Consider the following 55,400-nt stretch of genomic DNA (forward strand, 5'->3'; position numbering starts at 1 on the left):
GGCCTGACGCACGGGTTCCTCGAAGCGCCAGCGAATGAACCGGCACGGGTTGCCACCCACCATGGCATAAGGCTCGACATCGCGTGTCACTACCGCCCCGGCCGCGACCACGGCGCCATGGCCGATGGTCACGCCCGACAGGATCATCGCTCCAGCGCAGATCCAGCAGTCGCTGCCAATCACCACGTCGCCCTTGGTCGGATTGCTGCCGGGAATGTCCCGGGCTTCGTCGATCATCAGTGGAAATGGAAACGTGCTGATCCAGTCCGTGCGATGCCCTCCGCCCAACAGGATCTTCACCCCTTGGGCGATCGACGTATAAGAGCCGATCTTGAGCGTCGTGTCGTCGCCGAACTCCATCACCTCGGGAATGCCATACGTGCCCACCCCGACCTGGTATTTGGGATAGCGCAGACGGATCTTTTCCGGCGCTCTTTCGAGTTTCTCCAGACGCCTGAGGTGCTTTCGCTCCTTTCGCTCCTTGAGTTTCTGCAAGAATTTCATGATTGGAACCTTGTCATCGGCCATCGCAAGACCAGTCGCTTGAAGCGCTTGAAACTGGTTTTGTTCCAGTGACGCCACGGGATGCTGCGCAACAGTTGCCAGGCTTCCTTCCGGTCTTCGACTACGGCGTACTTCAGCGCTTTGTGCACCAGCACCGTGCGGGCCGACTCGTAGGCGGGGTGGTCCCGATAGGGCTCGATGGCCTGCAGGTCCGACTTGAGCATCAAGCGGTATTTCCTTGACAGGTTATTGGGGTGGCGCCGATAGCGCGTGACGCTGATCGGTAATTCATGGATTGCATACCCCAGGCGGGCGATCCGCAGGGTGATCTGGAAATCCTGGACCCTTAGCTGCGGATCATAAAAATCGGCGTGCTGCAGGGTGCTCATGCGATACAGGGCCGTGGGTGCGCCGATGACCGTGGCGTCGCGCAGCAGATCATCGAAGGTATGCACCTTGATGTGGTCGCGCTGTTGCTCCTTGATGGTCCGGCCCTCGCTGTCCATGTAGATGACCAGCGCGCCGACACAGCCCACCTGCGGATGCTCGTCCAGGTATTGGGCACGGACCCGGATCGAATGGGGCAACATCACATCGTCAAGGTCCGGGGTTGCTACATAAGAGCCCTTGGCATACTTCAGCCCGTGGTTGAGTGCCGCACTGACGCCCTGGTTCTCCTGAGAGTAGAGCTGGAAATCGTAGGTTTGCTGCAACTGCCGCAGCATGGCGAGGCTGTTGTCAGTGGAGCCGTCGTCGACCACGATGACCTCAAGGTTCCGGTAATCCTGGGCAAAGAGGCTGTGGATCGCTTCTTCCAGGTATTTCTCGGCGTTGTAGCAAGGGGCCACGATCGACACAAGTGGCGCACCCTGAGGCTCGGTGGCCTGGGATGAGGTCGGTTCGTTGTTCATTATTCTCTGCCAAAAAGTGGTGGCATGCTGGAAACCTGCCAGGGCATTTTTCCCACAGGTTTTTGTAACTAGCCTGATACCTATGCTCGCTGTTGGATCCCGATCTGACAAGGTTTGGCTCCGCAAGGTTTGCGAAACCCGGCGATGGATGGCCCAAGGCTAGTATTTGCGTGCCAATCAAATCATTCCTTTGGCTGATTTGATCGGTGTATAAGCGCTCTAGAGTGCTAACTTCCAGCCAAGACCGTGCAGTCAGAAAAGGGACTCTTATGTTGCAGACTCGCGTTATTCCTCCAGCCGAAGGCGCCTATCAATACCCGCTGCTGATCAAGCGGCTGCTGATGTCCGGCACGCGTTACGAGAAAACCCGCGAGATCATCTACCGTGACCAGTTGCGCTACAGCTATCCGACGCTGATCGAACGGGTCGCGCGGCTGGCCAACGTGTTGACCGAGGCGGGGGTCAAGGCCGGTGATACCGTGGCGGTGATGGACTGGGACAGCCATCGCTACCTGGAATGCATGTTCGCGATCCCGATGATCGGTGCGGTGATCCACACCATCAATGTGCGCCTGTCACCGGAACAGATCCTCTACACCATGAACCACGCCGAGGACCGCTTCGTGCTGGTCAACAGCGAGTTCGTCGGCTTGTACCGGGCGATTGCCGGGCACCTGACCACGGTGGACAAGACCCTGCTGCTGACCGACCTGCCGGAAAAAACCGCCGACTTGCCGAACCTGGTGGGTGAATACGAGCAACTGCTGGCCGCCGCCGCCCCTACCTACGACTTCCAGGATTTCGACGAAAACTCCGTCGCCACCACGTTCTATACCACCGGCACCACCGGCAACCCCAAGGGCGTGTACTTCACCCATCGGCAACTGGTGCTGCACACCATGGGCGTGGCGACCATCATGGGGTCTATCGACAGCGTGCGGTTGCTGGGCACCAACGACGTGTACATGCCCATCACGCCGATGTTCCATGTCCACGCCTGGGGCCTGCCCTATGTCGCGACCATGCTCGGGCTCAAGCAGGTTTACCCGGGGCGCTACGATCCCGAATTCCTGGTCCAGCTGTGGCGCAAGGAAAAGGTCACCTTTTCCCATTGCGTGCCGACCATCCTGCAAATGGTCCTCAATTCCAAGGGGGCCCAGGACACCGATTTCGGCGGGTGGAAAATCGTCATCGGTGGCAGCGCCCTGAATCGCAGCCTGTACGAAGCGGCCAAGGCCCGGGGCATCCAGCTCACTGCCGCCTATGGCATGTCGGAAACCGGCCCGCTGGTGTCCTGTGCCCACCTCAACGATGAACTGATGGCCGGCAGCGAAGACGAACGCACCACCTACCGGATCAAGGCCGGTGTGCCGGGCCCGCTGGTGGAAGCGGCGATCGTCGACACCGAGGGGCGTTTCCTGCCGGCCGACGGCGAGACCCAGGGCGAACTGGTACTGCGCGCGCCGTGGCTCACCGAGGGCTATTTCAACGAGCCGCAGAAGGGCGCCGAACTCTGGGCCGGAGGCTGGCTGCACACCGGTGACGTCGCCACGCTGGATAACATGGGCTTCATCGACATCCGTGATCGCATCAAGGACGTGATCAAGACCGGTGGCGAATGGATCTCCTCCCTGGACCTGGAAGACCTCATCAGCCGTCACGTGGCGGTACGCGAAGTAGCAGTGGTCGGCATTCCCGATCCGCAGTGGGGCGAGCGGCCGTTTGCCCTGCTGGTGATTCGCGAAGGGCATCAGATCGGGGCTCGTGAACTCAAGGAACACCTCAAGCCGTTCGTCGAGCTGGGGCACTTGAGCAAGTGGGCGATCCCGAGCCAGATAGCCCTTGTTACGGAAATTCCCAAGACCAGCGTCGGCAAGCTCGACAAAAAGCGCATCCGCGTCGACATCACCGAATGGCAGAGCAACAACAGCACCTTCCTCTCCACTCTTTAGGCCTTTTTGCCGTGCCCGAAAGGGCACGGCAGCCCCACCAAGCAAGCGCTTGACTTGTCAAACCGCAAATTTCAGCCATCCTTGCCGTGCCGACACCTGTCGGCCTGGCGAAAGGACTGTTCCAGAGTGGTTGAGGGCTGCAAATCACACTTTAGAGGGATCAAGCCGTACTACCTGCTGGCTATAGTCCGCTCACGGATTCTCAGGAACGGGGCGCACGCACGAAAGGGCGATGCGACCTTGATGGATGTCGGGACGCTGCCGCTCCCAGCCATCGAGGTGTTCTTGAAATGTCCACTGCCATAACAATAATGCACATGGAGTAGCGTCGATGACCTCAGCAACCACGTTCTGGCGCCGGGCAAAACTGCCTCTGGCGGTCAGTCTCGCCTCTTCGCTCGCCGGGCCAGCATTCGGCGTCAGTTTCAACATCGGTGAAATCGAAGGCCAGTTCGACTCGTCCCTGTCGGTCGGCGCGAGCTGGTCCACGGCCAACGCCAACAAGGACCTGATCGGTGTCAACAATGGCGGCAAGGGTTTGTCGCAGACCTCCGATGACGGCCACTTGAACTTCAAGCGCGGGGAAACCTTCTCGAAGATCTTCAAGGGCATCCATGACCTGGAACTGAAGTACGGCGATACCGGCGTGTTCGTGCGCGGCAAGTACTGGTACGACTTCGAACTCAAGGACGAAAACCGCCTGTACAAGGACATCAGCGACAACAACCGCAAGGAAGGCGCCAAGTCCTCCGGCGGACAGATTCTCGATGCATTCGTCTACCACAACTACGCCATCGCCGATCAGCCGGGTTCGGTCCGCCTGGGCAAACAAGTGGTCAGCTGGGGTGAAAGTACCTTCATCCAGGGCGGCATCAACTCCATCAACCCGGTCGACGTGTCCGCGTTCCGTCGCCCTGGTGCCGAGATCAAGGAAGGCCTGATCCCGGTCAACATGTTCTACGTCTCCCAGAGCCTGACCGACAATCTGTCGGCCGAAGCCTTCTACCAGTTGGAGTGGGACCAGACCGTTGTGGATAACTGCGGTACGTTCTTTTCCCAGCCGGATGTGATTGCCGATGGGTGTACCGATAATTTGCGGGTGTTGAGCAAGCGTTCCACGCTCCCAGCCGCCGCGTTGGGCCCAGCGGCCGCACTGGGTGTCGACGTCAACGAAGAAGGCGTACTGGTACGCCGCGGGCCGGATCGCGACGCCCGTGACAGTGGTCAGTGGGGCGCTTCGTTGAAGTACATGTTCGAGCCGCTGGACACCGAGTTCGGTGCCTACTTCATGAACTACCACAGTCGTGCGCCGATTTTCAGTGCCACGGGTGCCTCGCAGTCGGTCTACAACATAGCTGCAGGATTGCCCCCTCCGTTTGCCGGACTGGCGCCTCTGCTGGTTGCAGGCAACTCGCAATATTTCGTCGAATATCCGGAAGACATTCGCCTCTACGGCCTGAGCTTCTCCACGACGCTGCCTACCGGTACGGCGTGGAGCGGTGAATTGAGCTATCGCCCGAATGCACCGGTGCAATTGAGCACCACCGATATCCTGTTCGCCGGCGTTCGCCCGCTCGGTGGTCCTACGTTGGGCAATGCGTCGCTGCTCACGGGTGTGCCAGGCCAGGATCTGCATGGTTATCGCCGCAAGGAAATCACTCAGTTCCAGACCACCTTCACCCACTTCTTGGATCAGGTCATGGGCGCCAGTCGCCTCACACTGGTAGGTGAAGTCGGCGTTACTCATGTTGGAGGCTTGGAAAGCAAGTCGGACGTTCGCTACGGTCGTGACCCTGTCTTTGGTCCGGGTCAACTGCCCGCCGGAGCCTGTGACAGGCTCAACGGCGCTACCGCCGCAGGTGGCGGCCAGACCATCAACGACGTGAACAGCAACTGCAACAACGACGGCTTCACCACCTCCACCTCCTGGGGCTACCGCGCGCGCGCCATCTGGGAATACCCGGACGTCTTCGCGGGTGTGAACCTCAAGCCCAACGTGGCCTGGTCCCATGACGTCAAAGGCTACTCGCCAGGCCCTGGTGGCAACTTCGAAGAAGGCCGCAAAGCGGTCAGCCTCGGGCTGGATGCCGAGTACCAGAACACCTACAACGCCAGCCTGGCCTACACCAACTTCTTTGGTGGCGACTTCAGCACCGTGGACGATCGCGACTTCCTGGCGCTCAGCGTCGGCGTGACCTTCTAAGCACCGTATTTCAGGACGACACACTATGAAAATAACAAAGAATCTGTTGCAGGCCGGTGTTCTGGGGCTCTCCCTGCTGGCCGCCAGCGTCATGGCGGCAGTGCCTGCGGCCGAGGCCGATAAACTCGGCAAGAGCCTGACACCGATGGGCGCCGAGATGGCCGGCAATGCCGACGGCTCGATCTCGGCCTGGAAAGCCATGGCCAAGAATGCCGGCTCCGTGGACAGCAAGGGCTTCCTCGCCGACCCATACGCCAGTGAAAAACCGCTGTTCACCATCACCGCGCAGAACGTCGACCAGTACAAGGACAAGCTCGCGCCGGGCCAGTACGCGATGTTCAAGCGTTACCCGGAAACCTTCAAGATGCCGGTCTATCCGACCCATCGCGGTGCCACCGTGCCGGACGAGGTGTTCGCCTCCATCAAGAAAAACGCGGTCAACACCAAGCTGGTCTCCGGCGGCAACGGCCTGGAGAACTTCGAGACGGCCGTGCCGTTCCCGATTCCCCAGAGCGGCGTGGAAGTCATCTGGAACCACATCACCCGCTATCGTGGCGGCAGCGTGACGCGCCTGGTCACCCAGGCCACTCCACAGCCCAACGGTTCGTACAGCCTGGTGTACTTCCGCGACCAGTTCGTGTTCCGCGACAAGATGAAGGATTTCGATCCGGCCAACCCGGGCAACATCCTGTTCTACTTCAAGCAGCAAGTGACCGCGCCGGCGCGCCTGGCCGGTGGTGTGCTGCTGGTGCACGAAACCCTCGACCAGGTGAAGGAGCCGCGTTCGGCGTGGGTCTACAACGCCGGCCAGCGCCGTGTGCGCCGTGCCCCGCAAGTGTCCTACGACGGCCCGGGTACCGCCGCCGACGGCCTGCGTACCTCCGACAACCTGGACATGTACAACGGCGCGCCGGACCGCTACGACTGGAAGCTGGAAGGCAAGAAAGAGCTGTACATCGCCTCCAACAGCTACAAGATCGATTCGCCGCAACTCAAGTACGCCGACATCCTCAAGGCCGGCCACATCAACCAGGACCTGGCACGCTACGAGCTGCGTCGTGTCTGGCACGTGACCGCGACGCTGAAGGAAGGCCAGCGCCACATCTACGCCAAGCGTGACTTCTTCATCGATGAAGACACCTGGCAAGCTGCGGTGATCGACCACTACGACGGCCGTGGCCAACTGTGGCGCGTGGCCGAGGCCCATGCCGAGAACTACTACGACAAGCAAGTGCCGTGGTACGCCCTGGAAACCCTCTACGACCTGCAGTCCGGCCGCTACCTGGCACTGGGCATGAAGAACGAAGAGAAATCGGCCTACGACTTCGGCTTCACCGCCACCACCGCCGATTTCACCCCGAACGCCCTGCGTCAGGACGGCATCCGCTAAACCGCTTTACCCGAGGCCGCATCCTCGAAGAAACGCCCCGACTGGTTCGGGGCTTTTTTTTGTTCGATCAGTCAACACAAAACCCTGTGGCGAGGGAGCTTGCTCCCGCTGGACTCTGTAGGAGCTGGCGAAGGCTCGGGCCGCGTTCGGACGATCTTTTGATCCTGATCTTTCGCTTTGAGATTCAAGTGTCTGGGGAAAGATCGCAGCCTCGTTTCACTCGACAGCTCCTACACAGCTCCTACAACTCAGCGGGAGCAAGAGCGGTGGCTGCCTGAGTTTTTTCAAGTCGGTCGGCTTGTAGTCTTTTTGTAGCCATTTGTAGCACTCCCTTCAATACCTCCTCGTTTACCGCTAGTCTGCGGACATCTGCAACGCCGCCACCCGCCTTTCAACAAGAGCCGGCCATGACTGATTTGTCTTCACTTCCGGATTCTGCCCGCGCAGCCATCGCGGTACAGGACGGGCGTTTCTACCGCCCGCCCTTGCCCGACGGCCATGTCGTGCGGCCGCGGTTGTGCGAGCGTTTGAGCGCAGGGCTCGGAGGCCGGTTGCTGTTGGTCAGTGCCCCGGCGGGGTTCGGTAAAAGCTCCCTGGCGGTGGAGTTCTGCCAGAGCCTGCCGGCCCATTGGCAAAGCCTCTGGCTGGGGCTCAGCGCCCGGGACAACGATCCAGGCCGCTTCCTTGAACGGTTGCTCGAAGGGCTCCAGGCCTTTTTCCCGCAACTGGGCGGTCGGGCGCTGGGGCTGCTGAAAATGCGTCAGCGTCATCAACCCTTTGCCTTCGAAGAATGGCTCGACGGCCTGCTGGACGAACTGTCCACGCACTTATCGCCTCATGAGCCCTTGTTGCTGGTGCTCGACGATTACCACCTGGCCCAAAGCCCGGTACTGGATCGCTGCCTGCAATTTTTCCTCAATCACCTGCCCGACGGGTTGCTGGTCCTCGTCACCAGCCGCCAGCGCCCGGACTGGCATCTGGCGCGCCTGCGCCTGTCGCGGCAACTGCTCGAACTCAATGAGCAGGACCTGCGTCTGACCCATGACGAAGCCTTGACCCTGCTTCAGCATCACAGCAGTTCGTTGCGCGGTGAGGCGCTGGAAAATCTTATCCGGCGCAGCGAAGGTTGGGTGGCCGGGTTGCGTTTCTGGTTGCTGGCCGCCTCCGAAGCCGGTCCCGAAGGCCTGCTGCCCCAGGCCTTGCACGGCGGCGAAGGGCTGATTCGCGATTATCTGCTTGAAGAGGTCATCGACTGCCTGCCCGCCGAGGTGCAGGCATTTCTCTACGACACGGCCCCTCAGGAGCGCTTTTGCAGCGAACTGTGCGACGCGGTGCGCGAGGCCCATGACAGCGCCGAAATCCTCCGTTACCTGGCGGCCCACCAGGTGTTCCTGGTACCGCTGGACGAGCACGGCCATTGGTACCGATACCACCACCTGTTTTCCGACCTGCTGCGCAGTCGCCCCAGCGCACCGGCCATGGTCCCGGCCGCGACCCTGCACCTGCGGGCCTGTCGCTGGTTCAACGCCCAGGGCCTGATCGACGAAGCCGTGGAGCAGGCGCTGCGGGCCGGGCACCTGGACGTGGCGGCGAACCTGGTGCAGAACCTCTCGGAGGAGCAACTGCTGGCCGAGCAGAACGTCGGCATGTTGCTGCGCTGGAAAATGGACTTGCCCGACAGCCTGCTCATCAGCACTCCGCGACTGATCGTGCTCTACAGCTGGGCGTTGGGGCTGGCCTGCCAGTTGGACGCTGCCGAAGAGCTGGCGGCGCACTTGAGTCGTTTCCTGCCGGCCCCCTCGGCCACTGCGCAAAAATCCATGCTCGCCCAATGGCTGGCCCTGAGTGGGATCGTCGCCCGTGGCCGGGGGGATCGCGAGGCCACCGTGCGGTATTGCAGCGAAGCTTTGGAGAGCCTGCCGCAAAAACGCTACGGCCAGCGCCTGATGTGCCTGTCCACACTGTCGAACCTGGCGATTGCCGACGGCGACCTGTGGCGCGCCCGGAACCTGAACCGCGATTCCCTGGAGCTGGCGCAACGGGTCGGTAATCCACTGTTCGAGGCCCTGGCCCATTACGATCGTGCCCGCGTCCTGCAGGCGCGGGGAGAGATCCTGCGGGCGCTGGATGAAGTGCACCAGGGCCTGCAACGTTTGCACAAGCTGTCGCCCCAGCGGCTTTATGCGGTGCGGGCGCGCTTGATCATGTACGAAGGTTTTTTGCTGACCTTGCGCATGCAGCCCCAGGTTGGCCTTGCGCGGCTACAGGCGGGTCTCACCGAAGCCCGCGCCTGCCGCGACATCAGCGTGCTGATCGGCCATTGCGTGATCGCGCGTATCGAAGGCTACAGCGGCGAGTTCGCCCGGGCCTTCGCCGAACTGGCGGAAGCCGAGCGGCTGATGCATATCTGGGACGTTCCGCCGATCTACTATCTGGCGATGATCACCCTGGTCAAGTGCGAACTCTGGTTGGCCCAAGGCCGCACCGACCTGGCCGAAGCCTGGCTGGCCCGGCTGGGCCAGACCTACACGGGCGAACGGGCCGCCGCACCACCGGAATTCCACCCGCAACTGCCGCTGCATGTCGAGTTGCAACAGGCGGTGCTGGAGTCCATCCGAGGCCAACCGATACTCGCGCAAGGACGGCTCGATGCCTTGCTTGAACACGGTCAGCAGAGTGGCCGGCAGATGCTCAGCGTGATGGCGCTCAACCAGAAAGTCGCCTTGCTGCTGAGCATCGGGCGTGAACCCGAAGCCCGTCGCACCCTGGCCCAGGCTTTCGAAGCTGCCAGCGGCGGGGTATTGCAGCCCTTCGAGTGGTTGTTCGGCGAGCACCGTGAATGGTTGCGCGAACAGCTGCTGCAAGCACCGCCCAGTACCTTGCGCGAGCACCTGCTCGAACGCCTGCCCTCGACGGTGGCCCAGCCTGCCGACCCGGCGGCGCCGGTCGAAACCCTCAGCAGTCGCGAGCGGGCGGTGTTGCAGTTGATTGCCCAAGGGTGCTCGAACCAGGAAATCAGCGAGCAGTTGTTTATCTCGCTGCACACCGTCAAGACCCACGCCAGCCACATCAACAGCAAACTCGGCGTCGAGCGCCGCACCCAGGCGGTGGCGCGGGCGAAGGCGTTGGGGTTGTTGGGCTGAGCAAGATTTGGGAGCGGTGAGAAAAATCTGTGGCGAGGGAGCTTGCTCCCGCTGGGCTGCGAAGCAGCCCCCCAACTAATAACCTGACACACCGCGGTGCCAAGTGTAGGGTCGCTTCGCAACCCAACGGGAGCAAGCTCCCTCGCCACAAAGGCTTTGACAAGGAATCCCTCGATGTTGCCCCAGTACAAAACCATCCAATCCCCCGTCGGCCAACTGATCCTCGTCGCCCGGGAGACACGGCTGGCGGCCATCCTCTGGGAAAACGAGCGGCTCAATCGGGTGCGGCTGGGGCCTTTGGAGGAGGACACCCAGCATCCGGTCCTCAAGGAAACCGAGCGTCAGTTGCTGGAATACTTCGCCGGCCAGCGCCGTCGTTTCGAGCTGGAGCTGGACTTCGCGGGCACTGATTTCCAGGTGCGGGTCTGGCAAGCCCTGTTGACCATCCCCTTTGGCGAAACCCGCAGCTACCGCGACATCGCCATCCAGATTGGCCAACCGACAGCGGTCCGGGCGGTCGGCGCCGCCAATGGCCGCAACCCCATCTCGATCATCGCCCCGTGTCACCGCGTCATCGGCAGTTCCGGCAGCCTTACCGGCTTCGCTGGCGGCCTGGCGGCGAAACAGTTGCTGCTCAGCCTTGAAGGCCAGCAGAGCCTGCAATTGGCGTTCTGACCCATCAGCATGGCTAAATCCATCCCTGTGGGAGCGAGCCTGCTCGCGAAAGCGGTGCGCCAGTCAACGGAGAGGCGACTGATCCAACGCCTTCGCGAGCAGGCTCGCTCCCACATTGGTCACAGGTCACAGGTCACAGGTCACAGGTCACAGATTTCAGGCTGATGGGGATTTGGGCGGCAGCATCCGCGTCGGCGGCTGGCCGTTGGCGTTGTGCTGGTAGATCTTCGCGGGCTGCCCCTGTTCATTGAAGAACACCTGGCCAATGCCGGCGCTGTTCCACAGCCGCTCACCGGCCTCGGCGTGTTCCGGGGTGTGGGGGACGATGCGCATGCTGCGGCGCTTGGTGAACCAGTTCAGGGGCGAGCGCGGCGAATAGAGCCAGCGGTTCAGGCGATCGAACCATTCCAGCAGCGCAGGGGGAAATTCATTCTTGATGCCACTGCTGGTGATCTGCCAAATGCGCGGACCGCCCTTGCGGTGTGGGATCAATACTTCGTAAACGAAGGAATAATGCACGTCCCCGGACAGCACCACGTAATTACCAGGCGTACGCGAGTGGCGGAAAATGTTCAGGATCACCTGGGCAGCGCCGCGATGGGCCATCCAGTTTTCCGCATCCACCAGCAGCGGATAACCGCACCAACTGAACACCCGCTGCACAGTCTCGATCAGCTTCACACCGAAGATCGGCGCCGGTGAGACGATAATCGCCGACGGGTGATCCAGCAATTCCTGCTGCAACTCGCTCAGGGCTTCCCAATCCAGCAGGCCGGAAGGTTGCTTGAGGTTGTTCTCGCTGCGCCAGCGGCGGGTGCGGGTGTCGAGCACCACCAGGGCCGGGGTGCTCGGCAGCACGTAATGCCATTGCTGGAAACCCAGCAGGGTGTCGATCAGCTGGTCCTGGGGTTCGCTGTCGAGGTAACGGTCCCGGGCGGTGTCGCTCAGGGCCAAGGTTTGCGGGAGCACGTCAGCGAAGGCATCCGGGTTGTTGCCCCAGCCCTGGCAGAGCATGTAGGCGATCAACGCATTGCCGATGATGCGTTTGGAGAACGGATGGCCGTAGGCCGTTTCCTCCCACTGCGCAGACAGGTTCCAGTCATCGGTAATGTCGTGGTCGTCGAAAATCATCAGGCACGACAGGTGCGCAAACACTCGCGCCACGCCGCCCAGCCCGGTCTTGAACGCCTCGATGCGCTGCTGTTCCAGGTCGTAGCGCTGGCGCCGTTCCACGGTCAGTTCGGGCGGTAGCACCGCGATCAACGTCCAGGGCACGGGCGACCACACCAGCAGGTACATCGCCATGACCTCGGCGAAGGTCACCAGGTGATTGTCGGCGCTGCTGCTGGTGAAAATCGGCTTGCGGGCCCCGCCGAAAAATCGTTCGCGCAGGGTTTCGTTACTCTCAAGTGCGGGCAACAAATCGGCACGATGGTAATAACTGGCCGGGTGCTGATAGAGCTTGGCGCTGTCTTCCACCACGGCGCCGTCCAGGCATTCCTCGAACAGTCCCAAGCGTTCGATCAGCGCATGAATCGCCCGCAACATGGGCCCGGCGACGTCGTCGGCATAGACCTGGTCGCCGCTCATCATCAGCAATGCCGGGCGTTGCTCAGGGGCTTGCGCCAACAGCCGATCGACGCAAAGCAGGCCGTCGTTGGCTGGGTAATGGGGTTTGCGGCAAGAGCCGTGGACCAGTTGCTCGATGCGCGAATGCAGCATGAAATTCGGACACTGTGCGCCGTCATACAGCTGATGCGGCGCCCATTCGGCGATGGGCGCGCCGTCCACCAGCAAGTCGTAGTCAATCGTCACGTCCCGGGGCAGGGGGCTGGCGAGCCGTACATCGATCAAGTGCACAAACGCCCGCTGCCCCACCGGCACCACGGTGCAGCGCGTCGCATCCAGTGCAAGATCGCCCACGCCGGCCACGCGCAACGTCAACGCCAATGCTCGCGTGCCCACCAGCCACATCACCAGCCGCGTGGGCTCCAGCCGTCGCAACAGTGGACCGACCAGGACGGCGGGCAGGGTGGGGGTGTCGGCGGTGGACGGTAGCATTCGTGGGTAAAAGCTCTGTTCAGGGAGAGGCGGGGATCATAACGCAATGTGCTGGGTTGCTGGGGACGGGGAGGCATTGTGGCAACCCTGCTTTTGTGGCGAGGGAGCTTGCTCCCGCTGGGGCGCGCAGCGCCCCCAAAACCTGACAACGCGGTGTGTCAGGCAAATATTTGGGGGCTGCTGCGCAGCCCAGCGGGAGCAAGCTCCCTCGCCACAGATAGTGTTCAGCCAGGGGCACCAAGTTACCCCCGGCCTTGTTACATCATTGGACCTTGTTTGAAGCCTCCGCCGCCTTGATCAGATCCGGCCCGATTTGAGTTTCGAACTTGGCCCATACCGGCTTCATCTTCTCGCGCCAGGCATTTCGCTGCTCCGGTGTGAGGGTAATGATTTCGGTGGTCTTGGCATCGAGTACATGCTGCTTATCCAGCTGGTTGAACCGCTCCGCTTCCTGGTTGGCATGGGCGGTGGACTCGACCACGATCTTGTCCAGTTCGCTGCGAATATCCGGCGGCAGACCGTTCCAGAAGTCCGAGGTGGTGATCAACATGTAGTCGAGTATGCCGTGGTTGGACTCGGTGACGTATTTCTGCACTTCATTGAGTTTCTGGTTGTAGAAGTTCGAATAGGTGTTTTCCGTGCCGTTGACCAAACCGGTGCGCAAACCCTGGTACACCACTGAGAAAATCATCGGTTTAGCCTTGGCGTCCACCGCCTTGAATTGTTCCTCCAGCACTGCGGAGGTCTGGATCCGGAACGTCAGGCTGCGGGCATCCTCGGGTGTGCGCAGGGGCTTGTTGGCCGATAGCTGCTTCATGCCGTTGTGCCAATAGGCCAGGCCGGTGATGTTCTTGCTTTCCATGGACTTGAGCAGCTTCTGGCCCTCGGGGCTCTGCTGGAAACGGTCCACGGCGGCGATGTCGTCGAATAAAAACGGTAAGTCGAACAACTGCACGGTCTTGGTGTACTGATCGAACTTGGCCAGCGACCGCGCAATGATCTGCACTTCCCCGAGGAGCAAGGCTTCCAACTCCTTGTCATCGCCATACAGCGTGGAGTTGGGGTACACCTCGACCTTCACCTTGCCCGGCAGCCGCTCTTCCGCCAGCTTCTTGAACATCAACGCGCCCTGGCCCTTGGGCGTTTGGTCACCTACCACGTGGGAGAATTTGATGACGATCGGCTCGGCCGCCACCACCGTGCCCCACGCCCCAAAAGCCAGCGTGCAGGCAAGCGCTTTCCACATAGGTTTGAGCATTGCGAAGTTCCCTTTGCATTTTATATTTATCGTACGGGTCTCTTCGAAACCCGACGTACAGCAAACAGCGATAAGTCTAGGAGAAAAATCACCCGTCGCAGGGTTCACAGATCTTATGCCCGCCGCAATCCTCTTGTGGGAGCGAGCCTGCTCGCGAAGACGGCGGCACATTCAGCATCACCGGCCCGGGCAGACCGCTATCGCGAGCAAGCTCGCTCCCACAATTTTGATCTCGGCTGTTCACTGATCCTGGGCCCACCGCAATCCCCTGTGGGAGCGAGCTTGCTCGCGATGACGGCGGTACATTCAGCATCACCGGCCCGGGCAGACCGCTATCGCGAGCAAGCTCGCTCCCACAGTTTTTGATCTCGGGTGTTTGCAAATGCTGCGTCCAGCACCAACCCCCTGTGGGAGCGAGCTTGCTCGCGAAGACGGTGGCCCATCCTCTTGCTAGTTGCGCTTCCAGCACTCCGCAAACCGCGCACATACCCCGTAACGCTCATCCATCTGCGCCATCCTCTCCAGGTGATGACCTACCGCTTCGACCATCACCCCATTCCCGATCCGGAAGTACTCCACCATCATCGCGACGTCCAGGTCGACCTCGGCTTTTTCCGGTTTGGCGTTGGCGGTTTTGGGCAACGCCCACTGCTCCAACTGCTCGTCCTTCAACTGCCGCAGGCGGGTCTGGTATTCGTCCTTGAAGCGTTCCATCGAGTGCGCCTTGTTCTGCGCCATGTCATCGCCAAACGTCTTCAGGTTTTCCCGGTACAGCGTCCAGTAGTCAGCCGGCAGCTCGAAGCCGAGCTTGGCCTTGCGTTCGCTGATCAGGGTGTCCAGCTTCTCTGGCGAATAAGGCTCGACTTTTTCCTTGGCCGGATCGCTCTTCACCGTGACGACCAGGCTTTTATCGATGACTCGGTTCATCAGCTCCAAGCGATGGGGCGTGTCCGGGTAGGTCTTGGGGAACAGCGCATTGCGACCGGCGCAGGCGGGAAAGTCTTTTTTCAGGATCGGGATCGGTGTGCGCACGTCCTTGCCGTCGATCCGTTGCAAGCGTTGCAACCGAGTCAGGCAGAAGTTCTTCTCGGACTTGAACGTCACCTCGTACTCGGCATTGGCCTCGGGCGTAAAGTTGAAGCCCTTGCCGCACACGGCATAACCGCTGTTCATGTTGGTGCGCAGGTGAATCTGCTCACCGGGCTTGAGCTTGACCTCCAAATAACCCCTGGCATCCTTGGGTGCCGGAACGCTCATCCCCACCCGCCGCGCGGTATCGCTCAGCAGCATATTGTTGAGAATGCCGGTGGTTTGCCCGTCGCAATGGGCCGCGTCGAAATAATCCAGCGTGGCGTTGCTGGTATTGGCGACGAACCGCAACTTGGCGGCGTCTGGTTCGATGGCATCGGGATAAGTGCCATTGACGCTGCAGCCGCCGAGCAATACAAACAACGCGGACAATGCTAACAACGGGGCAGGACAGCGAGGCAGGGCGAGCATAGGTCAACCTTGAAGGATCGATAAAGTCGGCGAATGCTACTGAAGTGCCACTATCGCGTCCATCACCTGCCGCCGGGCTGTAGGCAATACCCTCTTCTTCTCGACAAGGACTTATGGATGATCGACTTCAACAACAAAGGCTTCTTCAAGCTCAAGCAAAACGACGAATACGCCGAACGTGTCACGGCCCTGCTACTGGACGGTGAACAGGTCATCGACGCTTATAAATCCATGCGCGACGGTGTGGTTTTCACCAACAAACGCATCATCGCGGTGAACGTACAGGGCATCACCGGCAGCAAAAAAGACTTCACCTCCTTGCCCTACAAAAACATCGTCGCCTACTCGGTCGAAACCTCCGGCACCTTCGACCTGGACTCTGAACTGGAGATCTACTTTTCATCCCTGGGCAAAGTGAAATTCGAATTCACCGGCAAGACCGGCATTGTGGAAATCTCCAAGGTGATCTCCAAACACCTCCTGGCCTGATCGGCAAACTCAGTGTCCACCGCCAATCCCCTGTGGGAGCGGGTGTTTGCAAATGCAGCGTTCACCACCGCCCCTCCTGTGGGAGCGAGCTTGCTCGCGATGACGGCGGCACGGCCAACATCACCGGCCCAGACAGACCGCATTCGCGAGCAAGCTCGCTCCCACAGGGGCAGCTCCGCCTGTTGAACTCAGGGCTCCAACGCCGGCCCCTTCAACTCGATCTGGTTGCCATCCGGATCGAAGCAGTAGATCGACCAGCCCTTGCCCTCCGCGCCATAGCGCATCTGCGCTTTCTCAACGGACAGGCCGGCCGAGGCCAAATGCGCGAGGAGGGCCTGTTCATCAAACGGCTCGATACGCAGGCAGAGGTGATCGACGTTGTGCCCTTGCTTACCGGGCGCCGGTCCACCTTGGCGACCGAGAGGCCCGTCGACGGCCACCAGGTCAATCATCGAAACACCGGTGCCCAGATGAAGCATGCCAAGATCGTCCCGGCGCTTCTTGAGCTCGCAACCGAGCACCGACGTGTAGAAAGCGAGGCTGCGCTCGATGTCTTTTACGCGCAGGACGATGTGGTCGATACGTTGAATCGTGAAGTTCTTCATACGGGCCTCATGTGCTCAGTGCCGCATTGTTTTTTGCCACAGGAATTCCACACGCTATCGGGGCTTCTGATACCGTGCAAAAAAACATGATCTGGAGAATGGCATAAGCATGAAGGCTCCACGAATTTTTATGATCCACGCGACCCCATTGGCGATCGAGCCCATCACGGCAGCCTTTGCCCGGCATTGGCCGCAGGCACGGATCATCAATCTGCTCGAGGACTCGCTGCCCCAGGACCGGGTGGAAGAGGGCGAGTTGACCACGAGCATGAAGGCGCGCTTCCTGACGCTGTCCCACTACGCCGTACAAAGCGCGGCGGATGCCATCCTGTTTACCTGCTCGGCGTTTGGCGATGCCATCGACCTGGTGAAACCCGAGGTGGCCATTCCCGTGCTCAAGCCGAACGAAGCCATGATCGACCAGGCGCTGAGCCAGGCATCGCGCATTGCTGTGCTGGCAACGTTCGAACCCACCATTACCTCGATGATGCCCGAGTTCAAGCAAGCGGTAGAGCGCAGTGGTCGCGCGGTGGAAGTGGTGCCTTATTTCGTTCCGGGGGCATTGCAGGCGTTGAAAGACGGCAACCCGCAAGCCCACGATGCCGCCATCGTGGAAATGGCCGCTCAGGTTAAGGATTGCGACTTGATCTGCTTCGCCCAGTTTTCGATGACCAGTGCTGCCGAACAGGCCCAGGCTCGCTCCGGACTACCGGTATTGACCACACCCGACAGTGCCGTGCTGGCGCTGCGCAAGTTGCTCTAAACGGACGATTTCGTTTCTTCCCAGGATGGATGATTTACCCCATGCCCAAGTTCAACGCTCACCTCGGTTTTCAATTCAATGAAGTGCCTTTTCTACAACGCATCGAAGCCGCCGCCGCTGCCGGGTTTCGCGCGGTGGAATTCCCGTCGCCCTACGAGTTCGACGCCAGTCTTCTGGCCGATCACCTGACTCAACACAACCTGCCGTTGATCCAGTTCGCCGCACCGGCTGGCGTGACCAAAGGCATCGCAGCCTTGCACGGCCAGGAAGAGGCGTTTCGCAGCGGCTTGCTCCAGGCTGCTCGTTATGCGAAGGCGCTGGCATGTTCGGATGTCCACATCATGTCGGGCGTTACGACCCAGGAAGACGCCGCGCTTATCTATGGGCGCAACCTGGAGTACGCCGTCAAATTCCTTGAGGACCAGGGGCTGCGGCCGCTGATTGAAGTCATCTGTGTGCAGGAAATGCCGGACTACTACATGTCCGACTTCAGCAAGGCGCAGCAGGTGCTGGAGATGTTCCCGAGTGTTGGGCTGATCCTCGATCTTTACCACGCCCAACGGTTGACCGGGGACGCGGCGGATATCCTGGCTCGGTTCTATGACCGAACCGTCCATGTGCAAATTGCCGACTGCCCGGGGCGTCATGAACCAGGAACGGGGAGCATGGATTTTGCGGCGTTGTTCGCAGACTTGGAGCGGCGTGGCTATCAAGGCTGGATCGGCTGTGAATACCGCCCCACCGGCTCTACCGTGGCAGGCCTTGATTGGCTCAGACAGTTCAGTGCCTGACAAACAGCCAAGCCTGCCTCCACCCTCCTGTGGGAGCGAGCTTGCTCGCGATAGCGGATTCACAGTCAACCAATCTGCTGGCTGATACACCGCCATCGCGAGCAAGCTCGCTCCCACAAAAAAAGCGGCCCGGTCTGTGGGAAATCTGCTGCCCGTCTATCCTAGGTAGTCTTGAACCAGGCGCGGAATCGGCAACCGATCACCCAGGGACTCCCACACCATGAAAAAACAAGAACAAGACAACCTCATCCAAACCCTGAAAACCCGCTTCGAAAAAAACCTGAACCGTCACCCAGACATCCTCTGGGCCGACGTCCAGGCCAAGCTCGAAACCAACCCCAATGCCTTGAAGTCCCTCCAGGCCATGGAAGCCACCGGTGGCGAGCCAGACGTGATCGGCCTCGATCCGAAAACCGCTGCTGTCACCTTCTGCGATTGCGCCAAAGAAAGCCCAACCGGTCGCCGAAGCCTTTGCTACGACCGCGCCGCCCTGGACGCACGCAAGGAGAACAAGCCCAAAGGCAGTGCCATGGAAATGGCTGAAGAAATGGGTATCGCCCTGCTGACGGAAGAGCAGTACCGAGCGCTGCAAACGCTCGGCGAGTTTGATGCCAAGACATCCAGTTGGCTGGCAACCCCTCCAGCGCTTCGCTCGCTCGATGGGGCGATTTTTGGCGACTACCGATATGGCCGGGTGTTCATCTACCACAATGGTGTGCAATCGTATTACGCGGCGCGTGGGTTTCGTGGGGTATTAAGCATCTAAGCAAACCTGTGGCGAGGGAGCTTGCTCCCGCTGGGTTGTGTGTAGGAGCTGTCGAGTGCAACGAGGCTGCGATCTTTCATTGCCCGTTGAGTCTGGAGCGAACGCTCAAGATCAAAAGATCGCAGCCTCCGGCAGCTCCTACAGAGCCGAGCGGGAGCAAGCTCCCTCGCCACAAAAGCTGATGTGTTCGAAGGATCGCGGTGAGGCAAATCCACCTCACTCAAACACCAGAATCTCACCCCCCTTGGCCTCAACCATCTCACTGAACTCCGGCAACCGCGCCACGAACTCCGTCTCAAACGCCAGATACCGATCCTGCCCCGGCACGTAACGAACATCCGGCTTAATACGCGGGATGTCCTTGGTCGACAGCTTCACCACCTCATCACTGCCCTGATTCCAAAACCACGCCAGCGTCTGCGACCCAAACGTATTGGCGCGATAACTCCACACCCACCAATCCCCATGCCCCCGGGACACATGAAGCTGCCCATGAAACGTGCGCAAGGTAATGACCTGCTTGGGCTGCGTGACAAGCAGGCGCGTGTCCTGGCGCAGCTCGCTGCCGAAACCATCCAATGTCGCCTTCGTCGCAGTGCCGGTCATGAAGTTGAAGCGCCACGCCAACAGCACCGTCTCCTGATAACCCGAATGCTCGACGTTCTGCCGCGCGCCTTCACTGAACAGCAGAACCTCGTTCCCCCCCAGGTACACGGTTGACGCCCGCAGCTTGTAAGCCTCAGCGGGCATCGGTTTGGCGGCGATGGCTTGGTGCGGCGATTCTTGACTCCAAGTCCAGCAGCGCGGGCCGTTGTGCTGCATGAACAGCAAGCGACCAGGGCCGACGGGCAGGATCGTCAGTTCATCCGCGTACTCGAAAATCACCTCGCTGCTGTCCGCCGTGATCCGCCAGATCCGCGTCACATGCTCGGGTTCGTAAATACGCTGGCGTTCGAATATCTCCGAGCCCACCACCACGCAGGGCTGTTCAAACTCCGGCCATTGCACCCCGGCAGGCCCGAACGCCGCGATCTCATCGCCTTGCCGAATTTCGTATTGGTAACGGTCGTCCGCACTGTAATCGCCGCGTATCCCCCGACGTTTCCAAAGGCTGCGCTGGGCATCGGCATCGATGAGCTGCAAGTCCGCGCCGTCCACGCCATCGGTCCGGTGTTCGAGCATGTCCTGCTCGGCGGGCGGCCACTGGTTGTAATCGATCAGGAAGCACAACCACTGGTCTTCGTCCTGCTCGGTGATGGCGGCCCAACCGTTGCGGTAGTTGTATTCATGCACATAGGTGGCGCCGGGGTAGTCATGGACTTCCTGCAGCCACTTCACCTTGCTGCGCTTGGGTTTGGCCGGCTTGCGTGCTTTCACCGCAGGGGGCTCGATCAACGTTGCCGTGAACCTCAGCTCCCCGCGCGGGCTTTGCCAGTGCTTGGCAAACGCCTCGCGCTGATCCGAGGGAAAAACCACCGGCCGATAATCATCGCCACCGGCATCCAGGTTCCACAAGTCATAACCCTGAGCCGCCAACACCGGCGCCAGCGCCTCGAAGCAGATCTCGGGCATCTCGTTGGACAACTCATCCAACAACGCCTCGAACCCCGGGCCGGCAAACACACCGATGTCGGGATAGTAATGCTGCAACAGCCCGAGCAAGTCGCTGCCCGGTGTTTTCCAGTCGATATGAACCAACGGATCAAATGGCGATTGCATCGCGGCTGTCTTCCTTGTGATGGTGTCTACATCGCTCGGTCAATGTGTTTGTGGCTAAACAACGCGTGCAACGCTGTTGCGACCAATAAGGCCTTGCGCGGCCAACGCTTGGAGTCGCTCTGTAAGCGCTGCTCGCTCGGCCTTTGGCGTGACTGGATCGACCATCTGATATTGACGATCGCACCATAGGTTCAATTGACGAAGCCACAAGGCCTGCACCGCAGGTTCTGCGTCCAGTCGAGCCAACAGGTACGCAGCCTGCTGCCATAGCGGTCGCAACTGGAAAATCGCGCTTCGGCGCTTTGTCGAAAGGTCATGCCAATCTCGATCCAGCTTGGCGTCTACCCCAGCGTTCACTGAAGACCAGGGTTGTTTGTTCAAGCGCACGATTGCTGCGGCAAAAACATTGTCCGACGGGTCATCAAGGGCCCTGAGCAGTTCCGGCAGCAGGCTATCGGATACGGTGCTGACAGCGGCATGCCTCACCGTTGAATAGGGGGAACGCAGCGCTTCTTCTTGCCACTGCGCTTCCAGCTCGATGTTGAGCTCCGCTGCAAGGCCAAGCACACCAAGCCAGTCCCGCTTCCGGATGGGCATCTCCTGCTTCAGTCGGTCAGCAAGGATCGTCGCCGCATCGACGTTGCTGTTTGGCGCAGCCCAACGCGCGAGGCTACGAATCGAGGGTGATGCGTCAAGCAAGGCCTCACACACAACCGGCCGCGGATCATCAAGCAGAGGAAGCAGCGTGCGCAGCACGCAAACGCGAAACTTGGCACCGCGCTGAGACAGGGCTTCAAGCAGCAAAAGCCGAGCATGGGCGCCCGGCATTTGCTGACAGGCAGAAACGGCCATCAACTTTACGGTCACTTCACGATGGGCGAGGGCGCTGCGTAGCAGTGCTTGCGGGGCAGGATCATTCTCAAGCAAAAGTTCGAACAAATAGCGGGCAGCTTTACCCTGTCGTGTCAGGAAATTCGCGTGGACTGTCTCTCGGATAACAGGCAACTGCAAAACAGCACGAGCGGTTTGCAGGGTCTTGCCGTGATCAGCTCTACGACGCGCGGCCAAAGCCAAGAGGGGCTCCACGGCAAACAGCAATGCCTGGATGTGGTCGGGCGAAAGGTAATGCTCCAGGCCTGCGGTGGCTAAATCGCGAATTTGCGGGACCCAATCATTCAACCGCTCGATCAACGCGACCAACGCTTCAGGCGAGGGATGCCTGCACAGTTCCCTTACGGCGATTTCCCGGACGAAACCGTTGTAGTGACTGCTGAGCTCTGTCCACGTAGCGTGGGTCCCTGCCTGCGCGAGCGCTTCCAGCGCTTCGTTCTGCCGACGATCAGCCCAAGAGAGCTCAGGCGTCTGCTTGTTCTTCAACCTGTCCAGCCATGATCGTATTGCGCTCACGTTTCAGTCCTTTGCACACCTTCATGCGGGTTTTTCTTATACCTCATTCCAGGGGCAAAATTCGCCTCGACCACGCCCCAAAACCCTACAACCCGGTGCACCGGGAAAACGACTGGCAGATTTACGCCCCCGCATAAATGGCGCCCAGGTTACCCCTCGTCTACCGTTGACGGAAACCGCCCCCCTGGAGAAAGCCCCCATGTTCACCTTCCCCCGAGCACACCAGAACAGAAGATGGGAAGGCCAAGGCACTCTATTCGGCGGAGGGCTTCCCTGGTATGGCGGGGATAGCCTGGGCGTGTGCTTCGGTTTCAGTACACTCTGGGTCGATATCGGTGCGCCCTATGACTGTTTCGACGCGTTGCAGGCCAGAAAGGAGGCGATCGCCGATGCTCAGCAGGGGCTGACTGCCAATATGTTTCTCGGTGTGAGCATTGCACTGGAAGACACTGCCGAGTCGATCATCGGGCGCGCTCCGAGCAGAGTAATGAGCTACGTCGGCGGGGTCGCCAGCCACATCATCCTCGACATCCTCCAGCGGCCCGGGGCCCATCACTTCATTATTTCGTTCTACTACGTCGATGGCCCGGAGGGCGGCGGTGGTCACGCCATCGCAGCGTCCTTTGACGACGGCCAGACGGGGCGACTCTTCGATCCCAACTACGGCGTCGGCGCCTATCAATCGAGAACCGACCTGTGCAACGACCTGCACGCGCTGTTGGCGAGCTACGTCGCTCCCGGCGGGCATGTGACCGAGAGCTACCTGTTGGAGTTTGATCACGAAGATGAATTCGGTGCGTTCCAAGGAGCCGCAGCACCGCACTGATCGGCGATGAATTCAGCTGACATCAATGGCCCGGAAACTCGGATCGATAGCAAACCGGTGAACTCGCGTCTGCCCGTTTCTCTACCTCATCCTCCAACCATTCAGCCAACACCACGGCATTGTTCTCGACCGTGGATTTGGCGGCATACACCAGGGTGAGGTGGCCGCCCTGTGCAACATCCACCAACCGCCACCAACACTGCGGCTGCGCAGCCAGTTCCTTGCGATAGGCGACTTTGAACTGTTCAAACGAAACAGCCCCCGCCTTGAATGCCTTGCGCAACTCATGGGAAGGCCCGAGCTCCGGCAGCCACTCGGCTATGGCGAGTTCGTCCTTGCGACAATTGCGCGGCCACAAGCGGTCCACCAAAACGCGCACGCCATCCTCGGCGCTGGCTGTTTCATAGGCTCGTTTGCACTGGATCATGGAGGCCTGCCTGTGGAAGAGGGGACCGCGTCAGAATAGGCCGACGTCCACTGCGGGACCAGGTCCTACGTCCAAAGCGCTCAACCGACACTGCCTTGCGCCATTGCCTACAACTACGCCAGAATCCGCCGGCTTGTGCGCCCTGGGTTGCGTCGGTAGTTTGGGACCTGTCACTGCTCATCAGTGATCGGGTTTAGCAGCTCGTGGCGAAACAGGTTGTGCAAGGTGTCATCCAGTCGGGAATCCCTATCCTGCACTTGATGGTGGCTGTGCGCAGGGCGTCCCCGGACGCGCCGGTTTCTTGTTTCCCCGGTCTGCTAACCTGCGTTCAGCTGCCTCCCCTCGTTTAGCAGCGAGTGGGTGATGGCTCCAATGACAGGAAGCAAGACGATGGCAAAAGATACTCCGAATCCCCCCGATACGAACGAACACGTCTCTCGTGCTCAGTCTGCCCGTAACAAGAAAATCGATGACGCTGCCACGCGAGCGTTGGATTACTACCTGAAGCCTAAGCCGAAGAGCGAAACGTCTGACAAGTCGGACTCCATTTTTCGGATTGATCCGGGTGTGGACTCTGAGTGTTTGCTTGCGAATCTCAGTGAGAATCTGGCTTCGGCGAATGCCATGATCAATGATTTGGCGTTTGATCTGGATGGTTCGCGGCGGCGCGTTGCGTTGGGGATTTTGCAGGTGATTGAGGTGAGTGAATTGTTGGCGAATCGGGCGTTGGATATTGTTGAAGTGAGGTAGCCGAGGCGTTCGCCTCAATACAGGAAAGGTCTTGCACGGCTAGACCTTTCCTGCCGCCTTGGCGTGGGCGGAAAAGCCCACCGCTGACCTGCAGCGTGTGGGGAATGAACAGAATCGTAGGAGCTGACCCATGATCAGCAAAGCCAGAGTCAGCAGCGTGAAGCCTGTCCCCGGCAAACATGTCTTGCGGGTGGAGTTTGCCGACGGTAAGCGCTATGACGTAGACCTGCGGGAACATATCCGACAATTCCCGGTGCTCAAGCCTCTAGAGGACCTTTCGTTATTCCGCACCGCCCAAGTGGGCGAACGGGGCTTTGATGTGAGCTGGGGTGATGACTTGGAACTGGCGGCTGTCACCCTGCATCGGTTGGCGCTGGAGCAAGCCAGTGAGGTGATGACTGGATAAGACCCACAAGGTTCATCATGGCTATCGAAGTCGGAGTGTCTTCACCACCGCCTCTCCTTGCGTACCACCAGGCCAGCACAGGTCCACAGAGGCTGAAGTGCCACCCTTTACATGAAAAATCGCGAAATTCTTATCTTCCGAATGACTAAAGAGATGTTCAAAATAAATAGAGTCGTGGCCGCTAACCTTACCAGAGTTTGCAATACCTCCGCCTGCAAATTGGCCAGCCGGCATGCGAGAAATAGCGCTTGAGGTAACTTGGTAAACACTGGTTTTACGATATTTGTTATGGCTTAGCCGAAAGGCGGCGGCACAGTGGACATCGCCACTAATGAATACGAGCGTCTTACCGCTTTTGTCCAACGCTTGGAAGATATAGTCAAGCAGACGATTTCGCTCTGCATGATTACTGCTGTGGTCCCATTCATCCATACAATCATCTTTCGCTGAATCCATCCAAGACCCTACGGTCAGTACGACGGATTTCCAATGCACAAAGGGCACAGGGCTGACCACAAATAATATAGGCGAGGAGGCGAGCTCGCTTTTTTTCAACCACGCTTCGAATCTTTCGACTTGTTTCGTGCCCAGGAGAAAGTTTTTCTTTTCGGGGCTCTCAACGTCATGATGCCCGCGCAGGTCAAGCATGTAGAAGGGAACGCCACCCTTGTCAAAGCTGTAATCCCAAATGCATGAGTCAGGGGTCTTTAACGAGTTCTTAGAGATGCCGGTTTTGGGATTGTGACTGTGGGCGTATTCAAAGTAGGCCGTGCGTGCAGCCGTCCACATCGAGTTGACTAACTTTCTGTCCGTAGCTTTGTCATCACGTTTGAAATACCTGGAGATTATTGCCAGCCTCTCTGCGTCAGTACGAGACCCCCAGCCATCCATGATCTCATGGTCGTCCCAAATCATGTATTGTGGGAATTTCGAAAATACTTCCTGCATGTGCGGGAACTTCCAGTACACCCGATAGTACCAACGATATAAATCTAGCAAGTACGCGTCCAGTTTTTTTGTGTCGAGCTTTCCATTGGTGGAACTCTCGGCTATCAGGTCGTCCTTGTTATCTTTTAACCATTCCCAGATGTCTGGGAAATATTTGCTTTTTTGGCAGTCCACATACACCTGATCACCACCGCCTATAGAAAACCTGGCGGTTGCAGTGTTCATTCTTTCGAGAAAGAGAGGCCATGCACCATAGCTGCCATTTGCGTTGAATGGGTCATGGCAGCTGTAGAATCCAAAACTGAAATCAGGCATTTCTTCGGCCATGGTTCTGAAGCTAAGGGACTTGTGGCAGCCGATTTCGGTTCTACGAAAGTTATCCGAACCATCCGTCTCGTCGGTCATTAGATAATAGTAGTAGGCGGTATCTTGATCCAAACCTTCAAGATCAAATGTATGGGTCAGGTCGTCATCCCGACTGAACAGGTGCGGCTCATAAGCGCAGTCGAAAGCTTTTAGAAAGTCTATCAGGGGTTTTCCATCGAGCTTTACCAGATCCCCCTCAATAGGTTTTTTCGACCAGACCAGGCTCCATAGCCCTGATTTATAGACACGAATCCAAATGCGCGCGGTATTTGACGTCACATGACCAATAATGCTCGCGCTTTGAAGTTTGTTCACGTCGTAATCATTATTTCTAGGGTCGACGAGTGCCATGGGAGTCCTTCGCCCGAGCTCATTTCTCTCAGGCATGAGATGAACTGTTTGTAGGTTTATTCCCTCCAGCAGGACCCATAGCGTGGAAGATCGGATCCATTCAGAGCGATGGCACCCTGACTATAGCCGTGCCGCTTCGCTTGTCTAATCGGCCTTCGTAACGTTTGGCGATAAGCCGAAGTACCGACGGTGATAGCTACGTGACATTTAGACGACGGAAATTCAGTGAACGATGGCAAACAACTGGTTTTGCGGGTGAACCCTTCTCCTTGGCGATAGAAGGTTTGGTCTAGCAGACCTTCACTGAGGGTGAAACGGAAGTCGCGCCAAAATAGGGGCCGCTTAGGTTAGGAGTTTCATGGGTGGCGGTTTGACAGCATTCCCGCGTGAACTATCTTGCGAGAGAGCCGCTTCGCTTACGTCATAAGGATTTTTATGAAGCCCCACCATACTGGTGTTGTCTTACTCGGTGCAGCATCGTTTCTCTTGGGCGGGTGCGCTTGGTCTCCAGCCCATGACAGTTGGCCTTTGCCGCCTGAAGATGTTGTCGGCTATGAGCCGCCAGTGCTCGCCCCTAATCCTGGCACCTACGAGCAAATGAGCATCGCCCAAAAACACGCGGAAGCCCTACGCAAGCGGATAAACAAGCATTCGCTGGATCGAGGGCGGTTGGATTGGGCTACCGGCGACTATACGTCGATCGGCGCCATTGCGGCCGTTGGCGGCGCTGTGGCAGGCCAGCCAGGCCTCATGAACACAGGGGCAGGGCTGTCACTATTGGGTATAGCTGCCTCTGATCGGTACCAGTACAACATCCAATACGCCTCCTACGCCGGCGCTCGCAAGGCGCTGGAATGCATGCTCACTCACGCCCAGACCACAAACGACAAGGAGGTGCTGTGGGGCACCATCCAGCAAGGCAGCAAAGAGACCCAGGAAGCGGCGAGCGCCTTACCTACCGGCATGGTGCAAGCGACGCTCAAGGTCAAGGAAGGTCTCATTACCCGTCTACAGTCCATCGAGAATGAACCTGTAAAAGCCGGTGACTTCAGGGCCGTAGTGAAAGAGCAGCAGTTAGCCTTGGCTAACGAGGAAACCGCGGAGGCAGACCTCACCAGCAAAGTGACGAATGAAAGTACCAGCGTCGCGGGGTTCTCCATGAGGGGCGCAAAAAAACTGAACGCCGCTCAGGAGGCGACAAAGAAGCGGATTGCCTATGAGCAAACGTTGGTCCCGCTGGAGCGCCAAGTCGAAGTAGGCAAGAAGCTCGTCATGCTGCTACCGGCAATAAACACATGCGTTGCAGGTTACTAGAGGGGATAAAAACAGCGACAGAACAGGTTGTCGGATAATACCGGGCAAGCGAACCTTGCCAGACCACATCGCCTTGCGCTTACACCGAATCCTCCTGTTACCGATGAACATGTGTCTGGTGCCCAGTCCTAGAACAAGAAATGACTACCCAAACAAATCCTGGCTTTCCCTCCCGGAGGAATCTCAAGAAATGAGGGAGAGCGCTGGAGAAAATTCAACTTGCCCGGTCGAACGCCGATAGGCTTGCGGAAGATTTCACGCGAAGGATCGAGTATGTTTTACCCACGCGAAGCTGAAAAAGACCACCTGTATAACCGAATCGTCCTGCTTACCGTAGCTTGCTGCGTGCTGTTGCTTCTAGCTTCCCTGGCAAAACACTCAGGGTCCATTTATGGGGCAATTCGGTGGAGCGCTGTCGAGGTAAACGGCACCGTGACGCAACTGGAAAGCATCCCGATGAATGAAAACGGCATCATCATTCATTACCGGTATACCGACGGTGATCAACAAGTCCATGAAGACGAATACGTGGACCAACGCTATAACGAACATACTCAGTACGAGGTAGGGGGTGACGTTCCCCTGCTGTACTCACGTTGGTTGCCCCAGATCAGCAGCATCGCCACCGAGCTACACACTTATCGCGCCAGCTTCTTCGTCATGGCTGGCGGGGTGTTGCTGACATTGGTGTTCTTCGGAATTTCCTTCATGACGTTCGGTCGCATTTACCGCATGAAAGAAGAAGACCGCTTCTATTGAAACGGTTGTCGGTCATGATGCCCAGAGCCCTCATTCATCCAGGTAATCGGTTTTCCCCCCCATGAAAAAGTTGATCCTCGCGTTGCTTTCGCTCGTCCTGCTTTCCGGGTGCGTAACCAAGTCCTTGAGCGTTGAAGACCGCCACCAGATCAAAACGATCAAGATCCTTCCCGTGTACTTTGCGGTAGAAAACTTCCAATACACCAGCATGACTCAGGCGTGGGGTGCAGGCCTGGGAGCCGGAGCAGGCGCAGCGACTGGCATGGCCGCCGGGGCATCAAGCGCCGGCACGAGCGCATTGGCGGGCGCCGGATCGGTCGCGGGCACTAAGGCGGCCGACGGCGCGACGGTAGATGTTTCCCAGGCCATTCTGAACAACATGCAGGCTCACGGTATCGATGTGGGCCAACTGGTGCGTGAAAGCTTCGAGAGGCGCATCAAGCAAGAAGGGTTGTTCACCCTCGTGGCGCAAGGTGAGCGAGCGGACGCCGACGTTGAAATCATGGTCGCGCAGTGGGGGCTTAGCCTGAAAAACTACAGCACCGTGCTTTACCCCGTCATTGGCGTCAACGCCTCCATGAAACGCAGCGGCACCTCGGTTTGGCGCAACTTCAATACCATTTCGGTATTCAATGAAGGCAACACCATCGCTTACACCCCGGAGCAGTACGCCACCGATCCTGAAGCTGCGCGTGCGGCGTTTTCCCGGGTGGCTGATTTGGCGGTAGGTAAGCTGATTGAAGATCTGAAGCGATAACGGCACAGGCAAACCGGAGTGCTCTACGACAAAATGCTCGTCAAGGATTTGCCCTGCCAAATGATGGTCGGGATTTCCAAACCCTTGACCCGGCAGCAGTGCGATTTACTCAACACCCAACGAACGCGTTCTCAAGGCGGCTAGAACTATGAATGAATATGGCCTATACGCTTTGGCATACGCGGTGTTCCTGCTGCTGTTTTTCTATATGAAATCCTACGACCTCAGAAAATGGTTCGGCATAACCCTGCTTGCGCTGGGATTCGCGAGTATTTTTGCGCTGCCATCTTTCATCTCGGGTTTTGATGTGGGTATCGCTTCAACCAGTGCTATTGCTATCGGTGCGGCACTGTTTTTTAGCCGGGCACGGTATGTGGAGTGAGTCTGTATTCCTCTTTAATTGACCACTCACTCCGTGCCTACCAACTGTCTCGATAATCGAAGGAGACCTGATAGACGTAGGTGGGCCAATCAATTGAATGCTGAAAATAAGGGTGGAGAATTTTTATCCATTCTTGTGGGACATTAAAGCCTCCGTTATTTATGTTGTTTTCGATTGGAATCCCTAGGGCTTCAATGACAGAACCGTCCTCGCCCAAGTCTTTTGAATATTCTTCTCCTTCGTAGGATTCGGTTTGCTTGCTAAACCATTCAAGTCTGAGTTTGAGTCCCATTTGGCTCGCTCAGCTTTTTGATTTGGTTTTGGTTGAAGGGGTGTCGGCGCTAGTCCCGATGAAATATTCCAGTCCGGCAGGGAATTCCATGTCGAGTGTTTTCTCTATTTTTTTGAGTTGCTCTTCCGTTATTTCCAGCTCTCCTGGTTCAACAGCGTTGAATGGTTTTGCTTCAGTTATCTGGGCTAGCGCTTCGTTTTGCTCGGCGTTTTTTATGCAAGTCTCGAATTGCAGTGAATCGTCTTTCTTGTCGTCTGGATAGAAGCCTGTTATTGAGAAGCAACGCATGGTATCCATCTTTTTGATGCCTTTTAGTGAATTAGTTGCTGCTGGTTAAGAAAAGCAACAGGTTTCGTGGTAACTCTATTGAGCACGAATCTTCCAGTGCTTCAATTTGAGATGTGTTCAATGCGTAGTCGTAAAAATAACTTTCCTCTTCGGTCCAATTCATTATTTTTGCTAGAGTCTGAGTGTCAATGCAGAGCATGTTTTCGTATGAGGCAAAGTCCTCGCCGTCTAATGCTCCCATTATTTTGTGTTTCATGGGTCTATCCTATAGCGCCGTGCCGTGAGTTCATTCATAAAACTTGCCTTTAGGATCCTCCCATTTTTAACGCTTTACGTCGCCGCCTCGTACAAATGTTTTGATGGGAGATGGCTAGTTGTTTTTTATCAGTTGGCTCGGTACCGAAATGCAATTTGATAATCGAAATTTTCGGGGGCGATTGAATGCCCAAAGAAGGGTTGGATGATAGGTATCCATTCGGCGCGTACATCAAAGCCCCCGTCATATATTTCGGGTTCGCTTTCCAGATCCAGCGCGGTGATTACTGACAAATCATCCCCCAAGTCGTTCGAATATTCGTTGCCTTCGCCAAGTTCGGTTTTTTTGTCGTACCAATCCAGTCTTAACTTTAGTCCCATTCGGCTTTTCTCCCGGTTTCTGTTGGGGCTAGTCGGCGCAAGTTCCGATGTAATATTCCAGCCCGTCAGGAAATTTTATATCTAAAATTTTTTCTATTTCTCTGAGCTGCTCCTCTGTTATTTCTAGCTCTCCTGGTTCAACTTCGTTGAAGGGTTTGGCTTCAGTTATTTGCGCCAACGCTTCATTTTTTTCGGCGTCCTCTATATAAATTTCGAACTGTAATGAGTCGTCTTTTTTGTCGTCAGGGTAGAAGCCTGTTATTGAGAAGCAAGGCATGGTGTTCCTCTTTTATTGTCGTGGGGTTGTTCTGCCGGGTTTGGCAGGTTTTGTTTGGCGACCTGTTAAGTGGTCGTATTCGCCCAGATGGCTTCCTAGCTTGTCGTACTTTTCTACAGCATTACTTTTGGAGTCCCATTCATAAATACGACCCTTCCGATCAACCCAGCGTCTTCTTTTTTTACTCCCGCCTTGTACGGAAGACTTTGATTTTACCTTGACGGCATCGGGGAAGGCCGGTAACAGTTTCGGAGCTTTGTAGTATTTATGATCCCCCGGAACACTCAAAACCACATAAACCGGCCGAACCCCCGAATCCGCCGGAAACACCAGAATGAAATCCCTGTACTCCGGCGGGTAGATCGGGTCGACGATGATGCTGTCAGCCATCGGCGTCGGCGGATAGATCCAAATAGGCGGTGCCTGGGGCGCGGCTTCCAGAGCGGGAATGCCGAGGGTGTCAGCCGGATTGGTAGCCGGCGTCCAGATCAGTTCGATCCCATCACCCAGGTCGGCGATGAACTGATCGGCTCGCGACGTGAATTGAACAACATCAACCATTTCCCAATCGGGATGCTGGCCGGTATAGAAGCCATACCCCTTGAGACTGCCGTCGGCCTGCTGCTCGACGCTCAGGCGCATGCGGCTGCGGGCCTGCTTGAGGTCGCGTAGCTGGTCTTCGCTATAGAGCGCGCTGTCGCCCAGGTTGGTAGGCCAGAGCAGGGCAACGATGCCTGTCAGCAGGGCAGCGCCGACGGTGCCGCCAGCAACTGCAGCCGTGGAAGTTGCCGAACCGCCCAGCGCGAGCCTGCCCAAGGTAACGGGAACCGTGCCCGCGCCGATTCGCTTGAGGGGGATCGTGCCGGATGGATCGGCGCTCCGACCGCCGAGCCACATGAGTTCGCCGTACTGCTTGACCAGATCTGCCGGGACGTAGCCGTTGGGGGTGCTGTAATCGATGATGCCGTTGGGGAGCTTGCAGCTCTTGGCAAACACGCTTCCGGTCACGCTGAATACGGGCTTTTTATCCACCGTGGCCCAGCGTTCTCGTTCATAGGCTGCCTGCCGGGCAAGCATGGCTTCATAAGCCCGCTGCCGAGCATCACGCTCGGCCAGTTCGCTGGCGGTCATGTCCCGATAGGTGACGTGATGCCCATCGCCGCCGGGTGGGTTTCGGACCTGGGGGATGTCTTTTTTGCGTGTCGCCACGTAGTGAATCTCGTCCGCTAAATGCAGCGCAAACGCTAACGCGGGAAGAGAGGGTCGCGATGTAGGAGGATTCTTGAAGTGGTCGTTCCGGTTTCCTCAAAACAGGTAGGGCTGGCTATGAAAGGTCGGAACAATTTTAAGTGTCCGATGGGGCTGTCAGTCAGTGGGCAACCGCAACTCGCGAGCCGACGTCGCCTTGCGCCTTTGCCTACAACTACGCCAGAATCCGCCGGCTTGTTCGCCTTGGATTGCGTCGGTAATTTGGGACCTGTCACTGCTCATCAGTGATCGGGTTTAGTCGCCCAGGGTGAAACAGGTTGTGCAAGGCGTCATCCAGTCGGGATTTCCATCCTGCACTCGATGGTGGCTGTGCGCAGGGCGTCCTCGGACGCGCCGGTTTCTTGTTTCCCCGGTCGACTAACCTGCGTACAGCTGCCTCCCCTCGTTTAGTCGCGAGCGGGTGATGGCTCCAACTACAGGAAACAAGATAATGGCAAAAGATACTCCGAATCCTCCCGATACGAACGAACACGTCTCCCGTGCTCAGTCCGCCCGCAACAAGAAAATCGATGACGCTGCCACGCGAGCGTTGGATTTTTACCTGAAACCCAAGCCTAAGAGCGAAACGTCTGACAAGACCGATTCCATTTTACGGATTGATCCGAGTGTGGATTCTGAGTGTTTGCTTGCGAATCTCAGTGAGAACCTGGCTTCGGCGAACGCGATGATCAGTGATTTGGCGTTTGATCTGGATGGATCGCGGCGGCGTGTTGCGATGGGGATTTTGCAGGTTATTGAGGTGAGTGAGCTGTTGGCGAATCGGGCGTTGGATATTGTTGAGGTGAGGTAGGGCGGCAAAGCTGCGCTGTCTAGATTGGAAATTAGGTCTTCTTTGGCAAGATCAAATTTGTGCCGGAGGGATACACGTTCTGAACCTATAATTCAGTTATGGTAGGCTGGATAGCGCGGAGCGGTGCGGCAAATGAGCTGCACCCCTCCGAATTGTAATAGTCATCGCGTATTTTAAAGATTTATTGCTTACTGTATGGGCGAGCATCGGGTCGCTCAGTTACTGGGCGGCGAGAAACTTGTTCTAGTATTTTGTCTAAGTCAGATCTGACTGCGCCAATAAACGCGAAAAGACCTGTTGGGGAAATTTGTATCAATTTGCGGTCCTCTTCGGTCAGTCCAGTTAGTACCAAGCGGCAAATTTTTAGCCAGCCAGGATGTTCTTTTTGTGCTTCACTTCTAATTTCCAAAGCAATTGTCTCGCTTTCTAGAAGCGTGACAAGAGCCATTTGTGAAATGTATACATTGTCGCTTAATGTTAGTTTGTAATGAGCTGCGCCTGCAGGGCTAATTCTAAGCAGGGTTTCATCATTAAGGGATTTCTCAGAGGGGTCGTAGCATTCAATCAAACCTTTGCCGAAAAGTCTGTCCATGAAGTGGCGAAACGTTTCGCGCGGTATTAGTAACGCCGAGAATACTGACCATAGCTCAGATGTTCTGAGGAATTTATCTCTGGTGTTGGAAGCGTGATCGTCAATGTTCATTAGAAAGCGCAAAATATACAGCGCCATGAATGGAGATGAGGCAGTTCCCGGTGGCCGAGCAAAAAGGTTAAATAAGAAACTATGTTTGTCCTCGTCAAAAATGGACCCTTTCTGCAATATCAAGGCGTTTAACAGGCTGGTCCGACGTAAGTTGGTCTCGCCTCTAGCAACGTATAGGCGTAATAGCTGCTCTAGCCCTATCCATGGAGATGATAATAATGATCCTGCGAGTTAAGCGCTTCGTCGGACATCATAGTTGCATAGCTTTCCTATTAGAGCTGTTACATCTGAGCTGGAAACAAAAATCGCTTCCACTGTGGTGCAAAAAGACTCTAGATCCGGTATCTCAAGTTTCCAACCTTGACCTACCATTCCGCTTATTTTTTTTCCAGCAGTACCAGCAAGTGCAGGTGTTGCTCTCAATATTTCCAGTCGCTTTGAAAAAACTTCCCTCAGACTAGGTACTGGAAGAAAAAATGCTCTTGAATGTAAGCTCTGAAGAGGGCCGGCTTTAGTAAGAGACCAAACTGTGGTGTCGGTTACTGGACAAACTAGAAAAGATGCCACACTACTTGATATTCCAATGGCGTATTGAAAAACTGAGTCCTGTATGGTTCTCGGTAGATGATCGACATTGTCTATAATTAGTACAGGCAAGCGTTTTCGTCCAGCTAAAGCATTTTTTAGGAGTGCTAGAAGATATTCGCGTGGCTGAGCGTTTCGTAGGTGCCTAAGCTCTTCACCAAATTTTTGTCTGAAGGTATCTCTGTCTCGATTGTATAGAGGCGCTAATTCCCCCACACGCATTCTTTGATATCTGTTCCAAAATGCTCCTCTCAGATCGTCGAAGCTAGGCGTAGAAGATCCGAAGAGCGCTCGCTCTGCTTGATCTATTAAGCTATTAGACAACCAATCTGTAAGATGTTTTTCCGAACCTTCGATTTTTAAGAGGTTTACACTAAGTAATAAGGTCTGATCTTTTGTATTTTTTGGAACTATTTTCTGAAAAAAACGTTGTAGAAAAGTCGTTTTTCCGGAACCTTTGTTTCCCACAAGGAGGACGAACTCACCGGATTTAAGTTCTACTGAGGTTTCTAGTAAGGCTTGAAGTTCCTCGGGTTCGGACGTGTCGATTTGTTGTACGCGCCTCACCTTGCCTAAAAGTTCATCCAAGATTTTTTCAAATGCTACATCTGTTTCTTCGCTCGATTTTGTTTCAACGAAACAGTCAACTAGTACATCTAGCGAGTGGTTGCTCATTTTTATAAAGGATGTTCTAAATATTTCCTCAAGTGCATATCCTAGCTCGCTTGTCGGAGGCATGCGCTTATAGCTTCGATCAAATGGTCTGAAGTAATTTACTGAGATAGGCGATACGCCTGTTTCTTTTTCTTTGATGTAGGCAAACAAGCGGCCTTCCTCTAGGCCTACATCTGAAAAGAACTCATAAAACCGCGACCAATTATTAACGATTGCGTTAACCGTGGGGAATACTACCGCTAATCCCTCAAGAGGCGAAAGTCCGTCGGCACGAGAGGCTAGAAAACCAATCCATTGATGACCGTTTGTGACGATGCCTACAGGTGATCCAAGTTTTGCAGCATATCGAAGTGCCTGTCCGATTCCGTCGCTTGCTCCGTTTAATGCTGTGCTATTTAACGGAATTACAGACAGCTCTGACTGGTTTGATGAAATTAAGCTTACCATGTCGCGCTTTGCTTCAAGTACCATCCTGCAGCGCAATCCTTTTACTAGCGCGTAGTCTGCGTATCCAGCGCCTGGCAAATAAGGCTCTACTCGAATAGAGTCTCGTTTCCAATCCAGTTCTGTTTTGAGTAAGGAATCAATAACATGAAATCTGGTTTGGGCTTCATTGTCATCATCTTCTAGGGCCCTTCTATAGGACTGCAATCGGTCTAAGAGTCCTTGCTCTTTTAAGCTGGATTGCCCAAGCACGTCCATAGGGTTCCCTGCATCGTGACAGCTAAATGTGGTAGGCCTGTTATTTTTAAGGCCCTTATTTTTTGTGACAGCAGTTGGCTAGCGATCATGTCTTATTTGAGTTATAGGCGAGAGCTGAGGACTGTCAATCCCTAGACCGGTCTTCGTCCGAAAGACGGACACTCCTGCGAAGAAATTTGCTAGAGGGAGGGGACGTAATTATTTCTTTGGCTGTTCGTTTCTTCGCCACCTAGATGACGCTGGCGCAAACCCCCTGCCCCGGTGCATCTGCCGGTAGAAGCTAGTCCCGCCGCGCTATTCCCCGCTTAAGCACCCTCGCTATCCGGATCGCAGCAAACCATGCTAACCGTCCGAAACCAACCAGTAGTCGCCTCATTACCCGAACGCACTGCCCCTGCCTTCGCCCAGCAACCCTCAGAACCCGACGCCTATCAGCCGCAGGCCGCGCGTCAATTAAGCATAGCTTGGTAGTCACCAAGGCCACCTTCGCTCCGACCGCCACAGCGACAGCAAGAAAATACAACCAACGGTGATTCTTGGCTTCGTCATGTTGCCTGATCAGCGCCGACAATTGCTTCAAGGAAGGCTTGGCACCAGCGAGCCAGGGAATGATGCATTCGCTGGCCAAAGCTACGGTGTGACTGCTGATATTTTTGTTCACAAGGCAGAGTGGGCCATCAGGATTGGCCAAGCAATAGTCACGGGGGGACGTACTCGCAGGTGCTGGAGAGTGGCGATGAGCGCGACATGTCATTGGAAAAGTATTTCACGGGGCACAACCGTTGGTTGTACTCGTTGATTTCTTTGCGGATGGCGATCATGTCCTCGTCGTTTATAGTTCTCCTAGTCGCCGCGTAGAACCCTTTGGAGTCGTCCGGTGCGTAATCTAGGAAGTAGCTGGCTTCACCTTCCTTGATGGGGGTAAAGGTCCATTGTGAAACGCTGCTCCACCGGCATAACTCAAGACTATCCAGCCCGTTGGCCCTGCAGTAATCATCTTAGCGCTTGGTCTGGCTCAGCAGGAACGTGCTGACGTCCTGAATGTTCGCTGTCGCCTCCGTCATCAATGCAGCAATGCAGCGTCTTCATTGGCGCCTTTGTCCGCCACGAAAAACACCGCTGCGGCCAATGCCAGCAGAAACCAGAAGTGATCGTATATCTGACGGAAGCGTTCGGTCAGGTTGAGGTTGTCATAGATAAGCACCATGACGGCCCATCCGGTGATCGCGCACAGCATCAACAAGGGGATCAGCCCGGTCTAGCAGCCCCGTTTCCCTACGCCATTGATGGCGTAACGGATGGCTCTTTGGGCGACGCAGGTGAGCGGGATATCCAAAGCGCTGGTGAGGAAAAGAAACGCTTAATGGATGTCGAGCAGCGCCTCAAGGATTTTACTGAAGCTCTTGCTGATTTTAAAAGGCCAGCATAGTCTGTACCCACTAGGTACGGATCGGTCAGAAAAGGACGTCGATAATCCACTCGCCCAAGCCCGAATAGAGGGCACGCGAGTTCGCCGCTAGGCGAAACCTCAAAACCATCATAAGGACGTGACCTATGCCCAAAGCGCCGCTTGTCGCTGTCTCGTTGCTTACACTCAGTCTTCAATCCGCTTTCGCCGATATCTGTCAAATCGATGAGGCAGCAATCATGAAGGCGATCAATGTCCCAGTACTCAAGAAAAATCCAAAACGAAGACCTTTCGGGTTGCGGCACGGCTCACCACATGTTCGGACTTGAGGTCTTTAACGTGGAGATTGAGTTTAAATGCGACAGGATCAATGAGGCATGGAAAATGTGACGGATTGTGGGTAATGAAATTTCGTGCTTACTTTTAAGTAGGCGGAATTAAATATTAATTAATGTGGTCCATAATGCATTCAATAGCCCCTTATTCGCTTCGTTGCTTTAATCCGTATAGTGATCCTAATAAAGGAGAGGATCGGTATGCTGTTCTGGATAAGATTGGGCAGTTTGATATGTATGGGCTTTTCCAGGATTTTATACAGGCACAGGGCGATAAGTTCAAAATTGTCGAGGCAACCCAGCAGGTTTATCGCTTCTATGGTATGAAATTTTATGATGATAAGAGGGAGATGGCAGGTTGGTTTGAAGCCGGATATTATGGGGTGAAAAACGATATCATTGATATTAAAACAGGGAATGTTGACTTTGAAAAGGCCCAAAACAATGCAGAAATTATAAGGCATTATGTTAGGTTTTACATTCCTGCTGGTTTTGATGAGGGTATTGCTCTTCTTCACAACTACAAGGGGAATGGTATTAAAACTTTGTTGCATGATCTTCTGAGAGAGAATTTTAATAAGGTCACTAAGCGAACTCTTCAAATGAATCCATTGGCGTACAAGAAGGCGTTTAAGGTTTGGGAGGAAGCTGTCACAAAAGAAATAAAGCTTACTAAGTTTATGGGGATGGCTGATATTACAGATCAGCTGACGCGGCTTGGGCATAAGGAACAGCAGCTGATAGTGAAGCCGCCAAGTCGAGGCAAGCTAGGAAAGCTTAAAGATTTCTTTAAGCCCGGAACAGAGGAGTATGAAGTGGTTGAGTTTCTACGGCCTCATTGCTCTCAGATCAAGGCTGTTGCGGAGCTTGATGGGAAAAAAAGAACATTTACAATTGGACGCCCCGCAGAAGATCAGATTTGTGAGATTCTCATGGATGAGGATGAGGTGGATATGATTGCTGGTAATCCAGAACCTAAGTCACTACACAATTGGTGCACTTCCTTGCTAAAGGAATTTGTCGGATATATTTATCCCGGGCTAAAGGTAAAAATATGAGCAGCAAAATAAATGTCGCAAATATTGTACTGGGGCATATTGCAACACTAGCCGATCCTTCAGGCAAACGTTCCCTTATGGATTATGTGACATTTTTTGCTGTGCCGAGTTTTTTCGCAATCATAGGCTGTATTGCGGGGTATAGCCTAAATAAAGATGTATCTTCGATGCTCGTGAACTTTGGTGCGATCTTTACCGCCTTGCTTTTGTCTGTATTGGTACTTGTATACGACCAAGAAAGCAAACTGAACGCTGTAAAAAACATTGATCCGCTTTATGATGCAAAAAAAAATCTTCTGCGACAGCTCTATTATAATATATGTTTCTCTATAATAAGTTCTATTGTGTTGGTGGGGCTTTGTTTCGCTCATTCAGTTTTGGATGGCGTGGTATCTGTTGTCAAATTTGATGGATTTGGTTTTAGCTTGAATTATGCTAAATATATTTTTACGCCATTGGTGATATTTGTGGTTGTTAATCTTATGCTAACAATTGTTATGATTGTTAAGAGGATGCATGCGATGCTAACTATCTGACTTTAAATTTGTTTTTGCTGTGTTTTTGCTGTGTTTTTGCTGTGTTTTATGTCGGTGGTTGAGTTGTTTTAGGGTTGATTAATATTTGCTGGCTTGTTAGCTGGGTTCTGAGTTGTCTGGAGGCTGCGTGGAAAATTTGAGCGACGGTGTTTATGAGGATGTAAAATTTGAAAAAAGCTATTGTGCTTTTTTAGATGTTTTAGGGTTTAAAGAGTATGTGCTTAGAAATGCTGGGGATCACGCTGCGTTTCAGCATGTTGTCAGAGCTCTCAGGGCTGGGCGAGAGCAGTTTAAAGATCCTGAAGAAAGGAAGTTTTTTAAAGTTAAAAACTTCTCTGATAATGTTATGGTGTCTGTAAAACATCGTGGTGATGGGCTTTTTTTACCGACGTTGTTTGAGTTTATATGTAGGTATCAAAAAGAGCTGGTTTGGCATGGCATGTTTGTTAGAGGCGGGGTGGCGTTGGGTGAGCTGTATGTAGGTAGTGATACTATATACGGAGATGCGCTAATTGAAGCGTATGAAATTGAGAGTCAGTCGGCCGTATATCCGGTTGTGATGCTGTCGGATAAGGTAATCGAGTTTGCAAAAAATAGCAGTTATTTTCATGCCGCCACAGGTGTATGGAGGTATGGAGATTTTCACGATATTTTCGTTTGTTTTGAAGGTAGGTACTATATAAATTATTTGAAGTCGGCAGTCGTATTTTTTACTGATAAAGAGGGCGGGTATAGTTCTTATTTGGACGTGCATTTCTTGCGGCAGCATCAAAGGTTACTTCAGGAACGGCTTCTGGAGTTCTTAAATTCTCAAAAAATATACAGAAAGTATTGCTTTTTAGCTAAGTATCATAATGCATTCTGTGCAGCGTGTGTGCGGTTTGATGAGTATAAAGATGATCTGATGGTTAATATTCCTGAGACGGAAGTTTCTTTCTCATCACGTGCTGAGTTTTTTGGTATTTAATAATGTTCATAGGGGCGATCGTGAATTCTTAAGTTTCTAAATTCACGATCAATTGCTCGTCTCGCCGTTTTAACGCTCTCATACAACCACCGCAATCTATTCGGTTTGTTCTGTTCCCCCGCCGTTACCGTCTTTTCCATCCCGTTTTTTTTGTCGCGGTAGTAAGTGATGCCCCCTGTGTTCCTCCACCAAATCCTCAACCGTATTCTCGGGCAGCTTGCTCTCCAACTCCAGGCTGGCGGTATAACCGTTATCCGCGCTGAGGCTGTGCAGCACATTACCGCTTTATACCAGATGATCTCGTCGATCTCAGGCTTCACGCTCTGGAACGTGTAAGTCAGTTCAGGAAGTCAGGCCGACCCCGAGCGAGGATGTAACTCAACGTCGGGCTGCCCCACTGCAATTGATTGAACTCCGTCCGGGCAGCGCGCAAGGCGGACTGGTGGTCGCTTAAGGTGTGGCGTGGCAGGTAATTGATGGCGGGGAAAAGGCCCAGACAGCTCAACGCTCCTGGTAGGAGCAAGAGTGTGACGAAGATGAGCACGCCTCGCTTCTTGCCCACCTTATAGGCCGCTGCTGCCAGCAAGGGAATCAGCAGCGACAACATCATCAGGTAGCCAAGCGTGATCACCATCGCTTCATCGGGCGACCAGTAGATTCCGATGATTTACCCGGCGTCGTTACGCCCGGTGAAGGTCGATGATACGACGCCAAGCCCCTCAAGGATCTGGTGCAGGTTGTAGGCCGCGCCGTGGAGGAACTTTACGTAAGGGTGGAAGAAACTCCCTATGGAAATTGACATCAATCTGATGTCCTTCAATGCTGTAGGCATTCCTCGGTTGCTTGAAAAAAAAGCGTGAAAAAGCGGACAGATTATCGGTGAGCCAATCCTGGGCGGACCGTGCCGTAGCTGAGAAAACTCATGGACATTGCTGCAGTGGGGGCCTCATTCGAGATCGAGCAACCTGCAAATTCGATGCGCAAGTAACTTAGAGCGTTTTGCCTGGAAGGCCAAAAGCTGGAGAAGGACTGGCCGTTGCGAACGTGCTATCCATCTCTGCGCGGTCGTAGTCCAGCAAATATTCTTGATGCTGACAGTAAAGCTGCCTGAGTGGCGTTTCGTTAGGTCTGACGACATCCATGCCTCTGCAGCTCTTCAACCGTTTCCATGGTTTGGGTGGTGCGAGGGGATGTTACGACGCCTCGGATAGTGGGTCGATGACCTTGAGTGTCGCACCGCTAGCCGTCGCCGCGTTCTCGCGTTCAGTCGAACTCCACATTTGGCGCGAGCGATGGATACTCAAGGCTCAGGTCTTCAAGGCACTTTTGCATGAGCTCAGCATCTTTAGGCATGCGTTTGCACAACGCACCCCACCCGGAAATTTTCAGTTGCATGGGCATTTCCACCAATCCTGTAATTGCGTCCCAGAAGGCATCCCAGTTGCAGCCGTACCAGCCGGGGAATCCGAGCGCGTGGCTCAGGGTGGAATGGAGTTCGCCGGTACTCATCACTCCGCTTAGGTCAATCTGCACAAGCTGTGGGCGGGTCATCGTCCAAACCTCTATAGCGTTAACGGTTAGCGATCAGAACCGAATTGGGACGGATTTTTTTCATTGGTCGAGCTGTTCTGTCCGCTTCTTTTAGGTGTCTGTCTCTGTGCGAGCGGCCCGTCATGGCTGACGTTAACAGCCACTTCAGCTTTTGAAATCCGACAAAATAAATGAAGTACAGCTTGTAAGATAAACCTCAACCTTCTCCAGCGACGGCATCACCTGGCTACACGACTCGGTGCGCTCCCCGTCAGCCTCCCGGATCAGGCTAACGGTATATCCGCCCTCGACCCGCCGCAGGATGCCAGCATATTTAACCGCACGACCCTCTTCGTCACTAAATGACGTAGCGACGAGATTTTTCTCCGGCAAGGCCTGCTCCGTTCGCGTCATCAGTCCCTTACGCTTCGCAGCGTAATCCTTCGCGGCGAGCGCGCCGACAATCGCGACGGCAATCCAGAAGAGCATTTCCAGGTTGCTCACCATTCGCCGTTTCGCTTCATGGGTTTCGGTTAGCCAGCTGCCTATCGCTGCGATGATGTCGTCCATGGATTGCCTGCGTAGGAGTGTGTTTGCCTGTTGAATCTGCAACGCGGAGCGTCGCGGGATGCGTTACCACGCGGAGCGTGGGAACGAGCGCTGCGGTTTATAGAATATCTTTCACATAACCGTTAAGCGCGATGAGCGGAGCGTGAAGGTCGTCCATCTTCTGCACAGCGCTGAAATCCGCAGCCAAACGATGCAGCTCTCGGCCCAGCACTGTATCCATCCCACCAATCGCCCCCAACGCTAAATCCAGGCATCGACTGATTTCGCCCTGAATCCCAGCCACATCGCCCCGGCGTATCAACAACTCAAAAACCTCACGATCGCAACTGCCCATCAATGGATCATCCCGCAGAATCGGGCTGTGGCCCTCTGTCTCATAAGCCAGCTTGAGGGAGTAAAGAGCGACCGTTTCCAGCAGCAATTCCATGGGGTGAAGTCCTTAGTGACTGGGTGGGGAGGGTGGGGTGATGGTTAATGTCTTGGATTTGGCTGCTCGGGGTATTGGTGAGGGTAGTGACTTTTTTTGTGAGCGCTTCGCGCTCAAGCGGGAGCAAGCTCCCTCGCCACAGGTTTTTCCTCTATAACAGGTCTTCCCCTACCACAGGTTTTTCCCTGCTACAGGTTCTTCTCTACCACCGGGGTGCTTCCTTGTTCCCAGGTTCTTCCTTACCACAGGTTCTTCCTCTCCATGGGGTTGGGTATTGGTGGCCGCTTCGCGGCCCAGCGGGGATAAATCCCCTCGCCACAAAGGGGGAATAAATCCCTTCACCACACAGGGGAACGGGGATAAATTCCCTCACCACAAAAGCGCGTAGGGGATTGGCTGAGCTCTGCATTACCCGCAGAAAACCACTTTCCTGCAGACGAAAAAAAAGACCTTGAATTTCAAGGTCTTTCTTTAAGATGGTGCCCCGAGGGAGACTCGAACTCCCACTCCTTTCGAAAACGGATTTTGAATCCGCCGCGTCTACCAATTCCGCCATCAGGGCTCAATGGCGGCGAAGTATAGAGAGGTGCCTACCGTTGGTCAATCACGTTTCATGGTGAATTTTTGATATTTCCGCTAGACTTTCCGGCCCTGCTAGACGAACCCCATCATGCGTGTTGCTGACTTTACCTTCGAACTCCCGGATTCGCTGATCGCTCGCCACCCACTGGCCGAGCGTCGCGCCAGTCGACTGTTGACCCTGGACGGGGTCAGCGGTGCCATGGCTCACCGTCAATTCACTGATTTGCTTGAGCATTTGCGCCCGGGCGATTTGATGGTGTTCAACAATACCCGGGTGATTCCGGCGCGGTTGTTTGGCCAGAAGGCCTCCGGCGGCAAGCTGGAGATTCTGGTGGAGCGGGTGCTGGACAGCCATCGCGTGCTGGCCCATGTGCGGTCGAGCAAGTCGCCCAAGCCCGGTTCGTCGATCTTGATCGACGGCGGCGGTGAGGCGCGGATGGTGGCGCGGCGTGATGCGTTGTTCGAGCTGGAATTTGCCGAAGAGGTGTTGCCGCTGCTCGACCGTGTCGGGCACATGCCGTTGCCTCCTTATATAGACCGCCCGGACGAAGGTTCGGATCGCGAGCGTTATCAGACCGTGTACGCCGAGCGCCTGGGGGCGGTGGCGGCGCCGACGGCGGGGCTGCATTTCGATCAGCCGTTGCTGGAGGCGATTGCCGCCAAGGGCGTGGAGACGGCGTTCGTGACGCTGCACGTCGGCGCCGGGACGTTCCAGCCGGTGCGCGTCGAGCGTATCGAAGACCACCACATGCACAACGAATGGCTGGAAGTCAGCCAGGAAGTGGTCGATGCCGTGGCGGCCTGTCGCGCGCGCGGCGGGCGGGTGGTGGCGGTGGGGACCACCAGCGTGCGGTCCCTGGAAAGCGCCGCGCGCGATGGCGTGCTCAAGCCGTTCAGTGGCGACACCGATATCTTTATCTACCCGGGCCGGCCGTTTCATGTGGTCGATGCCCTGGTCACCAACTTTCATTTGCCCGAATCCACGCTGTTGATGCTGGTTTCGGCGTTCGCCGGTTATCCCGAAGCCATGGCCGCCTACAAGGCCGCCGTCGAGCATGGATACCGCTTTTTCAGCTACGGTGATGCGATGTTCATCACCCGTAACCCCGCGCCACGCGGACCCGAGGAAACAGTATGAGTCGCACCTGTCGCATGTCCTTCGAGTTGCTCGCCACCGATGGCAAGGCTCGTCGCGGTCGTCTGACCTTCCCCCGCGGTACCGTGGAAACCCCTGCGTTCATGCCGGTGGGCACCTACGGCACGGTCAAGGGCATGCTGCCGCGTGACATCGAGGCGATTGGCGCGGAGATCATCCTCGGTAACACCTTCCACCTGTGGCTGCGCCCGGGCATGGAAGTGATCAAGGCCCACGGCGACCTGCACGATTTCATGCAGTGGAAAGGCCCGATCCTGACCGACTCCGGCGGCTTCCAGGTGTTCAGCCTGGGCGCGATGCGCAAGATCAAGGAGGAGGGCGTGACCTTCGCTTCTCCTGTGGACGGTTCCAAGGTGTTCATGGGGCCGGAAGAGTCGATGCAGGTGCAACGCGACCTGGGCTCGGACATCGTGATGATCTTCGACGAATGCACGCCGTACCCGGCCGATGAAGACGTGGCGCGGGTGTCCATGGAGCTGTCGTTGCGCTGGGCCCAGCGCTCGAAGAGCGCCCATGGCGAGAACACCGCAGCGCTGTTCGGCATCGTCCAGGGCGGCATGCACCGCGACCTGCGCATGCGCTCGCTCGAAGGCCTGGACAAGATCGGCTTCGACGGCCTGGCGATTGGCGGCCTGTCGGTGGGCGAGCCCAAGCACGAGATGATCAAGGTGCTCGATTACCTGCCGGGCGAAATGCCGGCTGACAAACCTCGTTACCTTATGGGCGTTGGCAAACCGGAAGATCTGGTTGAGGGTGTGCGCCGCGGTGTGGACATGTTCGATTGCGTGATGCCAACCCGTAATGCCCGCAATGGGCATCTGTTCATCGACACTGGTGTGCTGAAGATCCGTAACGCGTTCCATCGCCATGATGATTCGCCGCTGGATCCGACCTGCGATTGCTACACCTGCCAGAACTTCTCCCGCGCTTATCTGCATCATTTGGACAAGTGCGGCGAAATGCTCGGCAGTATGCTCAATACCATCCACAATTTGCGCCATTACCAGGTGCTTATGGCTGGTTTGCGCGAGGCTATTCAACAGGGTACATTGGCCGCCTTTGTCGAGGCCTTCTATGCCAAGCGCGGGTTGCCTGTACCGCCCTTGGACTGAGTTTTCCGATCCTAAGATTCAATACTTGCAACTGGAGTGCTAAATGAGCTTTTTTATCTCTAATGCCATGGCTGACGCGGCTGCACCTGCTGCTGCCGGCCCTATGGGCGGCGGTTTCGAGTGGATTTTCCTGGTCGGCTTCCTGGTCATCTTCTACCTGATGATCTGGCGTCCACAGGCCAAGCGCGCCAAAGAGCAGAAGAACCTGCTGAGCAACTTGCAGAAGGGCGATGAAGTGGTCACCACCGGCGGCATCGCTGGCAAGATCACCAAAGTGGCCGATGACTTCGTGGTACTGGAAGTGTCCGACACTGTTGAAATGAAGTTCCAGAAGGGCGCTATCGCGGCCACGCTGCCAAAGGGCACGCTGAAAGCGATCTAAGTAACAACTTCTATTCAATCGACGGGGCGCGCAAGGCGCCCCGCGTCATAAGCGGGCGGCGTGATGCTGAACAAATACCCTCTGTGGAAATATGTACTGATCCTGGCGGTGCTGGCGGTCGGTCTGATTTATTCCGCTCCCAATCTATACCCGGATGACCCGGCCATTCAGGTCAGTGGCGCAAGCACTGCGCTGCAGGTCACCCAGGCCGATCTGGACCGTGCGAGCGCTGCGCTCAAGGCGTCCAATATCGACGTCAAGGCTGCGTCCCTCGCCGAAAACGGCAAGGGCGGCCTGTTGCGTCTGGCCAAGGCCGAAGACCAGCTGCCAGCCAAGGACGTGGTGCGCAAGGCGTTGGGCGACGATTACGTTGTGGCCCTGAACCTGGCCCAGACCACTCCGCAATGGCTGCGCAAGCTCGGCGCGCATCCAATGAAGCTGGGTCTGGACTTGTCCGGTGGTGTGCACTTCCTGCTGGAAGTGGACATGGAAAAAGCCCTCGACGCGCGGATGAAAGTCTACGAAGGCGACGTCAAGAGCTTGCTGCGTAAAGAGCGCGTGCGTTATCGCAGCCTGCCGCAACTCGACGGTGCCATTCAGCTGGGCTTCAGCGATACCGATACCCGCGAGCAGGCTCGTGCGCTGATCCGCAAGAACTTCAATGATTTCGATGTTGTGCCGGCCGACCTCAATGGTCAGGCAGTGCTGCGTCTGGCGATGACCCCGGCCAAGCTGGCGGAAATCCGCGAATACTCCATCAAGCAGAACTTGACCACGGTGCGTAACCGCGTCAACGAGCTGGGTGTGGCCGAGCCGATCGTGCAGCGCCAGGGCGCCAACCGCATCGTGGTTGAGCTGCCAGGCGTGCAGGACACTGCCGAAGCCAAGCGTATCCTCGGCAAGACCGCCAACCTGGAATTCCGCCTGGCCGCTGAGCCGGGTGCTTCCAAGGCCACTTCCGAGAGCTTCGAGTTCCGCGAGGGCAATCGTCCGGCAGCGCAGATCGAGCGTGGCCTGATCATCACCGGTGACCAGGTGACGGACGCCAAGGCTGGTTTCGATGAGCAGGGTCGCCCTCAGGTGAACATTCGCCTGGACGGCCATGGCGGCGAGCTGATGAACCGCGCTACGCGCAGCAACGTCGGTCGCAGCATGGCGGTGATCTTCATCGAGCAGAAGCCGACCACCACTTACACCAAGCAAGTGGTCAACGGCGTCGAGAAAGACGTCGCAGTGCAGACCTTCAAGGAAGAGAAGAAGATCATCAGCCTGGCGACCATCCAGTCGCCACTGGGCAGCCAGTTCCGCATCACCGGCCTGAACGGCCAGGGTGAATCCTCGGAACTGGCCCTGCTGCTGCGTGCCGGTGGTCTGGCCGCGCCAATGTACTTCGCTGAAGAGCGCACCATTGGCCCGAGCCTGGGTGCCGACAACATCACCAAGGGTATCGATGCTTCGCTGTGGGGCATGCTGTTCGTGTCGCTGTTCATCATGGCCATCTACCGCTTCTTCGGCATCATCGCCACCGTCGCGCTGGCGGTGAACATGGTGATGCTGCTGGCCCTGATGTCGCTGCTGGGTGCAACGCTGACCCTGCCGGGTATCGCCGGTATCGTGTTGACCATGGGTATGGCGGTGGATGCCAACGTGCTGATCTTCTCGCGGATACGTGAAGAGATCGCCGCGGGCATGACGATCCAGCGGGCAATCAACGAAGGCTTCGGCCGGGCATTCACCGCGATCCTCGACGCCAACCTGACCACGTTGCTGGTCGGCGGGATTCTCTTCGCCATGGGCACCGGCCCGGTCAAGGGCTTCGCAGTGACCATGTCCCTCGGGATCTTTACCTCGATGTTCACAGCCATCATGGTGACCCGCGCAATGGTCAACCTGATCTTTGGCGGTCGTGACTTCAAGAAGTTGTGGATTTAAGGGGCTGCCATGTTACGTACAATCAACTTCATGGGCGTTCGCAACATTGCGTTCGGCGTCACATTGTTCCTTACCGTACTGGCGTTGTTCAGCTGGTTCCACAAGGGCCTGAACTACGGCCTGGACTTCACCGGCGGTACGCTCATCGAGCTGACCTACGAGCGTCCGGCCGACGTCACCAAGGTGCGTGAGCAACTGGCGTCGTCGGGCTACAGCGATGCCATCGTGCAGAGCTTCGGTGCGACTACCGACCTGCTGGTGCGCATGCCGGGTGCAGACCCGCAGCTGGGTCACCAGGTGGCCGAGGCCTTGCAGAAGGCCGGCGGCGACAACCCGGCCCAGGTCAAGCGCGTCGAGTTCGTCGGCCCGCAGGTGGGTGAAGAGCTGCGCGACCAGGGCGGCCTCGGCATGCTGATGGCGCTGGGCGGCATCCTGATCTACCTGGCCTTCCGCTTTCAGTGGAAGTTCGCGGTGGGCGCGATTGTCTCGCTGATCCACGACGTGATCGTGACCGTGGGCATCCTGTCGTTCTTCCAGATCACTTTCGATTTGACGGTGCTGGCGGCAGTGTTGGCGATCATCGGTTACTCGCTCAACGACACCATCGTGGTGTTCGACCGGGTGCGTGAGAACTTCCGTGTGCTGCGCAAAGCGTCCTTGATCGAGAACATCAACATCTCGACCACCCAGACCCTGCTGCGGACCATGGCGACGTCGATCTCCACCTTGCTGGCGATTGCTGCGCTGTTGTTCTTTGGTGGCGACAACCTGTTCGGTTTCTCCATTGCGCTGTTTGTCGGTGTGTTGGCGGGTACTTACTCGTCGATCTACATCGCCAACGTGGTGCTGATCTGGCTGAACCTGAGCACCGAGGACCTGATTCCTCCTGCGGCCACCGAAACGGAAGTGGACGACCGCCCGTAAGGCTCCGGTTTTCACCCGTCACTGCTGAAAAGGCGCGAGTTGAACTCGCGCCTTTTTTTATGCTCCAAGGCTGGGAGAAGCGCGGATTAATCCGCTTGTGATGGTCAGGAGGTTCAAGTGAACAAATCGATGCTGGTTGGTGCGGTATTGGGTGCTGTCGGTGTAACAGCCGGTGGTGCGGTCGCCACCTACAGCTTGGTAAAAAGTGGCCCTGAGTATGCGCAAGTATTGGCCGTGGAGCCGGTCAAGACCCAAATCAAGACCCCGCGTGAAGTGTGCAAGGACGTCACCGTGACTCGGCAGAAGCCAGTCCAGGACCAGCACCAGATCGCCGGTACCGTCCTGGGCGCCGTAGCCGGTGGCCTGCTGGGCAACCAGATCGGCGGCGGCACCGGTAAGAAAATCGCCACCGTGGCGGGTGCGGCCGGTGGTGGTTATGCCGGTAACAAGATTCAGGAAGGCATGCAGGAACGCGACACCTACACCACAACCCAGACTCGCTGCAACACGGTCAACGACATCAGCGACAAGGTGGTCGGCTACGACGTTCGCTACATGCTCGACGGCAAAGAAGGCAAAGTCCGCATGGACCGCGACCCGGGCAACCAGATCCCGGTGAGCAAGGAAGGCCAACTGATCCTGGGCCAGAACGAACCGGCCCAGTGATCCAACCGCTATGAAAGAAGCACCCTTCGGGGTGCTTTTTTTGTGCCCGCATTTCATGCCCCACCTCAACCCCCCCTGTGGGAGCGAGCTTGCTCGCGATAGCGGTGGGTCGGCTTTCAAGGATGTTGAATGTGCCGGCCTCTTCGCGAGCAAGCTCGCTCCCACAGTGGATCTCCAGTGGATATAAACCTGTGCCCGACCCAAATCCCCTTGTGGGAGCGAGCTTGCTCGCGATAGCGGTGGTTCAGCTTGCATCAATGTTCAGGGTGTCATCCATTGTGGCGAGGGAGCTTGCTCCCGCTCGGTTGCGCAGCGACCGCAAGATCTTGGGTCTGCTGCGCAGCCCAGCGGGAGCAAGCTCCCTCGCCACAGTGTCCACATCTGAGCTGGGTGGTGTGAGGCAGGCATAAAAAAAGCACCACGAAGGGTGCTTTTTCTGTAGCCGGTTGCTTAGCGCTTCAGCGAAGCCGGCAGGTGCGGCTGGATGGCGGTGAGCACAGCCTTGAAGCATTTGGTGTTGCCGGCAACGATGTGGCCTTTTTCAAGGAAGTCGTGGCCGCCGGTGAAGTCGCTCACCAAACCGCCGGCTTCCTGGATCAGCAGGGCGCCTGCAGCCATGTCCCATTCGGACAGGCCCGATTCCCAGAACGCATCGAAACGGCCAGCGGCCACATAAGCCAGGTCCAGGCTCGCAGCACCGGCGCGGCGGATGCCGGCGGTCTGGCCGACCAGGGCGCGGAACATGCCCAGGTAGTTGTCCAGATTGTCCATCTGGTCATCGCGGAACGGGAAGCCGGTACCCAGCAGGGCGCCGTCCAGGCTGGTGCGGCCGCTGACGCGCAGGCGACGACCGTTCAGTTGGGCGCCACGGCCACGGCTGGCGGTGAATTCTTCCTGGCGAACCGGGTCCAGCACAACGGCGTGTTCCAGGCGACCACGGTATTTGCAGGCGATGCTGACAGCGAAGTGAGGAATGCCGCGCAGGAAGTTGGTGGTGCCGTCCAGCGGATCGATGATCCACAGGTACTCTTCGCCTTCGATGCCAGTACCGGCGTGCATGCCGGTCTCTTCACCGAGGATGGAGTGGTTTGGGTAAGCCTTGCGCAGGGCGTCGACGATCTTTTGCTCGGCGGCGCGATCAACCTCGGACACGTAGTCCTTGGCGTCTTTTTCATCGACCTTGATGGTATCCAGGCGCTCGATGGAGCGGAAGATCAGTTCACTGGCGCTGCGGGCGGCGCGCAGCGCGATATTCAGCATGGGCTGCATGGATGTGTCACCTAAGGTTGTTAAAGAAAGCCGCGCATTCTATCAGAAAGTTTTCTCAGGAGAAGGTTGGTGTTCGCTTTCATAGCTTAACGGTAGGTGCTTATGTAAGATTTGCTCCCTTTATCGTGTTCGAGAGCGCCTCCCTTGTTGCAGAACATTCGTGTCGTCCTGGTCAATACCAGCCATCCGGGTAACATCGGCGGAGCTGCGCGGGCCATGAAGAACATGGGCCTGTCGCGCCTGGTGCTGGTCGAACCGCGCTTGTTTCCCCATCACGAAGCCGACGCCCGGGCCTCCGGCGCCGGTGACATCCTCGCCAACGCGCAGGTCGTCGCCACCCTGGAAGACGCCCTGGTGGGGTGCAACCTGGTGCTCGGCACCAGCGCCCGCGACCGGCGTATCCCCTGGCCGCTACTCGACCCCCGCGAATGCGGCACCAAAGTGGTCGAGGAAGCCGCGCAAGGCTTTGAGATCGCCCTGGTGTTCGGCCGTGAAGACTCCGGCCTGACCAACGACGAGCTGCAGCGATGTCACTTTCACGTGCATATCCCTTCCGACCCCGAGTTCAGTTCCTTGAACCTGGGGGCGGCGGTGCAGGTGTTGAGCTATGAAGTGCGCATGGCTTGGCTGGCAGCCGAAGGCAAGCCCAGCAAAGTCGAAAAAACCGAGGTCACGTCGCCGCGCAGTGAGACACTGGCGACCATGGACGAGCTGGAACGGTTCTTTGAACACCTGGAACAGACCCTGGTGGACATCGAGTTCCTCGACCCGGAAAAGCCGCGACACTTGATGGCGCGCCTGCGTCGGTTGTACGGACGAAGCTCGGTCAGCCGGGCGGAGATGAATATATTGCGCGGCATCCTCACGGAAACCCAGAAAGCGGCCCGTGGCGAGCTGATTAAGCGGAAGAAATAAAATGTTCGAACGTTTGCGTGAAGATATCCAAAGTGTTTTCCATCGTGACCCGGCGGCGCGCAATGCCTTTGAAGTGCTGACCTGCTACCCGGGGATGCACGCCATCTGGATCCATCGCCTGTCCGGCGCCTTGTGGAACATGGGTTGGAAGTGGCTGGCGCGGCTGGTCTCGAACTTCGGGCGCTGGCTGACCGGGATCGAGATCCACCCGGGCGCCAAGGTCGGTCGCCGCTTCTTCATCGACCACGGCATGGGCATCGTCATCGGCGAAACCGCCGAGATCGGCGACGACGTGACCCTGTACCAGGGCGTGACCCTCGGCGGCACCAGCTGGAACAAAGGCAAGCGCCACCCAACCCTGGAAGACGGTGTGGTAGTGGGGGCCGGCGCCAAGGTGCTCGGGCCGTTCACGGTAGGGGCGGGGGCGAAGGTCGGTTCCAATGCGGTGGTCACCAAGGCCGTGCCGCCTGGCGCGACCGTGGTGGGTATTCCGGGGCGGATCATCGTCAAGTCCGATGACGAGCAGGACGCCCGCCGCAAGGCCATGGCCGAGAAGATTGGCTTCGACGCCTACGGTGTCGGCGAAGACATGCCCGACCCGGTCGCCCGCGCCATCAACCAGTTGCTCGATCACCTGCAGGCCGTCGATGGGCGCCTGGAGGGGATGTGCGGCGCCCTGAAGGACCTGGGCAGTAATTATTGTGCCAAGGACCTGCCTGAGCTGCGCGAGGAAGACTTTGCGTGTGTGAAGGACAAGGATGAGACCCAGGCCAGTTAAACCGAGGTGCCTGCATCGCGGGCAAGCCTTGCTCCCACAGGAGTCCTGATTTTTACAGGGCCCCTCCGTTGGGGCGGAGGGATCCTGTGGGAGCAAAGCTTGCTCGCGATAAACGATAACGCGGTATAGCTGGTCGCCGCCGACCAGCCTTTGTTATGATGCGCGCGCTCTTTCGCGGGTAAACCCGAGTAAAGCACTAGGTCTTATACTTGACTTAAATACTCGGGAATTGCATACTCGCCCCCATTCCGAACTCCGTGGTAATTGTCCATGCGACTGACTACAAAAGGCCGATACGCCGTGACCGCAATGCTGGATCTGGCATTGCATGCGCAGCACGGGCCGGTGTCCCTGGCCGATATCTCCGAGCGCCAGGGCATTTCCCTGTCCTACCTTGAACAGCTGTTCGCCAAGCTGCGCCGTAGCAACCTGGTTTCCAGCGTTCGCGGCCCAGGCGGCGGCTACCAGCTGTCGCGCGACATGCAGGGCATCCAGGTCGCCCAGGTGATCGATGCGGTGAACGAATCGGTCGATGCGACCAAATGCCAGGGCCTTGGCGACTGCCATGGCGGCGATACTTGCCTGACCCACCACTTGTGGTGCGACCTCAGCCTGCAGATTCACGAATTTCTAAGCGGTATCAGCTTGGCTGACCTTGTAACTCGCCGTGAGGTGCAAGAAGTAGCCCAGCGTCAGGACCAGCGCCGTTGCAATAGCAAGGCGCCGCACCTGGACAAGATTGAAGCGTCCGCCGTCGAATGACTGCCGTAGAGCACGCGGAACGCCAGCCAGCCTGATTTAGGAGAAAGTCCATGAAATTGCCGATTTACCTTGATTACTCTGCGACCACCCCGGTTGATCCGCGTGTTGCGCAAAAAATGAGTGAATGCCTGCTGGTCGACGGAAACTTCGGTAACCCGGCGTCCCGTTCCCACGTGTTCGGCTGGAAGGCCGAAGAGTCGGTCGAAAACGCCCGTCGCCAGGTCGCTGACCTGGTCAACGCCGACCCACGTGAAATCGTCTGGACCTCCGGTGCTACTGAATCCGACAACCTGGCAATCAAGGGCGTCGCGCATTTCTATCACACCAAGGGCAAGCACCTGATCACCTCCAAGATCGAGCACAAGGCTGTCCTGGACACCATGCGCCAACTGGAGCGTGAAGGCTTCGAAGTCACCTACATCGAGCCAGGTGAAGACGGCATCATCACTCCAGCCATGGTCGAAGCTGCCCTGCGCGACGACACCATCCTGGTTTCGATCATGCACGTGAACAACGAAATCGGCACCGTCAACGACATCGCCGCCATCGGCGAGCTGACCCGCTCCAAGGGCGTCCTGTTCCACGTCGACGGCGCGCAGTCCACCGGCAAGGTCGACATCGACCTGTCCAAGCTGAAAGTCGACCTGATGTCGTTCTCGGCCCACAAGACCTACGGCCCTAAAGGCATCGGCGCCCTGTACGTCAGCCGCAAGCCGCGTGTTCGCATCGAAGCGACCATGCACGGCGGCGGTCACGAGCGTGGCATGCGTTCCGGTACCCTGGCGACCCACCAGATCGTCGGCATGGGTGAAGCCTTCCGTGTAGCCAAGGAAGACATGGCTGCCGAGAACGTGCGCATCAAGGCCCTGAGCGACCGCTTCTTCAAGCAGGTCGAGCACCTGGAAGAACTCTACGTCAACGGCAGCATGATCGCCCGCGTACCGCACAACCTGAACCTGAGCTTCAACTATGTTGAAGGCGAGTCGCTGATCATGGCACTCAAGGATCTGGCCGTGTCGTCCGGTTCGGCGTGCACCTCGGCATCGCTTGAGCCTTCGTACGTGCTGCGCGCCCTGGGCCGCAACGACGAACTGGCCCACAGTTCGATCCGCTTCACCTTCGGCCGCTTCACCACCGAAGAAGAAATCGATTACGCCGCGCAGAAAGTCTGCGAGGCCGTTACCAAGCTGCGCGCTCTGTCGCCGCTGTGGGACATGTACAAAGACGGCGTCGACATTTCGAAAATCGAGTGGGCGGCGCACTGAAGAAGTCGCCACCAGAGCGACTCACTGATGAGGATTGAAGCAAATGGCATATAGCGAAAAGGTCATCGACCACTACGAGAACCCGCGCAACGTCGGCAAGATGGACGCGCAGGATCCTGATGTCGGCACCGGCATGGTCGGCGCCCCGGCGTGCGGCGACGTGATGCGCCTGCAGATCAAGGTCAACGAGCAAGGCATCATCGAAGATGCCAAGTTCAAGACCTATGGCTGCGGTTCCGCCATCGCGTCCAGCTCCCTGGCCACCGAGTGGATGAAGGGCAAGACCCTTGATGAAGCCGAAACCATCAAGAACACCCAGCTGGCCGAAGAACTGGCCCTGCCGCCAGTGAAGATCCACTGCTCGGTACTCGCCGAAGACGCCATCAAGGCCGCCGTTCGCGATTACAAGCAGAAGAAAGGCTTGATCTGATCCGCGCATTGGTAAGGAGTTTTCATGGCTATCCAGATGACAGAAGCGGCAGCTAACCATATCCAGCGCTCACTTGCGGGGCGCGGCAAGGGCGAGGGTATCCGCCTGGGTGTTCGCACCACGGGCTGTTCTGGCCTCGCCTATGTACTGGAATTCGTCGACGAAGTGGGCGAAGACGATCAGGTGTTCGAGAGTCATGGTCAGAAAGTGATCATCGACCCCAAGAGCCTGACGTACCTGGACGGCACCGAACTGGATTTCGTCAAGGAAGGGTTGAACGAAGGCTTCAAGTTCAACAACCCCAACGTGCGCGGTGAGTGTGGCTGCGGCGAAAGCTTCAACATCTGAGGCAGCTTGTGGGTACTCCTTGTCATTTTGCGTTGTTCCAGATGCAGCCTGCGTTCCAGCTGGATCTCGAGCAGTTGTCCGCGCGTTACCTTGAATTGGCCCGTGGCGTCCATCCCGACCGCTTTGCCGATGCTTCCGAGGCGGAGCAACGGCGGGCGCTCGAGCAGTCGGCGAACCTCAACGAGGCTTACCAGACGCTCAAGCTCCCGGCCAAGCGCGCGCGTTACCTGCTCGCCATCAGCGGTCATGAGTTGCCGCTGGAGGTCACGGTCCATGATCCCGAGTTTCTTTTGCAGCAGATGCAGTGGCGCGAAGAACTCGAGGACCTGCAGGACAGCGCCGACCTGGCCGGTGTCGCGGTATTCAAGCGTCGCTTGAAAGACGCCCAGCAAACACTGAACGAAAGCT

57 protein-coding genes, 1 tRNA gene and 1 pseudogene (2 of these 59 only partly in view) are annotated in these 55,400 nt (G+C 56.8%); 33 read left to right on the forward strand and 26 right to left on the reverse strand.

The window, feature by feature from the left end; all coding sequences use genetic code 11:
• On the reverse strand, window positions 1-504 hold the 5' portion of the coding sequence (locus QMK47_RS05645) for a CatB-related O-acetyltransferase (protein ID WP_320389910.1). 114 nt of this gene lie to the left of the window's left edge; the window shows 504 of its 618 coding nt (coding positions 1-504); it begins with the start codon at window positions 502-504; its stop codon lies off the left edge, out of view.
• Complete coding sequence (locus QMK47_RS05650) at window positions 501-1,415, reverse strand: glycosyltransferase family 2 protein (RefSeq protein ID WP_320389911.1); 915 nt, start codon at window positions 1,413-1,415, stop codon at window positions 501-503. Before QMK47_RS05650 ends, QMK47_RS05645 begins: the two co-directional genes overlap by 4 nt.
• Window positions 1,416-1,684: 269 nt before the next feature.
• Between QMK47_RS05650 and QMK47_RS05655 the strand changes: the two genes are divergently transcribed.
• The 5 genes from QMK47_RS05655 to QMK47_RS05675 all read left to right on the forward strand — a co-directional run bounded on the left by QMK47_RS05655 (window position 1,685) and on the right by QMK47_RS05675 (window position 10,778).
• A complete protein-coding gene (locus tag QMK47_RS05655) occupies window positions 1,685-3,367 on the forward strand; it encodes a fatty acid--CoA ligase (RefSeq protein WP_320389912.1) in 1,683 nt (560 codons plus the stop codon).
• A 331-nt stretch (window positions 3,368-3,698) separates the two neighbouring features.
• On the forward strand, window positions 3,699-5,570 hold the full coding sequence (locus QMK47_RS05660; protein ID WP_253471664.1) for a DUF1302 domain-containing protein: 1,872 nt from the start codon (window positions 3,699-3,701) through the stop codon (window positions 5,568-5,570).
• A 25-nt stretch (window positions 5,571-5,595) separates the two neighbouring features.
• The gene (locus QMK47_RS05665) at window positions 5,596-6,960 is read left to right on the forward strand and encodes a DUF1329 domain-containing protein (protein ID WP_214511270.1); all 1,365 of its coding nucleotides are present in this window, start codon (window positions 5,596-5,598) and stop codon (window positions 6,958-6,960) included.
• 407 nt (window positions 6,961-7,367) lie between these two features.
• On the forward strand, window positions 7,368-10,103 hold the full coding sequence (locus QMK47_RS05670; protein WP_320389913.1) for a LuxR C-terminal-related transcriptional regulator: 2,736 nt from the start codon (window positions 7,368-7,370) through the stop codon (window positions 10,101-10,103).
• Window positions 10,104-10,277: 174 nt separating this feature from the next.
• Entirely contained in the window at window positions 10,278-10,778 is a 501-nt protein-coding gene (locus tag QMK47_RS05675) for a methylated-DNA--[protein]-cysteine S-methyltransferase (protein ID WP_253471669.1), read from the forward strand.
• 156 nt (window positions 10,779-10,934) lie between these two features.
• On the opposite strand, the gene QMK47_RS05680 is transcribed toward QMK47_RS05675, so the two are convergent.
• The 3 genes from QMK47_RS05680 to QMK47_RS05690 form a co-directional block, all read right to left on the reverse strand.
• On the reverse strand, window positions 10,935-12,839 hold the full coding sequence (locus QMK47_RS05680; protein WP_320389914.1) for an alkaline phosphatase D family protein: 1,905 nt from the start codon (window positions 12,837-12,839) through the stop codon (window positions 10,935-10,937).
• Between the two features lie 262 nt (window positions 12,840-13,101).
• Entirely contained in the window at window positions 13,102-14,097 is a 996-nt protein-coding gene (locus QMK47_RS05685) for a TRAP transporter substrate-binding protein (protein ID WP_253471671.1), read from the reverse strand.
• Window positions 14,098-14,547: 450 nt separating this feature from the next.
• On the reverse strand, window positions 14,548-15,597 hold the full coding sequence (locus QMK47_RS05690; RefSeq protein ID WP_320389915.1) for a hypothetical protein: 1,050 nt from the start codon (window positions 15,595-15,597) through the stop codon (window positions 14,548-14,550).
• 117 nt (window positions 15,598-15,714) lie between these two features.
• Between QMK47_RS05690 and QMK47_RS05695 the strand changes: the two genes are divergently transcribed.
• Complete coding sequence (locus tag QMK47_RS05695) at window positions 15,715-16,086, forward strand: PH domain-containing protein (protein WP_024777581.1); 372 nt, start codon at window positions 15,715-15,717, stop codon at window positions 16,084-16,086.
• Window positions 16,087-16,274: 188 nt separating this feature from the next.
• Here QMK47_RS05695 and QMK47_RS05700 read toward each other — a convergent pair whose 3' ends face one another.
• Window positions 16,275-16,691 (reverse strand): VOC family protein, encoded by a 417-nt coding sequence (locus tag QMK47_RS05700; RefSeq protein WP_057451118.1) that lies wholly within the window; start codon window positions 16,689-16,691, stop codon window positions 16,275-16,277.
• A 109-nt stretch (window positions 16,692-16,800) separates the two neighbouring features.
• Here QMK47_RS05700 and QMK47_RS05705 point away from each other — a divergent pair, with 109 nt between their 5' ends.
• The 3 genes from QMK47_RS05705 (at window position 16,801) to QMK47_RS05720 (ending at window position 19,011) form a co-directional block, all read left to right on the forward strand.
• Window positions 16,801-17,454, forward strand: a complete 654-nt coding sequence (locus QMK47_RS05705; protein ID WP_053185763.1) for an aspartate/glutamate racemase family protein — start codon at window positions 16,801-16,803, stop codon at window positions 17,452-17,454.
• A 41-nt stretch (window positions 17,455-17,495) separates the two neighbouring features.
• Window positions 17,496-18,245: a hydroxypyruvate isomerase family protein gene (locus tag QMK47_RS05710; RefSeq protein ID WP_320389916.1), complete on the forward strand. Its 750-nt coding sequence runs from the start codon at window positions 17,496-17,498 to the stop codon at window positions 18,243-18,245.
• A 220-nt stretch (window positions 18,246-18,465) separates the two neighbouring features.
• Window positions 18,466-19,011 (forward strand): DUF4256 domain-containing protein, encoded by a 546-nt coding sequence (locus QMK47_RS05720; protein ID WP_320389917.1) that lies wholly within the window; start codon window positions 18,466-18,468, stop codon window positions 19,009-19,011.
• Window positions 19,012-19,227: 216 nt separating this feature from the next.
• Here the strand turns inward: QMK47_RS05720 and QMK47_RS05725 are convergent, their stop codons facing one another.
• Together QMK47_RS05725 and QMK47_RS05730 are read right to left on the reverse strand one after the other, a co-directional pair.
• Window positions 19,228-20,730 carry a hypothetical protein gene (locus QMK47_RS05725; RefSeq protein ID WP_320389918.1) on the reverse strand — a complete coding sequence of 501 codons (1,503 nt, stop codon included), beginning with the start codon at window positions 20,728-20,730 and terminating at the stop codon, window positions 19,228-19,230.
• Between the two features lie 54 nt (window positions 20,731-20,784).
• On the reverse strand, window positions 20,785-22,137 hold the full coding sequence (locus QMK47_RS05730; RefSeq protein WP_320389919.1) for a PBS lyase: 1,353 nt from the start codon (window positions 22,135-22,137) through the stop codon (window positions 20,785-20,787).
• A 199-nt stretch (window positions 22,138-22,336) separates the two neighbouring features.
• On the opposite strand from QMK47_RS05730, the gene QMK47_RS05735 reads away from it, so the two are divergent.
• Entirely contained in the window at window positions 22,337-22,963 is a 627-nt protein-coding gene (locus QMK47_RS05735) for a YopT-type cysteine protease domain-containing protein (protein WP_320389920.1), read from the forward strand.
• Between the two features lie 22 nt (window positions 22,964-22,985).
• Here QMK47_RS05735 and QMK47_RS05740 read toward each other — a convergent pair whose 3' ends face one another.
• Window positions 22,986-23,390: a DUF488 domain-containing protein gene (locus QMK47_RS05740; protein WP_253471709.1), complete on the reverse strand. Its 405-nt coding sequence runs from the start codon at window positions 23,388-23,390 to the stop codon at window positions 22,986-22,988.
• A gap of 390 nt (window positions 23,391-23,780) precedes the next feature.
• On the opposite strand from QMK47_RS05740, the gene QMK47_RS05745 reads away from it, so the two are divergent.
• Both QMK47_RS05745 and QMK47_RS05750 read left to right on the forward strand, forming a co-directional pair.
• On the forward strand, window positions 23,781-24,140 hold the full coding sequence (locus QMK47_RS05745; RefSeq protein WP_320389921.1) for a DUF6124 family protein: 360 nt from the start codon (window positions 23,781-23,783) through the stop codon (window positions 24,138-24,140).
• Between the two features lie 130 nt (window positions 24,141-24,270).
• Window positions 24,271-24,546, forward strand: a complete 276-nt coding sequence (locus QMK47_RS05750; RefSeq protein WP_320389922.1) for a DUF2442 domain-containing protein — start codon at window positions 24,271-24,273, stop codon at window positions 24,544-24,546.
• Between the two features lie 21 nt (window positions 24,547-24,567).
• On the opposite strand, the gene QMK47_RS05755 is transcribed toward QMK47_RS05750, so the two are convergent.
• Complete coding sequence (locus QMK47_RS05755; RefSeq protein ID WP_320389923.1) at window positions 24,568-26,211, reverse strand: alkaline phosphatase D family protein; 1,644 nt, start codon at window positions 26,209-26,211, stop codon at window positions 24,568-24,570.
• 528 nt (window positions 26,212-26,739) lie between these two features.
• On the opposite strand from QMK47_RS05755, the gene QMK47_RS05760 reads away from it, so the two are divergent.
• The 4 genes from QMK47_RS05760 (at window position 26,740) to QMK47_RS05775 (ending at window position 29,423) form a co-directional block, all read left to right on the forward strand.
• Complete coding sequence (locus tag QMK47_RS05760) at window positions 26,740-27,525, forward strand: hypothetical protein (RefSeq protein WP_320389924.1); 786 nt, start codon at window positions 26,740-26,742, stop codon at window positions 27,523-27,525.
• Window positions 27,526-27,798: 273 nt separating this feature from the next.
• On the forward strand, window positions 27,799-28,284 hold the full coding sequence (locus QMK47_RS05765; RefSeq protein ID WP_320389925.1) for a DUF3592 domain-containing protein: 486 nt from the start codon (window positions 27,799-27,801) through the stop codon (window positions 28,282-28,284).
• Window positions 28,285-28,345: 61 nt separating this feature from the next.
• Entirely contained in the window at window positions 28,346-29,041 is a 696-nt protein-coding gene (locus tag QMK47_RS05770) for a hypothetical protein (protein WP_320389926.1), read from the forward strand.
• Between the two features lie 148 nt (window positions 29,042-29,189).
• Window positions 29,190-29,423, forward strand: coding sequence for a hypothetical protein (locus tag QMK47_RS05775; protein WP_320389927.1), 234 nt, complete (start codon window positions 29,190-29,192; stop codon window positions 29,421-29,423).
• 37 nt (window positions 29,424-29,460) lie between these two features.
• Here the strand turns inward: QMK47_RS05775 and QMK47_RS05780 are convergent, their stop codons facing one another.
• From QMK47_RS05780 to QMK47_RS05800, 5 genes are all read right to left on the reverse strand, one after another.
• Complete coding sequence (locus tag QMK47_RS05780; protein ID WP_320389928.1) at window positions 29,461-29,715, reverse strand: colicin E3-like toxin immunity protein; 255 nt, start codon at window positions 29,713-29,715, stop codon at window positions 29,461-29,463.
• A gap of 9 nt (window positions 29,716-29,724) precedes the next feature.
• A complete protein-coding gene (locus QMK47_RS05785) occupies window positions 29,725-30,012 on the reverse strand; it encodes a pyocin S6 family toxin immunity protein (RefSeq protein ID WP_320389929.1) in 288 nt (95 codons plus the stop codon).
• 375 nt (window positions 30,013-30,387) lie between these two features.
• The gene (locus QMK47_RS05790; RefSeq protein WP_320389930.1) at window positions 30,388-30,639 is read right to left on the reverse strand and encodes a colicin E3-like toxin immunity protein; all 252 of its coding nucleotides are present in this window, start codon (window positions 30,637-30,639) and stop codon (window positions 30,388-30,390) included.
• A 28-nt stretch (window positions 30,640-30,667) separates the two neighbouring features.
• On the reverse strand, window positions 30,668-30,916 hold the full coding sequence (locus QMK47_RS05795) for a pyocin S6 family toxin immunity protein (RefSeq protein WP_320389931.1): 249 nt from the start codon (window positions 30,914-30,916) through the stop codon (window positions 30,668-30,670).
• 12 nt (window positions 30,917-30,928) lie between these two features.
• Window positions 30,929-32,125 (reverse strand): S-type pyocin domain-containing protein, encoded by a 1,197-nt coding sequence (locus QMK47_RS05800; protein ID WP_320389932.1) that lies wholly within the window; start codon window positions 32,123-32,125, stop codon window positions 30,929-30,931.
• A 490-nt stretch (window positions 32,126-32,615) separates the two neighbouring features.
• Between QMK47_RS05800 and QMK47_RS05805 the strand changes: the two genes are divergently transcribed.
• Entirely contained in the window at window positions 32,616-32,975 is a 360-nt protein-coding gene (locus tag QMK47_RS05805; protein WP_039010595.1) for a DUF6124 family protein, read from the forward strand.
• 181 nt (window positions 32,976-33,156) lie between these two features.
• On the opposite strand, the gene QMK47_RS05810 is transcribed toward QMK47_RS05805, so the two are convergent.
• The 3 genes from QMK47_RS05810 to QMK47_RS05820 all read right to left on the reverse strand — a co-directional run bounded on the left by QMK47_RS05810 (window position 33,157) and on the right by QMK47_RS05820 (window position 36,847).
• On the reverse strand, window positions 33,157-33,678 hold the full coding sequence (locus tag QMK47_RS05810; protein ID WP_320412951.1) for a hypothetical protein: 522 nt from the start codon (window positions 33,676-33,678) through the stop codon (window positions 33,157-33,159).
• Window positions 33,679-33,909: 231 nt separating this feature from the next.
• Window positions 33,910-35,640, reverse strand: coding sequence for an AAA family ATPase (locus QMK47_RS05815; protein ID WP_320412952.1), 1,731 nt, complete (start codon window positions 35,638-35,640; stop codon window positions 33,910-33,912).
• Window positions 35,641-36,703: 1,063 nt separating this feature from the next.
• Entirely contained in the window at window positions 36,704-36,847 is a 144-nt protein-coding gene (locus QMK47_RS05820; protein WP_320389934.1) for a hypothetical protein, read from the reverse strand.
• 664 nt (window positions 36,848-37,511) lie between these two features.
• Between QMK47_RS05820 and QMK47_RS05825 the strand changes: the two genes are divergently transcribed.
• The 3 genes from QMK47_RS05825 to QMK47_RS05835 all read left to right on the forward strand — a co-directional run bounded on the left by QMK47_RS05825 (window position 37,512) and on the right by QMK47_RS05835 (window position 39,944).
• Window positions 37,512-38,441 (forward strand): hypothetical protein, encoded by a 930-nt coding sequence (locus tag QMK47_RS05825; RefSeq protein WP_320389935.1) that lies wholly within the window; start codon window positions 37,512-37,514, stop codon window positions 38,439-38,441.
• The gene (locus tag QMK47_RS05830) at window positions 38,438-38,977 is read left to right on the forward strand and encodes a hypothetical protein (protein ID WP_320389936.1); all 540 of its coding nucleotides are present in this window, start codon (window positions 38,438-38,440) and stop codon (window positions 38,975-38,977) included. The genes QMK47_RS05825 and QMK47_RS05830 overlap by 4 nt, the downstream gene beginning before the upstream one ends.
• A gap of 127 nt (window positions 38,978-39,104) precedes the next feature.
• Window positions 39,105-39,944, forward strand: coding sequence for a hypothetical protein (locus QMK47_RS05835; protein WP_320389937.1), 840 nt, complete (start codon window positions 39,105-39,107; stop codon window positions 39,942-39,944).
• On the opposite strand, the pseudogene QMK47_RS05840 reads toward QMK47_RS05835, so the two are convergent.
• The 7 genes and pseudogenes from QMK47_RS05840 to QMK47_RS05870 all read right to left on the reverse strand — a co-directional run.
• Window positions 39,941-40,407 (reverse strand): annotated as a pseudogene (locus tag QMK47_RS05840) (phage late control D family protein); the annotation flags it as partial. The gene QMK47_RS05835 and the pseudogene QMK47_RS05840 overlap by 4 nt on opposite strands.
• 204 nt (window positions 40,408-40,611) lie before the next feature.
• Window positions 40,612-40,746 (reverse strand): hypothetical protein, encoded by a 135-nt coding sequence (locus QMK47_RS05845; protein WP_320389938.1) that lies wholly within the window; start codon window positions 40,744-40,746, stop codon window positions 40,612-40,614.
• A 187-nt stretch (window positions 40,747-40,933) separates the two neighbouring features.
• Complete coding sequence (locus QMK47_RS05850) at window positions 40,934-41,086, reverse strand: DUF3885 domain-containing protein (protein ID WP_320389939.1); 153 nt, start codon at window positions 41,084-41,086, stop codon at window positions 40,934-40,936.
• 121 nt (window positions 41,087-41,207) lie between these two features.
• The gene (locus tag QMK47_RS05855; protein WP_320389940.1) at window positions 41,208-41,495 is read right to left on the reverse strand and encodes a barstar family protein; all 288 of its coding nucleotides are present in this window, start codon (window positions 41,493-41,495) and stop codon (window positions 41,208-41,210) included.
• 144 nt (window positions 41,496-41,639) lie between these two features.
• Complete coding sequence (locus tag QMK47_RS05860) at window positions 41,640-42,044, reverse strand: hypothetical protein (RefSeq protein ID WP_320389941.1); 405 nt, start codon at window positions 42,042-42,044, stop codon at window positions 41,640-41,642.
• A gap of 97 nt (window positions 42,045-42,141) precedes the next feature.
• Entirely contained in the window at window positions 42,142-42,471 is a 330-nt protein-coding gene (locus QMK47_RS05865; protein WP_003197976.1) for a hypothetical protein, read from the reverse strand.
• A gap of 477 nt (window positions 42,472-42,948) precedes the next feature.
• Window positions 42,949-43,033, reverse strand: a tRNA-Leu gene (locus QMK47_RS05870).
• Window positions 43,034-43,141: 108 nt separating this feature from the next.
• Here QMK47_RS05870 and queA point away from each other — a divergent pair.
• The 6 genes from queA to QMK47_RS05900 all read left to right on the forward strand — a co-directional run bounded on the left by queA (window position 43,142) and on the right by QMK47_RS05900 (window position 49,225).
• The gene (queA, locus tag QMK47_RS05875; RefSeq protein ID WP_320389942.1) at window positions 43,142-44,191 is read left to right on the forward strand and encodes a tRNA preQ1(34) S-adenosylmethionine ribosyltransferase-isomerase QueA; all 1,050 of its coding nucleotides are present in this window, start codon (window positions 43,142-43,144) and stop codon (window positions 44,189-44,191) included.
• Window positions 44,192-44,205: 14 nt separating this feature from the next.
• On the forward strand, window positions 44,206-45,321 hold the full coding sequence (tgt, locus tag QMK47_RS05880) for a tRNA guanosine(34) transglycosylase Tgt (RefSeq protein WP_320390512.1): 1,116 nt from the start codon (window positions 44,206-44,208) through the stop codon (window positions 45,319-45,321).
• Between the two features lie 43 nt (window positions 45,322-45,364).
• On the forward strand, window positions 45,365-45,703 hold the full coding sequence (gene yajC, locus QMK47_RS05885; protein WP_003197982.1) for a preprotein translocase subunit YajC: 339 nt from the start codon (window positions 45,365-45,367) through the stop codon (window positions 45,701-45,703).
• Between the two features lie 63 nt (window positions 45,704-45,766).
• Window positions 45,767-47,635 (forward strand): protein translocase subunit SecD, encoded by a 1,869-nt coding sequence (gene secD / locus QMK47_RS05890; protein ID WP_214511308.1) that lies wholly within the window; start codon window positions 45,767-45,769, stop codon window positions 47,633-47,635.
• A gap of 9 nt (window positions 47,636-47,644) precedes the next feature.
• Entirely contained in the window at window positions 47,645-48,559 is a 915-nt protein-coding gene (secF, locus tag QMK47_RS05895; RefSeq protein WP_214511309.1) for a protein translocase subunit SecF, read from the forward strand.
• A gap of 117 nt (window positions 48,560-48,676) precedes the next feature.
• Window positions 48,677-49,225: a glycine zipper 2TM domain-containing protein gene (locus QMK47_RS05900; RefSeq protein WP_014336691.1), complete on the forward strand. Its 549-nt coding sequence runs from the start codon at window positions 48,677-48,679 to the stop codon at window positions 49,223-49,225.
• Between the two features lie 450 nt (window positions 49,226-49,675).
• Here the strand turns inward: QMK47_RS05900 and suhB are convergent, their stop codons facing one another.
• Window positions 49,676-50,494 carry an inositol-phosphate phosphatase gene (gene suhB / locus QMK47_RS05905; RefSeq protein WP_003185165.1) on the reverse strand — a complete coding sequence of 273 codons (819 nt, stop codon included), beginning with the start codon at window positions 50,492-50,494 and terminating at the stop codon, window positions 49,676-49,678.
• A gap of 144 nt (window positions 50,495-50,638) precedes the next feature.
• Here suhB and trmJ point away from each other — a divergent pair, with 144 nt between their 5' ends.
• The 7 genes from trmJ to hscB all read left to right on the forward strand — a co-directional run.
• Window positions 50,639-51,409, forward strand: coding sequence for a tRNA (cytosine(32)/uridine(32)-2'-O)-methyltransferase TrmJ (gene trmJ / locus QMK47_RS05910; protein ID WP_003185164.1), 771 nt, complete (start codon window positions 50,639-50,641; stop codon window positions 51,407-51,409).
• Between the two features lies 1 nt (window position 51,410).
• Entirely contained in the window at window positions 51,411-52,187 is a 777-nt protein-coding gene (gene cysE / locus QMK47_RS05915; RefSeq protein WP_003197992.1) for a serine O-acetyltransferase, read from the forward strand.
• A 270-nt stretch (window positions 52,188-52,457) separates the two neighbouring features.
• Window positions 52,458-52,949 carry a Fe-S cluster assembly transcriptional regulator IscR gene (gene iscR / locus QMK47_RS05920; protein ID WP_003185160.1) on the forward strand — a complete coding sequence of 164 codons (492 nt, stop codon included), beginning with the start codon at window positions 52,458-52,460 and terminating at the stop codon, window positions 52,947-52,949.
• A 50-nt stretch (window positions 52,950-52,999) separates the two neighbouring features.
• Window positions 53,000-54,214, forward strand: a complete 1,215-nt coding sequence (locus QMK47_RS05925) for an IscS subfamily cysteine desulfurase (RefSeq protein ID WP_214511310.1) — start codon at window positions 53,000-53,002, stop codon at window positions 54,212-54,214.
• Window positions 54,215-54,257: 43 nt separating this feature from the next.
• Complete coding sequence (iscU, locus tag QMK47_RS05930) at window positions 54,258-54,644, forward strand: Fe-S cluster assembly scaffold IscU (protein WP_003185157.1); 387 nt, start codon at window positions 54,258-54,260, stop codon at window positions 54,642-54,644.
• Between the two features lie 24 nt (window positions 54,645-54,668).
• Window positions 54,669-54,992, forward strand: coding sequence for an iron-sulfur cluster assembly protein IscA (gene iscA, locus QMK47_RS05935; protein WP_003185155.1), 324 nt, complete (start codon window positions 54,669-54,671; stop codon window positions 54,990-54,992).
• An 8-nt stretch (window positions 54,993-55,000) separates the two neighbouring features.
• On the forward strand, window positions 55,001-55,400 hold the 5' portion of the coding sequence (gene hscB, locus QMK47_RS05940; RefSeq protein WP_214511311.1) for a co-chaperone HscB. The gene runs 122 nt beyond the window's last position; only the first 400 of its 522 coding nucleotides appear in the window; its start codon is at window positions 55,001-55,003; its stop codon lies off the right edge, out of view.

Source organism: Pseudomonas sp. P9_35 (assembly GCF_034008205.1).
In the GTDB taxonomy this organism is placed as follows: Bacteria; Pseudomonadota; Gammaproteobacteria; order Pseudomonadales; family Pseudomonadaceae; genus Aquipseudomonas; species Aquipseudomonas kilonensis.

What these genes read in the sequence shown, in the direction of transcription:
- QMK47_RS05650 (WP_320389911.1), bottom strand. Translation starts at nt 1,415, where the DNA reads ATGAACAACGAACCGACCTCATCCCAGGCCACCGAGCCTCAGGGTGCG.
- QMK47_RS05655 (WP_320389912.1), top strand. Translation starts at nt 1,685, where the DNA reads ATGTTGCAGACTCGCGTTATTCCTCCAGCCGAAGGCGCCTATCAATAC.
- QMK47_RS05660 (WP_253471664.1), top strand. Translation starts at nt 3,699, where the DNA reads ATGACCTCAGCAACCACGTTCTGGCGCCGGGCAAAACTGCCTCTGGCG.
- QMK47_RS05665 (WP_214511270.1), top strand. Translation starts at nt 5,596, where the DNA reads ATGAAAATAACAAAGAATCTGTTGCAGGCCGGTGTTCTGGGGCTCTCC.
- QMK47_RS05670 (WP_320389913.1), top strand. Translation starts at nt 7,368, where the DNA reads ATGACTGATTTGTCTTCACTTCCGGATTCTGCCCGCGCAGCCATCGCG.
- QMK47_RS05675 (WP_253471669.1), top strand. Translation starts at nt 10,278, where the DNA reads ATGTTGCCCCAGTACAAAACCATCCAATCCCCCGTCGGCCAACTGATC.
- QMK47_RS05680 (WP_320389914.1), bottom strand. Translation starts at nt 12,839, where the DNA reads ATGCTACCGTCCACCGCCGACACCCCCACCCTGCCCGCCGTCCTGGTC.
- QMK47_RS05685 (WP_253471671.1), bottom strand. Translation starts at nt 14,097, where the DNA reads ATGCTCAAACCTATGTGGAAAGCGCTTGCCTGCACGCTGGCTTTTGGG.
- QMK47_RS05690 (WP_320389915.1), bottom strand. Translation starts at nt 15,597, where the DNA reads ATGCTCGCCCTGCCTCGCTGTCCTGCCCCGTTGTTAGCATTGTCCGCG.
- QMK47_RS05695 (WP_024777581.1), top strand. Translation starts at nt 15,715, where the DNA reads ATGATCGACTTCAACAACAAAGGCTTCTTCAAGCTCAAGCAAAACGAC.
- QMK47_RS05700 (WP_057451118.1), bottom strand. Translation starts at nt 16,691, where the DNA reads ATGAAGAACTTCACGATTCAACGTATCGACCACATCGTCCTGCGCGTA.
- QMK47_RS05705 (WP_053185763.1), top strand. Translation starts at nt 16,801, where the DNA reads ATGAAGGCTCCACGAATTTTTATGATCCACGCGACCCCATTGGCGATC.
- QMK47_RS05710 (WP_320389916.1), top strand. Translation starts at nt 17,496, where the DNA reads ATGCCCAAGTTCAACGCTCACCTCGGTTTTCAATTCAATGAAGTGCCT.
- QMK47_RS05720 (WP_320389917.1), top strand. Translation starts at nt 18,466, where the DNA reads ATGAAAAAACAAGAACAAGACAACCTCATCCAAACCCTGAAAACCCGC.
- QMK47_RS05725 (WP_320389918.1), bottom strand. Translation starts at nt 20,730, where the DNA reads ATGCAATCGCCATTTGATCCGTTGGTTCATATCGACTGGAAAACACCG.
- QMK47_RS05735 (WP_320389920.1), top strand. Translation starts at nt 22,337, where the DNA reads ATGTTCACCTTCCCCCGAGCACACCAGAACAGAAGATGGGAAGGCCAA.
- QMK47_RS05740 (WP_253471709.1), bottom strand. Translation starts at nt 23,390, where the DNA reads ATGATCCAGTGCAAACGAGCCTATGAAACAGCCAGCGCCGAGGATGGC.
- QMK47_RS05745 (WP_320389921.1), top strand. Translation starts at nt 23,781, where the DNA reads ATGGCAAAAGATACTCCGAATCCCCCCGATACGAACGAACACGTCTCT.
- QMK47_RS05750 (WP_320389922.1), top strand. Translation starts at nt 24,271, where the DNA reads ATGATCAGCAAAGCCAGAGTCAGCAGCGTGAAGCCTGTCCCCGGCAAA.
- QMK47_RS05755 (WP_320389923.1), bottom strand. Translation starts at nt 26,211, where the DNA reads ATGGCACTCGTCGACCCTAGAAATAATGATTACGACGTGAACAAACTT.
- QMK47_RS05765 (WP_320389925.1), top strand. Translation starts at nt 27,799, where the DNA reads ATGTTTTACCCACGCGAAGCTGAAAAAGACCACCTGTATAACCGAATC.
- QMK47_RS05770 (WP_320389926.1), top strand. Translation starts at nt 28,346, where the DNA reads ATGAAAAAGTTGATCCTCGCGTTGCTTTCGCTCGTCCTGCTTTCCGGG.
- QMK47_RS05775 (WP_320389927.1), top strand. Translation starts at nt 29,190, where the DNA reads ATGAATGAATATGGCCTATACGCTTTGGCATACGCGGTGTTCCTGCTG.
- QMK47_RS05780 (WP_320389928.1), bottom strand. Translation starts at nt 29,715, where the DNA reads ATGGGACTCAAACTCAGACTTGAATGGTTTAGCAAGCAAACCGAATCC.
- QMK47_RS05785 (WP_320389929.1), bottom strand. Translation starts at nt 30,012, where the DNA reads ATGGATACCATGCGTTGCTTCTCAATAACAGGCTTCTATCCAGACGAC.
- QMK47_RS05790 (WP_320389930.1), bottom strand. Translation starts at nt 30,639, where the DNA reads ATGGGACTAAAGTTAAGACTGGATTGGTACGACAAAAAAACCGAACTT.
- QMK47_RS05795 (WP_320389931.1), bottom strand. Translation starts at nt 30,916, where the DNA reads ATGCCTTGCTTCTCAATAACAGGCTTCTACCCTGACGACAAAAAAGAC.
- QMK47_RS05805 (WP_039010595.1), top strand. Translation starts at nt 32,616, where the DNA reads ATGGCAAAAGATACTCCGAATCCTCCCGATACGAACGAACACGTCTCC.
- QMK47_RS05810 (WP_320412951.1), bottom strand. Translation starts at nt 33,678, where the DNA reads ATGAACATTGACGATCACGCTTCCAACACCAGAGATAAATTCCTCAGA.
- QMK47_RS05815 (WP_320412952.1), bottom strand. Translation starts at nt 35,640, where the DNA reads ATGGACGTGCTTGGGCAATCCAGCTTAAAAGAGCAAGGACTCTTAGAC.
- QMK47_RS05820 (WP_320389934.1), bottom strand. Translation starts at nt 36,847, where the DNA reads ATGGTGCTTATCTATGACAACCTCAACCTGACCGAACGCTTCCGTCAG.
- QMK47_RS05825 (WP_320389935.1), top strand. Translation starts at nt 37,512, where the DNA reads ATGCATTCAATAGCCCCTTATTCGCTTCGTTGCTTTAATCCGTATAGT.
- QMK47_RS05830 (WP_320389936.1), top strand. Translation starts at nt 38,438, where the DNA reads ATGAGCAGCAAAATAAATGTCGCAAATATTGTACTGGGGCATATTGCA.
- QMK47_RS05845 (WP_320389938.1), bottom strand. Translation starts at nt 40,746, where the DNA reads ATGTCAATTTCCATAGGGAGTTTCTTCCACCCTTACGTAAAGTTCCTC.
- QMK47_RS05850 (WP_320389939.1), bottom strand. Translation starts at nt 41,086, where the DNA reads ATGGATGTCGTCAGACCTAACGAAACGCCACTCAGGCAGCTTTACTGT.
- QMK47_RS05855 (WP_320389940.1), bottom strand. Translation starts at nt 41,495, where the DNA reads ATGACCCGCCCACAGCTTGTGCAGATTGACCTAAGCGGAGTGATGAGT.
- QMK47_RS05860 (WP_320389941.1), bottom strand. Translation starts at nt 42,044, where the DNA reads ATGGACGACATCATCGCAGCGATAGGCAGCTGGCTAACCGAAACCCAT.
- QMK47_RS05865 (WP_003197976.1), bottom strand. Translation starts at nt 42,471, where the DNA reads ATGGAATTGCTGCTGGAAACGGTCGCTCTTTACTCCCTCAAGCTGGCT.
- queA (WP_320389942.1), top strand. Translation starts at nt 43,142, where the DNA reads ATGCGTGTTGCTGACTTTACCTTCGAACTCCCGGATTCGCTGATCGCT.
- tgt (WP_320390512.1), top strand. Translation starts at nt 44,206, where the DNA reads ATGTCCTTCGAGTTGCTCGCCACCGATGGCAAGGCTCGTCGCGGTCGT.
- yajC (WP_003197982.1), top strand. Translation starts at nt 45,365, where the DNA reads ATGAGCTTTTTTATCTCTAATGCCATGGCTGACGCGGCTGCACCTGCT.
- secD (WP_214511308.1), top strand. Translation starts at nt 45,767, where the DNA reads ATGCTGAACAAATACCCTCTGTGGAAATATGTACTGATCCTGGCGGTG.
- secF (WP_214511309.1), top strand. Translation starts at nt 47,645, where the DNA reads ATGTTACGTACAATCAACTTCATGGGCGTTCGCAACATTGCGTTCGGC.
- suhB (WP_003185165.1), bottom strand. Translation starts at nt 50,494, where the DNA reads ATGCAGCCCATGCTGAATATCGCGCTGCGCGCCGCCCGCAGCGCCAGT.
- cysE (WP_003197992.1), top strand. Translation starts at nt 51,411, where the DNA reads ATGTTCGAACGTTTGCGTGAAGATATCCAAAGTGTTTTCCATCGTGAC.
- iscR (WP_003185160.1), top strand. Translation starts at nt 52,458, where the DNA reads ATGCGACTGACTACAAAAGGCCGATACGCCGTGACCGCAATGCTGGAT.
- QMK47_RS05925 (WP_214511310.1), top strand. Translation starts at nt 53,000, where the DNA reads ATGAAATTGCCGATTTACCTTGATTACTCTGCGACCACCCCGGTTGAT.
- iscU (WP_003185157.1), top strand. Translation starts at nt 54,258, where the DNA reads ATGGCATATAGCGAAAAGGTCATCGACCACTACGAGAACCCGCGCAAC.
- iscA (WP_003185155.1), top strand. Translation starts at nt 54,669, where the DNA reads ATGGCTATCCAGATGACAGAAGCGGCAGCTAACCATATCCAGCGCTCA.